Below are 55,964 nucleotides of genomic sequence, written 5' to 3'. Positions count from 1 at the left end.
TGTTGGGTGAGCGTCTCGACGTAAATGTTTCAGGATTTGTAATTCCACATCCATTGCCCTGCTTACCTTCCAGAGTTTTTTCTTTTAATCCTTTTATTTAGAATACTCGGAAAGTGACAGAAGAGGGGTATGGTGAAGGTATCCCTTCCCTCTCAGCTGCGCTCAATGATGTGCAAGCTATGGAGCGAGTTTTGCAAAACCCAACTCTGGGAGGTTTTGAGCAAGTTGAACGGCTGCTGAATCCCGATGCGATCTCCATGCGAAAAGCAATTCATAAGCTGTTTCGAGAAGCTGCAAAAGACGACCTAGTATTATTCTTTTTCTCTGGTCATGGTATTACGAATGATCAAGATCATCTCTATTTAGGGACTCGAAATACAGCTAAAGACGATTTTGAAGCTACTGCTGTAGACGCAAATTTTATCCAAGGGCAATCAAACAATTGCTATGCTAAACGGCAAGTTTTGATTTTAGATGCTTGCTACAGTGGTGCTTATGCTCAAGGTTGGCGGACAAAAAGTGTTGGTGTCAATATTAAAAAGCAGTTCGGCTCGGAGGGGCGAGTTGTTCTCACATCTTCCAGTGCGACTCAAACATCTTTTGAACAAGAAGGTTCAACACTTTCCCTATACACTCAGTATTTAGTTGAAGGAATTGAAACAGGCGCAGCAGACAAAGATGATGATGGCATTATTCATGTACAGGAATTGCACGCTTATGCTAAGGCAAAAGTCCAAGCAGTTAAGCCTAAGATGACACCAGATATCATTCTGGATAAAGAAGGATACGATATTTTACTAGCCTATACCCCGAAAAATCCAGAAACAGAGTATCGCAAGCTGGTTGAACAATATGCTAAAAGAGGCGAAATTCCTTCACTTGGTATCAAAATCTTAAAGAAGAAGCAAGAAGACTTAGGACTCACCAATGAAAAAGCCAAGGAAATAGAAAGCGACGTATTGGAACCTTTCCGTAGGCGGGTTGCTAATTTAGAAAGTTACAAAGAAGAATTTACTAAGGAGGTTGAGCGACAGTATCCTCTTGATCAAAATACCTACAAGATGCTGAAGGATTATCAGAATGTTTTAGGCTTAAGAGATGAAGATGTAGCATCTATTGAGTTAGAGATTACATCTGTTAAAGAAACAGAATATCAAAGACAGGTTCGGATACGGAAACAACAAAAAAAAGAGGAATATGAAAATAATCTGCTGCGTTATGAGCAGGAATTGATAAAAGCAGTTCAAGTGCAATACCCACTAGATGAATATGTTCGTAATGGATTAAAAAACTTTCAACAGTTTTTAAAACTTAGAGATGAAGATATAGCCTTGATAGAACAAAGAGTACTTACTCCGAAACAGGCCGAATATGATCGCCGGCAGAAAGAATCAGAAAAGTTACGTCAAGAACAAGCAACAAATTCTGAAAATCCTCTTTTACGGGATATAACTAGAGGAGATGATTTACGATTAGATTTAAAAATAGACTTCCGAGAAGCGATATTTGGTTGCGAAAAAGAAATTCGCATTTCTCATTTAGAAACCTGTGAAGTCTGTAAAGGATCTGGCACTAAATCCAGTCATTATCCTCTCACTTGTACAACTTGTGAAGGTTCAGGTCAAGTTAAGCGTGCCACCAGAACGCCTTTTGGTGCCTTTAATCAAGTTTCCAAGTGTCGAACTTGTGAAGGGACTGGCAAAGTAATAACTTGTGAAGGGACTGGCAAAGTAATAGGAGAAAAATGTGCTTCTTGTAATGGGGAAGGTACATATCAAGTAACCAAGAGACTCAAAATTACCATTCCATCTGGGGTAGACAATAGTGTACGTTTACGGATATCCGAAGAAGGAGATGCTGGTAAATATGGTGGCCATCCCGGTGATTTGTACATCTACTTGTTTGTGAATGAGGATAAAGAATTTAAGCGAGATGGTATTAACATCCTCTCAGAAATCATAATTGACCAGCAGCAAGCATTTTCTGGATGCCGTTTAGAAGTTAACACAATAGATGGGCCAGTGGAACTTATTATTCCATCTCAAACCCAGTCTAATAGGATTATGAGGCTGAAAAACCGCGGCGTACCTTGCGTAAACAATCCCACTAGTCGAGGCGACCATTTGGTAACAGTTATTGTTAAAAGCTGAAAATTTTTATACATAATAAAAAACCCCGAAGCTTCAGGGTTTTTTATTAAATCAGTTTTTTAAAGTTTTTAGAAAGGTGCGATCGCTAAACAAATTACAGCTAACATCGCAGCGATTATATAAAATACAGCCACAACTTGTAATTCTGACCAGCCACCCAACTCTAAATGATGATGTAAAGGAGCCATTCTAAACAAGCGTTTGCCTTTGCCATCTGGGCCTTTTGTCGCTTTGTAATAAGCAACTTGCGCCATTACAGACAGAGTTTCGACAAAGAAGATACCGCTGAGAATAAATAATGCTACCAAGCTATTTGTTAAAAGTGCCACAGCCGCTAAAGCACCACCCAACGCCAGAGAACCAGTATCACCCATGAATACGCGGGCTGGGTTGCGGTTGTGTGCTAAGAAACCTAAGCAACTACCGCTTAAAGCTGCACAGAAAACCATCAATGGTAAGGAAGTTGGGGCAACCACAGCACCTAAAGCCAAAAGTGCGATCGCTACAGTTCCACCTGCTAAACCATCAATACCATCAGTTAAATTAGTTGCGTTACTCTCTGCCACGAGAACAAACCCCGCCAAAGGCCAGAAGAGGAACCCTAAAGGCAGTGCAAAGCTCACCCAAGGCAAAGCAATATTTGTAATATTAAAAGGTTGATTAAACATTAACCATATACAAAACAGCGCAGCAAAACCAATTTGCAAAGCTAGTTTCATCTTGGGAGAAATACCTTTGTTGGATTTCCGGCGGAGAATTTGCCAATCATCAATCCAACCAATAAAACCATAGCTGAGGGTTAATGCGGAGACAGCAACGACCTCTGTGGCGAAATTAGACATGATACAGGCAACGATCGCCGCCACAGGGATGAAGAATATCCCACCCATTGTTGGTGTGCCTGCTTTTTTCAAATGGGCTTGGGGGCCATCTTCGCGGATGATTTGTCCAGTTTTCAGTGCTTGCAGCAGAGGTACTACCACATAGCCCACAGCGCCCGAAATCACCGCAGACAACAACAACGGCATGGTGAGTGATGTGCCTTGCCAAGGCAATCTATTCCCCATCAAATCACAAACTACTGCTGCTACACCTAGCCCGGTGGCTAAGGCAGAAGCGAGACCGATACCAGAAACATTTAATCCTTGGTTAGGAGATAATTTAGCGTCCACAGGATCTTTTCCCTTCACTCCACACTACAAAATTTAACTACAGGGACGACAGCTATCACCAAGTCCCTAGCCTGAAAAGGCTAATCTTCTTCAACAGCTATCTCGTCGTCATCATCATCAAGGTAATCAGCAATGCCGTCTTCTCCACCGAGAAAGTCTGATATTTCTTCGTTTTCTTCTTCAGAAAAATCAGGTTCATGCACATCACGCGCTATCAAACGACCGTGGGATTTTAACCAATCTAAAAGGGAGGATTCTTGTTTTAATGGAATTACAGCAGCGCGTTGGTTGCGGGGTTCTTCACGTAAGGGAGAATTCAACATATTGACGAAGAAACAAAATGTTAATGTAACTAGACATTAAGCAGTCTATCACTTGAAACGTAATAATTTAGTTATTTATTGATTCAAGTCTTGCCTGCTGAAATCCGTAAGTTAGCAAAAATATTTTATTTAATAGTGGTAATACAGGTAGGAATAAATTCTTAAAAGTTTTTAGAGCTTTATACATAGGGCATCAATATTGATCTTAAGGTGGATGAATTTTCAACATTCTTGATTTGGGGTAATAAACCATGATGGGAAAGGCGGCTTTAATCAATGCGATCGCTCCGACAAATCGCGGGTTACTGGCTACTGAGTCACAGAAACAAGCAATCTTAGCTGCGATCGCCAATTTAGAAGACCTCAACCCAACACCACGTCCAGTGGAAGCTGGTAACTTGCTAGATGGCAATTGGCTATTACTTTATACCACTAGCAAAGCTCTTTTAAACCTAGATCGTTTACCTTTTTGTAAACTTGGTCAAATTTATCAGTGTATTCGGGTAGAAACTACCAGCGTTTACAATATTGCTGAAATTTATGGCTTACCCTATCTCGAAGGATTAGTTAGCGTCGCAGCTAAATTTGAGCCAGTTTCCGGTCGTCGCGTCCAGGTAAAATTTAATCGTTCTATTGTAGGTTTGCAACGTCTAATTGACTACAATTCTCCAGAAAATTTTATCAGCCAAATTGAATCAGGTAAAAAGTTTACGGGAATTGACGTGTCAATTAAGAACGAAAACCAACAAGGCTGGTTAGACATTACTTATATAGATGACGATCTCCGCATTGGTAGGGGGAACGAGGGTAGTGTGTTTGTTTTGAGTCGAACATAAAGTTTTCCTGAAAATGTGTGGGCGAACGAAACGAAATTATTCCATCATGTGCGCTTTGTCAAGGAGGGTCTGACCCCATTCTAGGTATGAGACTTTTATTTAGAACCTAACGAGAGGAAGATATCAGACAGAGGGCAGGGTGCAAGGGAAAAAATTACTATTGACCCTTGACCCTTGAGTCTTGACCAATGACAAATAACTTAACAAATCCTCTAGTCGAGACCTTCAGGTTGTAGAGTGAAATCAAATAGCCCTATATATCGGCAATTGATAACTAAAAGGGAAGATAATCATGGTTCAACGTGGTTCTAAAGTACGTATTCTCCGCCCAGAATCCTACTGGTTCCAAGATGTCGGCACCGTGGCTTCTATTGACCAAAGCGGCATCAAATACCCAGTAATCGTCCGTTTTGATAAGGTAAATTACTCTGGTATTAATACCAATAACTTTGCCTTAGATGAATTAGTCGAAACAGAAGCACCCAAGGCTAAAGCTAAAAAATAAGTAGCAAAGCCAAAAGGGGATTCTTTAATGGGATGATGAAGGGAAGCTTTAAGTATGTAGAACGAAGCGTAAAGTTTCAATTCTCTCATGCTTCCTCTCAGCCTACTCTAAGTAAAAGAAACTGCCCTGCGGGTATTTACTGTTTCTTTTCGATAGAATAGATATCCACCAATAGGTGCGTACAGTACTTCCTCTCATCTTTCCCGACCCCTAAATAAATTGCTTACTTATCAGTTCCAATGCCTGAACTGCCTGAAGTTGAAACAGTCCGCCGGGGTCTTAATCAATTGACCCTAAATCAAAACATTACGGGTGGAGATGTGTTGCTAAATCGCACCATCGCCTACCCGTTTTCTGTTGATGAGTTTATTGAAAGAATCAAAGGTAGTGCCATTATGACTTGGCATCGCTGTGGTAAATATCTCCTCGCTGAACTATCCCCTGCTGGTGGCTACCTGGGGGCGCATCTACGAATGACTGGTCAATTATTATGGCTGCACCGTGATGAACCATTGCACAAGCACACAAGAGTGAGAATATTTTTTGGGGATCAACAGGAATTGCGCTTTGTCGACCAACGCACCTTTGGTCAAATGTGGTGGGTTCCGCCTAAAGTTGCGGTAGAAAGTGTGATGACTGGTTTAGCCAAACTAGCCGCAGATCCATTTTCACCAGAATTCACCGTTGAGTATCTCGCCGCTAAACTGCAAAACCGCCGCCGTCCCATTAAAACAGCATTATTAGATCAGTCTGTAGTTGCCGGATTAGGTAATATCTATGCCGATGAAGCATTATTTAAATGTGGCGTATTACCAGAAACTTTGTGTACAGATTTGCAGTTAGAGCAAATTCAGCAGTTACGCCAAGTCATCATTGAAGTATTAGAAACCAGCATTGCAGCTGGTGGTACAACCTTTAGTAACTTCCTCAACGTCAAGGGGATCAACGGTAACTATGGTGGTGTCGCCTGGGTTTACAACCGCACTGGGGAACCTTGCCGAGTTTGTAGTAACCCTATTGAGCGAATTCGATTAGGTGGGCGTTCTAGTCATTTTTGTCCCCAGTGTCAGTGTTAGGAAGCCTTACGGCTGGGTGTAAGGGAGTAAGGGTAAGGGTGCAAATGCAAGGGTGTAAGCTTTTTCAACATCTACACCCTTACACTCCTTTTTTCATAAATCTACACACCTAAACCCTCACACCCCCATACCCTTTTTTCATACCCCTATACCCGTTTCTTGTCGCAAGCTAAAATCCTCTATGAGACAATCTGCAAACTTGAGAGGGGAATAATTTATGCCAGTTAAAAAAGGAGATTTAGTTCGTGCTGTGCGTGACAAGCTGGAAAATAGTTTAGAAGCTAAAGCTAGTGATACTCGCTTTCCTGCCTATTTATTTGAAACTGAGGGTGAAATTGTTGATATCAAAGGTGATTATGCCCTCATAAAGTTCGGACAAGTGCCTACACCCAATATTTGGCTACGCTTAGATCAACTAGAAGGATCTAAGTAAGTATCCTATCCTCAGACTAAAGGATGTGGTTGACTGATTTCTCACAAATCACAATTATAGGTGGGTAATGCCCACCTTCTAAGTTACACAGTTGCGATCGCAATTTTCTACTATATATATAGTGGTGATTTAACCGCATAGTAACGCAAAGGCTTACTCAGTTGAATTCCCAACGAATTACGCATTAAAAATTAATTTTATGTCTTCCCCTATACCTTGCTATTTACCGCGCGTCACTATCGTTGGTGCTGGGAGAGTTGGTAGTACCCTAGCTCAACGTATTGCTGAGAAAAATTTAGCAGATGTGGTGTTACTCGATATTGTTGAGGGTATGCCTCAAGGTTTGGCTCTGGATTTAATGGAGGCTAGGGGAATTGAAATACATAACCGTCAGATTATCGGTACCAATAATTACGCTGATACTGCTGGTTCGGAAATTGTGGTGATAACGGCTGGACTTCCCCGTAAACCAGGGATGAGTCGGGATGATTTGCTAAAAACCAACGCCAAGATTGTTGTCGAAGCAGCGAAAAATGCGATCGCTCATTCTCCCAATGCAATTTTTATTATCGTCACGAACCCTTTAGATGTGATGACTTATTTGGCTTGGCAAGCTACAGGGTTATCTCGTAGTCGTATTATGGGTATGGCTGGAGTTTTAGACTCAGCCAGATTTGAAACTTTCATCGCTTTAGAATTGGGTGTGTTACCTGCGGATGTGAAAGCGATGGTATTAGGTAGCCACGGTGATTTGATGGTTCCTTTATCACGTTACGCCACAGTTAATGGCATTCCCATCACAGAATTATTAGATGCAGCTACAATTGAGCGATTAATAGAAAGAACCCGCAACGGTGGCGCAGAAATTGTCGAATTAATGCAAACAGGCGGTGCGTTTTTTGCCCCTGCATCGGCAACAAGTGTGATGGTTGAATCAATATTATTAAATCAATCGCGGTTGTTACCAATAGCGGCTTATTTGCAAGGCGAATATGGTTTAGAAGATGTGGTAATTGGTGTGCCTTGTCGCTTAGGTTGTGGTGGAATAGAAAGTATTTTGGAATTAAATTTAAGTGATAGTGAAAGAGAAGCTTTGCAGACTTCGGCTCAATCTGTGCGGAGAAATATCGAGCGATCGCAAGAAATTTTAGCAGGAAAATTATAATAATGATGATGTATTGCCGCGCTGATTAGCTTTTTGGTAAAAACCAGATTACGCTGCTGTTCCCAACTATGTCAGCACTAAGACACTTTCTAATTCTCTATCTCCAAATTGAATGATTGTGTCAAAATTATCTCTCAAAACTTGCACGATCTTTGATGTTGGGCTGTTACCGATACGAAGATAGATAATTTTAGGGGGATGACCATAAAGTAAACTGCGTTGATAAAAGTCAGAATCTTTGGAAACAATCACAAAATCATTTGCTTTTGCATATTCCCAAATAATTCCATCATCGGTATTGGTAAGCGCTAAGGTTTTGACATGAGCAGAATCAGGATAAAAGTCGATGATTCGGCAAACAATCTGATCTGAGAGATTTTCATCCAAGAGCAGTTTCACAACTATGCCACAAATAACTTTTTCTCACGATCAGCAGCAAAAGCAAGACAGGCTTTAATATCCTCAGATGTTAGTTCTGAAAAATCTTCTAGAATTTCTGCTTCTGTCATACCGCCTGCAAGATATTCTAGAATATCGTATACAGTGATACGCATTCCCCGAATACAGGGTTTACCGCTACGCTTTCCGGGTTCAATCGTAATAAAGTCTTGGTAGTCCATGATTTAGACTTATGCCCTACAAAGAAACAATTTAAACTCAAACTTATTTCCTAATTTTATCTAACAAAGAAGACAAATACAATTGCAATCGCCAGAAATTTTAGCAGCACAGTCATAATTTTCCTTTACCTTACTTAGTGAAAAATTAGGAATATACAAATCTGCAATAACTAGATTTTAATAAACGTAATTTATTTGACATATATTTAGACGATACTGTACTCATAGTGGCGTTTTTTCGTATTGGCTATTTTTCTAAAATGTTCAGCAATTCCTCGGTTATTTTTTGCTATAGGCATAATTTAAAAATAAACAGTCACTACGATGTTTTTTGCCAATAAAAATATTCAATATGCCAACTAAAAATATAGCTCAAACTAAAACTCGTCTCCTTTTAGCTTTGTGGGATTTGGGAGGATCGCAGCAGGAAGTAAAAAAAGGCCAACTGACAAAGCGCATTGTCTCCAAAGGTAACAAAGTAGCAGATTACCAGGGTGTGTTTGAGGAATTACGAAAACAGGGTGCGATCGCAATTTCTAAAACTGGTTATTCTCTCGCATCTCCCAAAGGTTTGGAGTTACTAGGCGAAGGTTTGAGAAGTTCGGAGTTTAGGTTTGATGGAAGTATTGTTGGTACTTGGGCTGCAAATGCACTAGTGAAGTGGATTAGTAGAATCAGCAGCGTAGTTAGTAGTACATCTGCATCAATAAAAAGTAGTAAGAGTGCGATCGCTTCTTATGACGATTTTAAGTCAACAGTGCTGGAAGTATACGACAAATTGAATTATGAATACAACTTCAATCATCTAGTACCAATTTATCGAATTAGAAGACAAGTAGGCGATCGCTTAAGCCGTACAGAATTTAATGATTGGCTGCTAGAAATGCAAGCTGACGATATTTTGCAACTACAAGGCGGAAGTGTAGAAGATAGCGCACCAGACAAGATAGAAGATTCCATCACCACAGTCTTAGATGGATTACGCTGTTACGCCAGACTGTTGAAAGCATAATTTTTTTGTACTCCTCACTTAATAAACATCATCTCAAAACTATGATTACCACCACATCTACCATTGATGAACTGATTAGAAATAAAAATCCATTTGCCGGACATATTGTTGTCAGACCGCAACAGATATGGGGAAAAAGTTATCCTGATCTTCCATCAATTAATGCTCATGCTTCTGATGCAGTGTTTAATGCAGTTGAACAGATCCGCCAAGGAAAACGTGAGACTGTAGGCATTACTATAACTGCTGAAAAAGGATTGGGTAAGAGCCATATTATTAGTCGCATTCGTCATCGCTTTCAAAGAGAAAATACTGCTTTATTTATCTACATGGGTAAGTATGACAATCTGAATCAGATTAAATCTCAATTTCTGCAAACAGTTGCTTCTAGCCTGAGAGCTTATGGCAGTCAAGAATTGATGCAGTGGCAAGAAATAGCAGCAGCTTTAATTAATGAAGCGAAAAAATGTAACTATACCCCACGGCAATATGTAAGTAGTATTTACCCAAATTGGTTAAACAAACACTCAACTAAAACAGTTGATACCTTAACAGAAGTAGTACTAAAAATTAAGCCTGAAATTACTAACCCTTATATAATTAGAGCTATTTTGTGGACGCTTTCGACAACACACGCTCACTATGCAACTTATTGGTTATCAGGTTTGGAAATTACAGAAGCACAAGCTGATTTACTAGGCTTACCAAACTCTAAAAATGAAGATAAAGAGGCTGAAGCATTAAGTAATGTACGTCAAATATTAGATATAACTAGCAATTATAAAGTCCCTGTAATCTGTTTCGATGAATTAGATATTGCAGATATATCCGACACAGGATTTACCGCACCTCAAATTGTCGCTAACTTAGTCAAGGATTTGTACAATAGTCTCAAACGAGGTGTTTTACTACTCTCAATATATCCCCAAACATGGAATGAGCAAATTAGATCATTACCACAGACTGATGCAGTAATTGATAGATTGGTTAGTGAACAAACCGACAAACAACCAATTGTATTAAAATATCTTAATTCTGATGATATTGTTTCTCTTGTTAAATTATGGTTACAAGATTTTTATCAAGAGAATCAACACAATCCGCCACACTCTCTGTATCCATTTGATGAAAATAAACTTAGAGAACTTGGGAAAGGAAGACCTACTGTAAGGTCAGTCCTAAAATGGTGTGCAGAAAATTTTGTATCTCCTTTAAGTCAAGATGAAATAACGCTACCTCCGCTTGTTAAACCACCTTCACAACAACCACATACAGTTAAAGCATATTTCGATAATGAATTAGCCAATGTAGAAGCTTCTATAGATTCATCAATGGAAGACGAAAAAGCTATTGGTGATGCACTTCGATTAGTATTCCGTAGTCTTATTGGTAAAACGTTAGAAGGAGTAGCAATTGAGGCTATTGAACGAATACCTAACCAAGAACATATCGACTTCAAAATTGTTGGTAATAATAAAACAGTTAAAATTGGAGTGGATGTATTACAACAAACAGGTGGTGGATCTGTAACCACAGCATTGAGTAAGCTCATTGATTATAAAAAGTTTCATTTAACTCGTGGTTGCTTAGTACGTTCTAAAAAAATTAATCGTGGAGCAACATTAGCTCAACAACATTTACAAAAACTTTTGCAGAAGCTAGGAGGAGAATGGGTAAAGTTACAACCTCAAGACATAACCCCTATTTTAGCCATCTATTCTGTTTGGGATAACAGGAAGAGTTATGAATTGACAGAAGAACAAGTATTTGATTTTATTGAGCAGGAAAAAATAGTAATTAATAATCCTTTGATTCGAGAAATACTCAGTGATCCTTCTGGACAAGAACCAGATAATTTGACTGATGATGAATTGCCTATGAGAATACCCCAAAGTGTTTCTATCGCTGATAATATCGCACTAACTCTATAATTAATTAAACATGAATACGCTGTTTTCAATTCCAACAGCTTTGTGTTTACCTGCCCCTGAGATTGAAGCTTTAATACAGGGGCAAACAATTGCAGCTATGCCCAAGATGTTTATTCGTCCTGGGCAGAGATTTGCTCTTTATCCAGCACAAAGTTTATTACCTTTTGAGAGATACTATCGTTTAAATATCTTACCTATCAGTAATCTAGATGCTACTAATACATCTAATATTAAGGCTTGGGCTAAATGTGAACTTTGTCAAATTTTAGATGAAACTAAGCCATTAGATATTTTGTCTAATTTAACAATATTTTCATCAGAGGCTTTAAAAGGGATAATTCAGCAGCAACAACATATTTTCTTGGCTTATTTGCGTGTCTATAAATTAGCTAATTATCAAGAATTAACAAGTAACTCTAATATTCAAGATAAAATAGGTAAATTTGTTAGTCTACCAAGTTCTCTAACTGTAACTGAAGAATTACCAGTATTAAGCGATCGCACCTTCGCCCAACGCAAACAGCAACTAGAAAAGTTAGAACCACCTCTGCATCCTGAATTGGAAGAATTGCAAAGTTTGTTAGCCCCTTTGGGAATTACTAGCCACGCTGCTAAACAAATAGATGATGATATAAAAATATTATTAGGTTGGAATATCTATCAATCTAATAATATTTTAGATACGGATCTAGCGTGGATTAAAAAAATTGCTGAAGTTGGTAACTCTAGTGATGGTCATCAATTTGAAAAGCTCGTGCGTCGAGGATTACTAAAATTAGGTTTTACTGGTTCAGGTTTGAATCCAGATGCAACTGGTGGAGCCGGAGGTATGGATTTTCACACTGAAAAACCATTCTCAATAGTAGGAGAGTGTAAAGCGACTAAAACAGAGAAAGTTAGCGATGGTACTCCTGCTCAATTGCTCAAAATAGGTATGAACCATTTAGGTAAATATCAGTATGACAATTCAATTAAATTAATCGTAGCGGCTGGAGAACTAAATAGTTACGCATTGAGAACAGCAACAGAAAATCATATGAATATTATTAGTCCTGAAACTATACAAAAACTTGTTGAACTGCAAACATACTATAAAAATTCTATTAATTTACTAGAACTAAAAGTGTGTTTACAACAAGCTCCATTTGGGTTAGCCGAAGAAAAAGTTAATAATTATATAGATAAAGTAGAACAATCAATAAAATTGCGATCGCACCTAGTTAACTTAGTTAAAAACTATCTACACAACTCAGGTACGGAATCTGCTGGTGTAGAAGCCCTACATGGTGCTTATTTTGGCTCCAATCCACCACGTCCAATCAAAACAGAAGAAATGCACGAAATTTTGATTGAACTTTCATCACCATTAACAGGCTATTTAGGTAGAGAGAAAGGAACGGATTGGAAGAGCGATCACTTCTACTTTTTACGCAACCTACCACTTAACCTCAGCTAATAATATAATTCTGTGTTCTCTGCGCCTCTACGGTTCGTTTTCACAAGCAAAAAAAAGGTAGTAACGTTAATTGCTACCACCTCAAATCAACACCAGTTTAATCTATCGTCACGACATTACTTATTACTAACGGCCATATTCATCAGCAGGATCGCCGTAAGGATCTTGGTCTGCGGGAGTTGAATTACTGTACTCATCAGCAGGATCACCGTAAGGATCTTGGCTGGCGGGTGTTACATTGCCATAATACTGTTGAGCAGGATCACCGTAGGGATCTTGACTAGCTGGGGTTAAGTCGCCGTAGCCTTGATTTGCAGGGTCGCCGTAGGGATCTTCGCTGGCTGGACGCACCTCGCGGTCTGTATCTTGGTCAAATTCGTCATTATTATTCGAGCCTGCGAAAAACTCTTTCGCTTTCTGAAAAAAGCCGTCTACCATAATCTTTCTCCTTAAATCTTTGTGTTAAATCTAGTAAGCTGGCGCTTCTTGGGGAGCAATGTCTGTTAAATTACGACCTGTAGAACGCCCGTTGTAGCCTTTAAAATCTCGATACTGTTGCGCTTCTGACTCTGGAACTTGAATTCCTTCCTGTGGCGGTGTTACCCAGTGAGCGCGACCTTGACTATCGCGGTAGTAGACACGCCCATTTTTAGATAGGTAATGCTTGCCATTTGGCCCTGCTCCTTGGGCATTTTTTCGCTGTTGATAAAGGTAATAAAGAGCAGCAGCACCTGCTAAAATCACTACTTTTTGTCCTGTGGATAATCCTCTTCTCGCTTGGGGTTGGTTGGTAGCAGTAGGATAATTTAAATTTCTACCAACGGTGTCATCTACAGGTGGTGGAGGTGCTGCTGTGCGGGAATTACCACCACAGCTACTTAATAAAGGAACTGATAACAAAGCGGAAAGAAATACAGCCGCAGGTAAGGGAGCTTTTTTAGGTTTTTGATATATTTCCATCTATATTTTATAAATGCTTTGTTATTTCAAAATATTTGGAATTTTGATTACTAAAATAATGAAGTAATAATTGCAGTATTTACTCCTGCTTTTGAGAGAAATTCTATTCATTCTCTAGAAATATGCTGTTAACTGAGTCAACACTATCTTGTATACCTACTGATTTAGGGCAGTAAATAGATTGCTGTATTTATCGTATAGAAATATACAAATTTATATTGAGTAATTGCTAATTTTTACGTATAAAAGTTACAGTAGTTTTCTAAAAAATTACCTTGCTTAAGGATAAGAGGCGACTACCTAGCCCAATCCTCTTTAAAGCTACGTAAATATAGAGTTAAATTGTTCTAAAATTTACCAAATTTTTATACTTAGCTGCCTTGTAACTTAATTTACGTTTATCAGTTTGTTTTATACTGTCGATGATCTCAGTTTATACTTACTACACTGGTGATTATCTCTAGCAATTATTAAACTTTAAAAAATAACTTATGTATTATCAACTCTGGAATTTCTTCTTGAGAGATGATAAATATTTCTATTGGAAAGAAAAAGTCAAATTTAATAAGAAGTTCGACCATTATACATGGCAAAAGATTATTGATTTCTTCTCACTAGTAGAAAGGAACTTTTTTCTAAAAGCTCAATTAGGAGAAACCGACCGCATTGAACCATTTATTAAATTAGCCAAACAAAATGGTTATAATTTCGCTCCAGAGGCACTTGCTTGGTTTGTCGTCACCCGAAAACAGATTTGGGATCTGTTTGATATGGCACAAAAAATTCCATCTTTGAAAGATAAATTACTAGCATCTAAGAATCCTCAACAGTTTATTGAAATAGCTAAAGATAACGGCTATCAATTTTCAGTAGATGAATTAGCTTGGTTATTAATTGAAGTTAAATCTTCCCCAGAATTAGTTTCGATAAATAATAGTGTTGGAGAAATCCTCACAGGATCAAATTACGGCAAAATCGAAATAGGATACTGGATTTGGTTAGCAGAAGACTGGGGAATTGTGCCACCATTCTGTCATTTGCATAAATCAAATAATATAATCAGCGAAAATATCCGAAATCCATTTTTTCTTGACCAGTGCTTTTTACCAAAAAGCTACTTTAATCAGCGATTGATGAGTGTGGTTTAATTTTATATTCGTAATACGTCTTGAAGCTTCTAACGTTGCTAACGTAATTCGTAATTAAACAATACTATTACTTATCTGATTAAAAATAAAGCATCCTGAAAATGAAAGTTTTTACTTCATATCAGGATGCTTAACTGTAGATATCAACTGATCAAAAAACTTGAGAACAAATTAGCTCAGAGAAACCTTCAAACTACCAGGTTCAGCAAAATTACCTTGTAACACTACACCGCGCTGGTTTACGTGCAAGTGACGCAGAATCTTGTAAATTGCTTCTACTTCTTCAGCCATACCAGCTTTCTCAGCAATTTCTGCCAAAGAAAGAGGTGTTTTTTCAGCTTGCAAAACAGCAACTACTTTAGTTTGCAGATCAAGGATAGCAGCAGCAGCTTTTTTACCGGCTTCTACTCCTGGTTGGTGGTAGGCGTTAACGTTAACTAAGTTGCCATAGAAACCAACTGCACGGTCATACAAAGCAATTAAAGCCCCGACTGTGCGAGCATTAACTTGAGGGATAGTTATAGTAATTGAATCGCGCTGATTTTCATAAAGAGCTTTCCGAGTTCCTTGAAGAAAACCGGAGAGATAATCACCAGATGTAACTCCAGGATCTATTTCTGGGGATTGGCCATGACGATCTTCCAAAACTTCAACGAAAGTAGCAAAGAAGTTTGGTACACCATCACGCAACTGTTGAACATAAGCGTGTTGGTCTGTTGAGCCTTTATTACCATAAACGGCGATACCTTGATGGACAATATTACCGTCTAAATCTTTTTCCTTACCCAAGGACTCCATCACCAGCTGTTGCAAATAGCGGCTGAACAGAGCCAAGCTGTCTTTGTAAGGTAGAACAACCATATCTTTTTTGCCCTTACCATCGCCAGCATAGTACCAGGATAAAGCCAACAAAGCCGCAGGGTTCTTTTTGATATCTGGGATGCGGGTTGCATCATCCATTTCTTTTGCACCCTCCAGCATGGCACGCACATCAATGCCTTGTAATGCTGCTGGTACTAAACCCACAGTCGACATTTCTGAGGTGCGGCCGCCTATCCAGTCATACATGGGGAATGTAGCTAACCAACCTTCGGACTGGGCAACTTTATCTAATTGACTACCAGAGCTGGTAATTGCTACAGCATATTGAGCAAAATCAAGATTGTGTCCGGCGTAAGCTTTCTTGACTTCAATCATGCCGTTGCGGGGTTCTGGCGTACCTCCAGATTTGGAGATAACCAAAACTAAAGTGCTGGCGAGGCTGTTGCGTAATTGGTTAAGAATACGGTCAATACCTGCCGGGTCGCTATTGTCAATAAAGTGAATTTTTAAGGGAGGGAAATCAGGGGCGAGGGCTTCAGCAACAAATTCGGGGCCAAGGGCAGAACCACCAATACCAATAGAGATGATATCAGTGAAGCGACTGGCTCGCGGAGGATGTATTGCACCTGTTTGGACTTTTTCGGCAAAGGCTTCAATTTGTTCTAATGTTTGGACAATTTCTTGTGTCAGTTCAGGAGTGGGTGCTAAATCAGGGTTTCGCAGCCAGTAATGTCCAACCATGCGGTTTTCGTCGGGATTGGCGATCGCACCCTTTTCTAACTCCGCCATATCCCCAAAAGCCTTGTCAAACTTCGGACGCAATGATTCCACGAAGGCATCATCAAAGCGCATCCGACTTACATCTAAGTACAGTCCTAATCCCTCGTGGAAATATAACCAATCTTGGTATCTTTGCCAAAGTGCTATTGCATCCATAGGGAAATCTCAAGTAAGTTGTTTTTCCATGACAAGTTTAATGTAAGCTCAGGTGCATCCCTGCCTAGCCTTATACAGTTTTAAGTGTTGGGCTAATTTGCCATCCTAAACATCTGGCATAGGTATGACTCGCAGAAACTTGACAATTTCTCCTCTAATTTCAATTCCAATTAAATAATCATCTAGGGTAAAGCGATGAAAAATGCCCTCCCCATCTAGTTGTCGCAGTTCGGGAAGACAATGCAGCTGCCACTTTTCGCCAAATTCAAAAAACACAAAATCATATACCCGCTGATAAGCAGCAGGTTCTAAACTTTTCAGATCCATTAAAAAAGACCTGGCATAGCGCATTTCCACACTCACTAGGCATCACCTCTATTAGGGGTATAAGGGGATAGGGGTGTAGGGGAATCAGATGTCAGATAGGATTAGTACCTAGCCTCTAACTTCTTTTTCACCGCTGCATCAGTAAAACATTAAAATTTGTATCGCTTCTTCTTGAGTCAAGATATCCCACGGTTGTTGTGATTGCTTTACTTTTTGTATGGCTTTCAGCATATAAAAGTCACAATGTAAAGCGTGAACATCCTCCCAAACGCTTTGGAGTTCTTCATCACCTAACTGCTCGATTAAATGATGGATTCTTATACGCAGCAAGTTCATATATCAATAAACTATGTTCCAAAAGTCAAGGCTATTGTTCCCAAAAATTGGCAATGGTGAACGGTAAGATGTACTATCTTGAGACAGTAATCGGTAGGCAGTGATCAGTAATCAGTGGAAAAGTGTTTACCTTTCCCTGCCTACTGTTGAGCGTTTACTGATTACTGTTAACTGATAACTGTTAACTGTTATGGTTGATTATTTAATTTTTCTGGCAATCTCTACGGCAATTTTTGCCCTATTTGGTCTGGGACTGAATTTACAGTGGGGCTTTACGGGGTTAATTAACTTTGGTCATATTGCTTTTATGACCTTGGGAGCTTATACAACAGTATTGTTAAGTTTAAAAGGCGTTCCTTTGCTGATATCAGCAGTGATTGGGGCGGTGGTAGCGGCTTTGTTGGGTTTGTTAATCGGTTTTGCGACTCTGCGTTTGCGAGAAGATTATCTGGCGATCGTCACTATTGGGACAGGCGAACTGATTCGCTTGGTGGTGAATAACCAAGAATTACCCGTAGGTGATACCTGGGTCTCTGGGGCGTTTGGTGTGCAAAGTTATACTATCCCCTTCTCCACAGAAACAAATTTGATTACGCGCCTAGTCATGATTGGGTTGCTGACGTTGTTGGCGGCTGTGACTTTTTTTGTTTTGTGGCGCTGGATTCGCACAGCCCAAAGATTTTTAGTGGCTGATACTGCTAAAAAAACCAGCAGCAAGCAAGAACTCGCATCACGTTTAGGTGTAGGGATGGTTTTGGGTTTGTTGACAGCCGCAATTTATCTATCTGGTTTGATTGGATTGTATAGTAACAACCCCAAAGCTGGTTTCATGCTGTTGTCGCTGTTGGTATTGGCGTTTGTTTTTTGGCGGTTAGAAATATTAGTGCGATCGCCTTGGGGTCGAGTTTTAAAAGCAATCCGCGAAGATGAAGAAATCCCCAAAGCTTTGGGTAAAAATGTCTTTTGGTATAAAATCCAATCGCTGATGTTGGGTGGTGCGATCGCTGGTGTGGCAGGTGCTTTCTTTGCTTGGCAATTAAGTGCGATTTATCCAGATAATTTCCAACCGCAGCTAACCTTTGACGCTTGGATTATGGTAATTTTGGGCGGTTCTGGAAATAACATCGGCACAATTTTAGGTGCGGTAATTTACTTTGCTTACGATGCCATTACTAGAGAAGTTCTACCCAGAATTATTCCTTTAGATGAAGCGCGGCTGGGTGCATTTCGGATTATGGTTATTGGTTTAATTTTAATGGTGCTAATGATTTGGCGACCGCAAGGTATCTTAGGGAAAAAGGAGGAACTCACCCTTGGTAAATAACCAATCATCGCCCCTTCCCCTATTAGCCGCCTCTGGACTTTGCAAAAGCTTTGGCGGGATCAAAGCAGTGAATGAGGCAACAATTGAAGTTGTTAAAGGTAGCATCACTGGGTTGATTGGCCCCAATGGTGCGGGTAAAACCACTTTATTTAACTTACTGTCTAACTTCATTCGTCCAGATAAGGGACGCGTGATTTTTGATGGCGAACAAATTCAGCAGTTGCAACCATACCAAATTGCCCAGCAGGGACTAGTTCGCACTTTCCAAGTAGCGCGAACTCTCTCGCGGTTGTCTGTGTTGGAAAATATGCTTTTGGCGGCGCAGAAGCAAACAGGTGAAAGTTTTTGGCAAGTGCAACTCCAACCCCACTTAGTCGCCAAAGAAGAAAAGCAATTGCAAGAACGGGCAATGTTTTTGTTAGAGTCTGTGGGGTTGGCGCAGAAAGCGCAAGATTATGCTGGATGTTTGTCTGGTGGACAACGCAAGCTGCTAGAAATGGGTAGGGCGTTGATGACTAACCCTAAGTTGATTTTGTTGGATGAACCAGCAGCCGGGGTGAATCCGAGATTAATTGATGATATATGCGATCGCATTGTCACCTGGAACCGCCAAGACGGTCTGACATTTTTAATTATTGAACACAATATGGATGTGATTATGTCCTTGTGCGATCGCGTTTGGGTACTGGCTGAAGGACAGAATTTAGCTGATGGTTCTCCCAACGAAATTCAAACTAATTCCCAAGTGTTAGAAGCTTATTTAGGAAAATAATTTTCTATTCAATCCACTCCCAGGAGTCAGAACTTAGAATAATATTCTGATTACTGACTCCTATATTCTTAATTTTTTTAATCATTCTCAATCCTGTAAATTACGCAAAAAAATGCCATCTTTTCTGTGAATGAATTTGCAACTAATTAACTCTCTTTGTAAGGTAAGGTAGTCAGAATGATAACGACCGAGAATGTCGTTCACCATCTGTTCGGAATATTCGACTTCTGACTCAAACTTAGTTGATAACCACTTGAGAATTACTAAACGCTTTTTGCGACTAACGGGAATTTCTTTGAGGCGTTGAACTCCATCTAAGCTGGTGGAATTGCTTTCTAGATAATTATTCAAAACTTTGCTTTCCCAAGCTTCAGTATCTATATGCTCAATTAAAGATGCTATCTTTCCTGGGGTAAAAATTTCCTTGCTGATGTTTTCTAAAGCTGCATTATCTAGCTGATATAAACGACTATTACCATCAGGACGCATAGTTACTAAATTTACTTCCTTCAGTTTCGTCAAATGGTGAGATACTGTCGGTTCTTTGAGTTGCATAAGTGCAGCTAATTCTTCCACACTACACTCTTGATTTGCCAAAATACCTACAATTTTTAATCTACTTTCGTCTGCTAACACTTTAAAAAACTGTAGCAAAGTCTCAAACTGTTCTTTTCTCATAATTTTCTGATAATTAATTCGACCCTAATCTAATTAGAAAGCAATCGAATTAGTGGTGCTGTCCTCCTAAAATGCAGCGATATTTCTACATTGGCTAAATTTTGAATTAATGTTAATTTTGCGATTTGTTTAGAGAGAAATTGAATTTTCTTAAGTTGTTCTTTACATTTCGCTATGCAGAAACATTCATGAGTTTAGGCAAGGAAGAATCCAGATAATTAAACAGGGTACTTCTTATGTACAAGTGGCTAAATTTCTAAGTATTGAGCAAAGTACCTTATACGTAGTTCTTCAAAACGAGCAAATTCCCTCGACTACAAAAAATGAACGGACGATGATTAGTCAAGGAGCCTTAATGGATTATTAAGTGAGGACAAGACTCCTCCTATAAGAAATTAAAATCGCTACCATTAAAAATTCAAAATATTGCTGATATTGAGGAGCGATCGCCAATATAATATAAACGATTAATTGGCAGAAAATACTATTAGTCTAGCGTAATAAAAACAAATCCCAGACCACAAAGATAATTTTCTGCCTGCACACAAAATCTTGGTAAAAAATTATATTTTAAGTAAACACAGAAAACTATCTGTGTTATTTTCATTTGAAATTTTCAAAAAAGTAGACTTGGCGATCGCTCTACCAAAACCAGCCCACTGGATTTATTGATAAATTAATATACAATATCTAGCTTCTTGAAATTATGACTGCTGTTATTCCCGTTGCGAAACCTGTTAGTCAGATGCAGTTGGCTCCTGGTAGTGCAGTCACTATACCAGATGTCAGTTGGTCAGAATTTGAGGCGATTTTAGGGGAGTTGGGAGAAAAACGGCGTGCGAGAGTAGCTTACAGTCAGGGTACTTTAGAAATTATGGTTCCTTTACCTGAGCAGGAAATACCCAGAGATATGCTTTCAGATATTGTCAAAATATTGCTAAAGGTAAAAGGTCTGAGATATCAACCTTTTGGTTCAACTACTTTCAAAAGAGAAGGTATAGCCGGAGTTGAACCCGACGCTTGCTTTTACATCCAAAATTATCAGCGGATGATTGGTTGTCGTCGCTTAGAACCTGACGATCCACCACCCGATTTAGCAATTCAATCTGATGTAACTTCTAAAACCAAACTTGATGCTTATGCAGCCATTGGCGTGCCGGAACTTTGGGTTTATGATAGCGGCACACTGAAAATTTATGTATTGCGTGAGGGAATTTATTTAGTTTATGATGATAGTCCTCTATTTGAAGACATCCCAATCAAGCAAATCATTCCTACTTTTGTGGAACGTGCTTGGCAAGTAGGTAATCTTCAGGCTTTAGAAGAATTTGAAGGGGCGATCGCATCAAAATAAAATTTCAGCAGACAATTTATCTATTGAGGCTGGGTGTCAGGGTGTCAGGGTGTTAGGGAAAAGAGTAACCATGTTAACTTAACTAAATTTAAGTTGAATGAGCTATCACTACAAAACTTACGAAAGAATTATTACTCGTTTAACCCTTACACCCCTATACCCTTTCACCCCTACACCCTTTTTTAACTGAACTGCTCTTCAACATCCAGGTTAAACAACATTTGTAGCGTTTGCATACAACGTCGTCTTGCCTCTACATCCTGCTGCGCTCGTAATTGCACCATTGGATCATGTAAAATTTTGTTAACTATTCCTCTTGTTAAAGCTTCGATCACTTCCTGGTGTTTGTCACCAAATTCTGAACCCAAGCGCGATAAAGCTTTTTCCAACTCTTGTTCGCGGATGGTTTCGATTTTATTTCGCAGACAGCTGATAGTAGTTACAGTTTCTAAACTGCGCCACCAAACATCGAAAGCTTCTACTTCTTCTTCTAAAAGTTTTTCGGCTTCCTGAGCCATTTTGCGGCGGCTTTCATAGTTTTGCGCCACCACTGCTTTTAAATCATCGACATTAAACGCCTGAACATTTGACAGTTCATTGACATCAGAGTGGACGTTACGCGGCACAGAGATATCAAATAACATCAAAGGACGGCCAGGTTCTAAAACTATTTCTAATTTGGCGCGGTCAAGTATTGGCTCTGTAGCCGAAGTGCTAGTAAATACTAAATCACTTTCGGCGATTACAGTCATCATTTCCGCCAATAAATGAGTACGGATTGGTTGATCAGAGAACTGCTTGGCTAATTCCTGGGCGCGATCGCGTGAGCGATTGACAATATTAATTTGTCCCGCACCTTTAGAAATTAAATGTTGTACCAGCAACCGCGACATTTTGCCAGCGCCGAGAATGGTCACGCGACAAGCAGATAAATTAGCAACTTTGATTTGCGCCAACTCCACAGCTGCCGAACTAATAGATACTGCACCAGTGCCAATACTTGTTTCGGTGCGTACCCGTTTTCCGGCTGTAATTGCTTGTTTAAATAATCGATTCAAAATTGTTTTTATACCATTGTATTGCTGCCCTAGCTTGTGGGTAGTCTTCACCTGAGCCAGAATTTGGCCTTCTCCCAGTACCAAGCTATCTAAACCAGCAGCAACTCTCATGATGTGCATTACAGCATCTTCATGCAGCAACACAAACAAATGTTGCCTTAAAGAAGATACAGGGAACTTGCTATGTTCTGAAAGAAACTGAGTAACTTCGCGGACACCTTGATCAGTTTCACTAGCAACAATGTAAATTTCCAGACGGTTACAAGTGCTGAGTATCGCAACTTCGTCAATGTGGGGGTAACTGGTTAAATTAGCGATCGCGCTTTCAGTTTGTGGTTCTGGAATACTCAGCTTTTCCCGAATTTCGACTGGGGCTGTTTTATGGCTTAACCCCACCACTGCAATATTCATTTCTTATCAATAATTAGTAATGGATTATTAACAATTGGTGAGTGTAGGCTGCTAAAAGATGAAGGCTGAAGGATGAAATTTTACACTTCATCCTTCGTACTTCATGCTTTCTTGATCCCTACTCCCTAATTTCTAGTGCAATTGCAGAGTCTTAGGCTGTTCTACCATGTGGATTGTATCGACAAATCTAGCTGTTTTAGACTGGCTAGAAATAACCAAGCTTTGAGTTCTTGCACCACCGTGGAAGAAGCGGACACCTTGCATCAAGTTACCAGGGGTAATACCGCAAGCAGCGAATAGAACGTTTTGACCAGAAGCAAGTTCATGAGAATCATAAACCTTATCAGGGTCATTGATATTCATAGACTTCAAACGGTCAATGTTAGCTTCTCTGCTTTCCCCAATTAGACCTGTTTTCACTACTGCTGGATCGTAGATCAATTGGCCTTGGAAATGTCCTCCCATTGCCCGCATAGCCGCCGCAGAAATCACGCCTTCAGGTGCAGCACCAATACCCATCAGTGCATGGATATTAGTTCCGGCAAAACCACAAGATATAGCTGCACCTACGTCACCATCAGAAATTAGTTGGACTCTAGCTCCCGCTTCGCGGATTTCTTTAATCAAATCGTTGTGACGTTCGCGCTTCATGACAACTACTACGAGTTCATCAATCGATCGCTCTAGACACTCGGAGAGAATCTTAAGGTTTTCGGTGGCTGACTTGTTAATGTCTACCTTCCCTTTAGCGGCTGGAGGTGCAGCTAGTTTCTTCATATAGAAGTCAGGTGCAGCAAACAAGCCACCTTTTTCCGAAATTGCCAACACAGCCATTGAACCAGGTTGTCCGTATGCTACTAAGTTTGTACCTTCGCAGGGGTCTACGGCAATGTCAATTTCGACTAATTCATCGGGGTTACAAAAGTCTTTTGCATCTGGACTAGTACAGATACCAACTTCTTCACCGATATAGAGCATGGGAGCGTCATCACGTTCCCCTTCTCCAATTACGATACGACCGCGCATATATATTTTATTCATGCGCTCCCGCATAGCTTCCACTGCTACTTGGTCAGCTGTGTTTTTTTCGCCTTTCCCCATCCACTTCGCAGATGCGATCGCGGCTTGTTCTACTACCTCAATAATCTCTAACCCAAGCGTATTTTCCACAGACTCACCCTCTCAACTGCTCTCTATTGCGTTATTTCATCTGGCCATTTCAGTTTTCAAGTCTACCAAAGTGCCGATACCTATGGAAAATGGTATTCACTCACACAATTGTTAATTTTTGCTGCTGATTGATGTCAATCAATACCAGTAAGAGGAAATTACAGTTCTTTTGTACTACTAGATAATTAGAGGTTACTTAGAAGATAAAATGTCTAAAGTTATTACAGCAAGAGACTTTAAGGCAGAATCAGCCAGTCTGAAATGATTTATAAATTAGCTAGTCAGTCAAAGAAATACATTTTTGTTGTGTGTATATCTAACTAGATATAGTCAAGAAAAATGCGTATAAGTTTACGAAAAAATTGGTTAAATCCCAAAACCAAGAGGAGGTTCAGCGTGTTTATTAGCAGCAGCGATCGCTCTAGCTTTAGATTGGCAACTGTGGACGATAACAATTTACGCTTTTTTTGCTGGATTAGTAGCAGTTGTTGTTGGTATCCGCATCATCAATTTAAATATTAATAGAACATCAGTACTATCGAGCATAGGTTTTATCCTCACTGGCTTAGGGGGTATCTGTGCCGCACCTGCTTTATAGTAGAAAACTAACCGGAATTGGCATTTAGCTGGCGCTTTCGCACTGATTGTAGCGGCTTTAATTTGGGCGCTTATTGGAATTTAGCTTACTGGAGTCATCTTGAAAGTTTTCAAAAGTGGATTCCAGTACCTATACGCTAACTAAATTTTTCATACTTCACATTTCATACTTCAAAATGATCTAGGCTAAAGGTAATTCACAAACATTCATAAAATACAAAACTTATGCTGGAATTTCTCAATCCCCTACTCGGTCGTCATCCAGAAAAAGTTCAAGCCAACGTCGAAATTTATACTTGGCAAACCTGCCCTTACTGCATCCGTGCCAAAATACTGCTGTGGTGGAAAGGCGTAAACTTTACCGAATACAAAATTGACGGCGACGAAGCCGCCAGAGCCAAAATGGCAGAACGCGCTAACAGTCGTCGAACTGTACCGCAGATTTTCATTAATAATCAACACATTGGCGGTTGCGATGACCTTTATCAGCTAGACACCAAAGGTCTACTTGACCCTCTGTTAACTCAGTTAGTATAAATAGCTTCCACATCTTGCACCTGTTCCAACGATGATTTTAGTAGAAATTTAATTAAGCATCAAAAACATCTTTAATTTCTAGAGAAATTAAATTAACCTTTAAAGATAAGGCGTGGGGTTAACCCTGCCAACTGCGGTGGAGACTAAATGCCGGTGTCTCTTCCGCAGTTCTAATTTTAGGGTTAAGCTAATTCAGCATAAAATTTTGTAAGCGAGTGCCTCTATGGAAAAGCAAGTTACCATATTTTCCTTCTTCTCAGGTGCAGGCTTTTTAGATTTAGGCTTTGAGATGGCTGGCTTTAAAGTCGCTTACGTCAACGAAGTTTTTGAGCCATTTATGGATGCGTATAAATACGCTAGGCATTGTCTTAACTTGCCAAGCCCTGAACACGGTTATTATTTAGGCAATATTATTGATTTTACTGAAGGAAATCAGAAGTTGGCTCTCAGCAAACTAGTAGGCATAGCGCGTGAAAATACAAATTTATTTGGGTTTATAGGGGGGCCGCCTTGTCCTGACTTCTCAGTAGGTGGTAAAAACAAAGGACGGGAAGGAGAGAATGGAAAATTATCATCCAATTATATTGACATAATTTGTCAGCAAAAACCAGACTTTTTTTTGTTTGAAAATGTTGAAGGTTTATGGAAAACAAAAAAACATCATGCTTTTTATGAAGAAATTAAGCAGAAGTTACATAATACAGGTTACGTTACAACTGAACGATTAATTAATGCTATTGAGTACGGTGTACCACAAGATAGAAATAGAATTATTTTGATTGGTTTCCGAAAAGAAATTCTTGTCAAAATGGGAATAGCTATAGATGGGTTAGAGTTACCCCCTGGCGTGTTTCCTTGGGAAAGTTATATTATTTATCCTAGAGCTAAAATTTTTTCTTGCCCTTGGAATGATAGAAATCCATTTCAGGAAGATTCTATTTTAGAATGTCCTAAGAACATCTATAAAGAATTAACCGTTGAACATTGGTTCAAAAAAAATAACGTAGACAATCATCCTAACTCTAAGCATTACTTTAAACCAAGACAAGGAATGGCACGTTTTGAATCGGTTGAAGAAGGAGATGATTCAAAGAAATCCTTTAAGCGGCTTCATAGATGGCGTTATTCGCCAACAGTATGTTATGGGAATAATGAAGTTCATTTACATCCTTATAAAAAACGCAGAATCTCGGTTGCAGAAGCATTGGCGTTGCAGTCTCTACCAAAAGAATTTGCCTTTCCTGATCACTTATCACTAACAAATATTTTCAAAGCAATTGGAAATGGTGTACCATTTCTTGCTGCACAAGCACTTGCCCTAAGTATTATTGATTTTTTGGGGTTTGCAGAATGAAGTTGACCGCATCGAATATTGTTAGTGCTATTGGTCAATTGCCAAAAGACAGCACTTACCAGTATATCAATCCAAAAACAAGAAACCAAATTGAAATAGTTCATATTACATATCCTGAAGGGCCAATCCTCATTAAACGTTACAATCCCGCTAAAGGAGAAACATCCTCTGGTGCTAGGGAGGAATCAATTTCTACTCAAATGATTTGGCGCATAGCAAATGCTTTTTTGCCAAATCAGCCTATTAATTTTGATCGGGTTCTTGGTGCGAGTTACAATACTAGATCTGTTCTGGAAACACTTCTGGCACATACTCCACAATTCTATTATTGTTATCCAGGAAGAATTGAGGTTATTAGCTCTTCTAGTCAAATCAAAGGCGGTCATAAACATTTGATGTGGTGTCCCGACAAACCACATGAACTTGGAGTTATTGGGCAAACTAATACGGAGATTGTAATTTCTGAAGTTCCTAATATTGAAATTGTCTATGATGCTCTCACTGTGCCTGATGATCTATTAGCTGGAGAGCTAGATATTGATATACAACGTCGTCATGCTCAAATGCAAATTGCTCTCATTTCTATAGGGCGGCAGCTTGGCTATAAAAGCTGGATTGCTCAGAATGATAAGGGAATTATTTACAATAATAGAAGGCTTGGTGAAATGGATGGAGTTATACCTTCATTACAATCATCAGGTACAGTAATTTCTGCATTTACTGATGCATTAAGAGCAGCCTTATTAATTGACTGTATTTGGTTTAAAAATGCGAGATTGATGCCTGCCGTAATTGAAATTGAACATAGCACAGGTGTGACAAGTGGGTTGACTCGAATGAAAGGATTCCAAGATTTATTACCTCCATTTCCAACCCGGTATGTTGTCGTTGCACCTGACGAAGACCGAGATAAGGTAGTCAGAGAGGCAAATAGACCTCAGTTCCGTTCTTTAAATGCCAGATTTTTTCCGTATTCATCAGTTGAAGAACTTTATGCTCTTTGTCAACGCCGTAAAATTCGTGGTGTAGGTGAGGAGTTCCTTGATTGCTATATGGAGCCGATAGTTCAGGCTTCGTAAAGACAGTCCTGTGTTCAGAAATATGGAGATAATAAACGCTGTTTTTACCAAAAGTCTAATACCCATGAAAAAAGGGGACGGTGCTAATGTCCCCTTTTCATTCATTAGCTAATAATTAGCTATTCACTAAACTGAACTCAGGTGTTTTTCTACCACTCCTTGAGGATTAGCCTCTGCACTATCTGCTTCTGAAGGTGGTACTAATTGCCAGAACTTAGACACAAATTCTTGCCAATTTTGCAGAATTATTTGCGCTTTGGGTGAACCAGTAAGTTCTGCGTGAGTTCTAATTAACTCTTGCAGTTGCTTCTGTCCTGCTTCTGTCAAGACTCGCTGAATTTTGACGTTTTCTCGATTGACTAATTCAGGGAATGAACCGTCTTCATCGAGGAAGTATGCCAAACCGCCAGTCATCCCCGCAGCGACATTACGTCCGACTTTACCAAGGACAACGATGACACCACCAGTCATGTATTCACAGCAGTGATCACCTGCGCCTTCGACTACGGCTGTACCTTTGGAGTTGCGGACGGCAAAGCGTTCACCTGCTAAACCGTTGGCAAATAAGAAGCCGCCAGTCGCACCGTAAAGGCAGGTATTACCGACAATCACGTTCTGGGATGGGTCATAGGTAGCTTCGGCTGGGGGTTTGATGATGATTTGACCACCGTGCATCCCTTTGCCTACGTAGTCGTTGGCTTCCCCTACCAGATTCAAGGTGATACCTGGGAGGTTAAATGCCCCAAAGCTTTGCCCTACGCTACCGTGGAAGTTGAGGTTAATTTGTCCTTCAAAACCAGCATCGCCATATTGCGAGGCGATCGCACCGGCTAATCTTGCACCTACTGTTCTATCTGTGTTGACTATCTTTAAAGTCTTTGTCACAGCAGATTGGTTGCGAATGGCTGCTTGAATTTCTCCATCAGCCAGCAATTGGTCATCGAGAACAACGCCGTTGCTGTGAACTTCTTCATGCACTAACCAGCTACGGTTGGTTTTCGTATCTGGTAGTTGCAGTAAGCAGTTGAGATTTAGTGATTGGGTTTTGGCAAGTGTCGCTTCAGGACGTGCTGTTAACAAATCTGCACGACCGATAATTTCTGATAAGGAACGGTATCCCAGTTTGGCTAACAAACTCCGCACTTCTTCCGCAACAAAATAGAAGAAGTTGACGACGTGTTCCGGTATACCCTTGAACCGCAAGCGTAGTTTTTCATCTTGAGTCGCTACACCTACAGGACAGGTGTTTTTGTGGCAAACTCGCGCCATTTGGCAACCTTCGGCAATCATGGCAATGGAACCGAAGCCAAATTCTTCGCCACCCATCAACGCAGCCATCAACACGTCCCATCCAGTCTTTAGTCCGCCATCTACACGCAAAATGACGCGATCGCGCAAACTATTCTGCATTAGGACGCGATGCACTTCACTTAAACCAAGTTCCCACGGAGAACCAGCGTGTTTAATCGAACTTAGCGGTGATGCCCCTGTACCACCATCATGCCCAGAAATCTGGATGATATCAGCGTTGGCTTTCGCTACACCCGCCGCAATTGTGCCGATGCCGATTTCTGCGACTAATTTTACTGATACCTGGGCTTTCGGGTTGATTTGGTGCAGGTCAAAAATCAGCTGCGACAAGTCCTCAATTGAGTAGATATCGTGGTGGGGTGGTGGCGAAATCAAGGTTACACCAGGCTTAGACCGCCGCAACATCGCAATGTAAGGACTAACTTTTGCCCCTGGTAGTTGTCCGCCTTCCCCTGGTTTTGCACCTTGGGCAATTTTGATTTCGATTTGTTTGGCGCTGGCTAAATACTCTGGTGTTACGCCAAACCTTCCTGATGCAACTTGCTTGATGGCACTGGAAGCTGTATCACCATTCCACAGTCCCTTCAGGTGGGGTAGGGTGGGGGAGTAGCCGGACTCGTCTACATCATCTAAAACGTTGTAACGTACAGGGTCTTCGCCACCTTCTCCAGAGTTGGATTTACCACCAATCCGGTTCATGGCGATCGCCAGAACTTCATGGGCTTCCCGTGACAATGCACCTAAAGACATCCCCCCAGTACAGAAGCGTTTCAGAATTTCTTCTGCTGATTCTACTTCTGCTAAAGGAATTGATTGGCGATCGCTTTGGAAGTCCAACAAATCGCGCAATGCAGTAATGGGTCTGCCTTGGAGATATTGTTTGTAAACTTCGTAATGGTCGTATTGCTTGGTTTTGACAGCCTCATGCAATGCTTTGGACATTTCCGGGCTGTTCATGTGGTACTCACCACCAGGACGGTAGTTGACAAAGCCCAAGTTTTCCAACTTCTTGGCGTTCAGTTCTGGAAAGGCTTTGCTGTGGATGGAAAGCACTTCTTGGGCAAGTTCGCTGACACTCAAACCACCAATGCGAGAAGCTGTACCTTGGAAACCCAGTTCTAGTAAATCCCCACCAATGCCGATCGCTTCAAAGATTTGCGCGGCTTGATAGCTAGACAGCAAGGATATCCCCATTTTCGAGAGGATTTTCAGCAATCCTGATTCCACAGCTTTGCGGTAATTACCAATCGCTTGTTCTAAGCTGAGGCTGGTCAATTTACCTCGTTCCATGAACTGCTGAGTTCTGGGGTCAAACCACCAATTTCGCACTGTATCTAAAGCCATGTAAGGGCAAACTGCACCTGTACCATAGCCAATCAAGCAAGCAAAGTGATGGGTACTCCAGCACTGGGCTGTATCCACAATTAGGGATGTCTTCGTCCGCAGTCCTTCGCGGATCAGGTGGTGATGGACTGCACCCACAGCCAATAAAGGCGGGATATAGCTGGATTCTGAACTAATACCACCACCAGCGCGATCGCTCAAGATTAATATCTTTGCACCCGCCCGAACAGATTCAGCGGCTTGTGCTTGTAAAGCTTGGACGGCAGATTTTAACCCTTCTGGGCCATTGGCTATGGGAAATACAGTTGACAATTCCGCCGTTGCAAAACCAGAAACTTTAATCGCATCTAATTCTGCTTCTGTCAAGACTGGCGAATCCAGTTTCAGCCTCTTGGCATATTCTGGCTTTGGTTCTAATAAATTGCCCCGTTCACCCAATTCCACCTTCAAGGACATCACCAGCTTTTCTCGCAGAGGGTCAATTGCTGGGTTGGTAACTTGAGCAAACCGCTGTTTGAAATAGTCATACAACAGGTGGGGTTTACTGGACAATACTGCTAACGGAATATCATCCCCCATACAAAAGGTTGGTTCTGCACCATTCCCCGCCATTTGTTCAATCACCATTTCCACATCTTCGCTGGTGTAGCCAAAGGCTGTTTGCTGGCGGAGTAAGGTTTGTTTGTCAACGGTGAATTGTCCTTTGCCGTTGCCGTTCCCATTGCCATTTCCATTGCCATTTGTCCCATGAGCATTGACTAATGACTTTAAATCTTGGCGATAGTTTTGCAACCATTCCCCGTAGGGATGCTGCTGGGCAATTCGTTGTTTAATTTCCCAGTTTTTCAGGATTTCATGAGTTTCTAAGTCCACGGCGATCATTTGCCCTGGGCCTAGTCTGCCTTTCTCTAGAATATTGGCTTCTGGAAAGTCAACTACACCTGCTTCCGATGCCACAACAATGTAATCATCTTTGGTAATGACATAGCGTGCAGGTCGTAGACCGTTGCGGTCAAGTGTCGCGCCGACTTTCTTACCATCACCAAACACTAACAGTGCTGGGCCGTCCCAAGCTTCTTGCAACCCACTGTAATATTCGTAGAAATCAGTAATTTCGGGATAATCATGCAATGATGGCTGATTTTGGTAAGCCTCTGGCACCATAATCATCAAAGCTTCCAATGGGCTGCGTCCCGAACGTACTAGTAATTCTAGGATATTATCTAGAGTTGCCGAGTCGCTGCTATCTAAAATAACTAAAGGCTTGAGTTCATCATTGCGATCGCCCCAGACTGGATGACTAATACTGGCTTCTCTTGCCATCATCCAGTTGATATTACCCAATAGCGTATTAATTTCCCCGTTATGTCCCAACAACCGCATTGGCTGGGCTAAAGGCCATTTGGGCATTGTGTTGGTACTAAAGCGGCGATGATAAACGGCAAAACCACTTTTATATTCGGGATTTTTTAAATCCGCATAAAAGTCTCCCAATACAGCAGAACGCACCATGCCTTTATAGACAATTGTGCGGCTGGATAAGGAGCAAATATAAAAGTCTTCTGATACAGCTTTGGCCGCTTTAAAAATCCGCTTGCGGGCAATGTACAACTGTCTTTCTAATTCATCACCTGTTTTATCGGCTGTGAGAAAAACTTGTTCTATTTGAGGTTGATTTTCTTTAGCTTGTATTCCCAATAGGTGGGGATGCACTGGGACTTCTCGCCAGCCCAGCACTGTTAATTTTTCTTCTGCTGCAACTTTCTCAACTTGGGCTTTCGCTTTTTGCGCTACTTCTCGGTCTTGGGGTAAGAATATCATCCCCACAGCAACATTGCTGGTAGAAGATATTTCCATCCTGCCTGAGAAATATTCTTTTTGTAACAACTCCCAAGGAATAGCTGTTAATATACCTGCACCATCACCAGAGTCATGGTCGGCACTACAACCACCACGATGTTCCAAGCAGGTCAATGCGGCTAAAGCTTTAGTAACGATTTCATGGCTGGCAATATTTTGGCGATGTGCAATAAAACCTACACCACAAGCATCTCTTTCCTCTACTAACCACCTTTGTCCTGGGTAGGTATTTCTAGAGTCATTATCCGAAAATGTCGTTGTTTGCAATTGATTCACCCTTTGATCGTTCATAGCCTATTCCTGAGAGTTAAGTCACAAATTTTGCCACTGCTTGGGAGAGAAGTTTCGCAATTTCGCGTCGCAGTAATACATAAATCACTGGAATTTAGGGAAAAAAAATTTTAACTGCGGTTATTTGTGAATTTAACCGTGTTAAAATTATTGCGTTAATTCTTATGTGTTTATGCTGGGTTAGACAAATTCCATCTTGTCCTAATTTTATCTATTTTGGTTCTAAACCAAGTTTTTTCTCAGTTTTCCTCAGATGACAGATGTTTGTCAGGTAGACAGCCTCAGCTTACCTAACACAAAATTTCAACTGAAAAACTCACTATTATAAAAGTTGTAAGATTCCTGATTCAGCAACAAAATCAGCGTATTACACTATATACCCATTTGACAATTCCTAAATATTTTTATTGTTGTCTATATTGGCTGCTCACCCGTTGCAACTCTTGTTACTAACAACTATGCCTCACCTCTAAGTAACAAAACAGCAACTATGAGTGAGGAAAGAGTATTTTAAATATACATTTGATGACCAAAACTATATATTTATAGTTTGGCAGGAACTAGTGCCAGTTAAAACAGTCAGTTACAGTGGTTTTAGCGGAACAAGGGCTTGTGATTCTCATAAGAGATAACTAGCCAATATATAGGTTATCACGTTTATTGAAAAGTTAAATCAGCTAATTTAAAGAGTTGCCGACAATCAGTTCAGCTTGTCTCTCAGGTGAGAACTTACAAAAGTACTGCATAAAAGATGTTAAAAATGCCAAATTTGGATCGAAAAAAATTTGATACTTCCGTGACTAAGACTCTTCAATACCAAGCCTTGCGGGTAACTGTATCACCAATCATTGCAACAATACTCAGTTTATCTCCTACTTGGGTTGTCATAGCTCAACCTACGCCAGAGATAACGCCGCGATCGCCTGCATCGCCTATGCGAAAAGCCCCATCTTCTGGTAATCAAATTTCTCTCAATGGTCGGACAATACCCGGCGCTTGGTTAGTAAAATCAGGCATATATGATCAACCAATAATTTATCTCAGCGATGGCGTATTTCGACAGACGATTGGAGTTGATTTCTTAAACAGCAATAATCCAGATAGACAACCAATCCAGTGGTTTTCCGCAACTACCAGTCCACTGGTTTTAGAAACTCAGCTACAAAACGGATATCGCTATTTAGATATTACTAATTTTGTTCAACAAGCAAATTGGCAGTTACAAACTAATGGTAACACCTTGGTAATTGTCACACCCCAAGCGCAAATCAAAAATATTCTTACTGGTGAGCAACCTCTCAATCCACCTGGGATTAATACTATCCGCGAAAACCGCATTGTCGTCGATTTAGACCGACCCACACCTTGGATAGTCAGACAAGGATTACCAATTAAACCAGCGCAAACAACACCAGCAGATGATCCAGATGCGATCGCACCAAAACCAACCACCCTACCTAATCGAGAATGGACAATTACTCTGGATGCTGTAGCTGATCCTGCCTTAATCCAACGTTATAATCCCACACCAGCACCGACATCATTACCAAACCTGCTCAAGCAATTACTACCGGCAACACCACCAACACCTGATAAATTGATTCAAAAAGTCGAGGTGGTGAATAACCAAACCATTCTTCGTCTCAGTGTTCCCTTTGGTTGGTCTCCCCGCATAACTACAATAGATAATCCCCATCGCCTCAGCGTGGAGATTCGCCCTGATGCAATGGTAGAACGAAATATTGCCTGGGCTAATGGGTTGCGCTGGCGACAACAATATATAAGTTTAGGAAAAGAACGTTTTCCCGTGGTGTGGTTAGAAGCTAACCCCCGCGCAGTTACTCTCAAACCAATTTGGACAACTCCTGAGACTGTAGTTGGTACTGCTCCTTTAATTCAAACAGCGCAAAAATACTTAGCATTGGCGGCAATTAATGGTGGTTATTTTAACCGCAATAATAAATTGCCTTTAGGTGCAATTCGTCAAAATAACCAGTGGATATCCGGGCCAATTCTGAATCGAGGTGCGATCGCCTGGAATAACTCTGGGCAATTTTACGTAGGTCGTCTCACCTTACAAGAAACTTTAATCGCTCCTAATAATTTCAGCTTACCGATTCTATTTCTCAATAGTGGTTACGTACAAAGCGGTATTGCTCGCTACACTCCTAGCTGGGGACAAACTTACACTCCCCTCACAGACAATGAAACTATCCTCTTAGTTCAAAACAATGAAGTTAGCAGTCAGCTATCAGGCGGGAAAGCTGGACAAACTCCTATCCCCATCCCCCAAGATGGTTACTTGCTCACCCTGCGCGGAACAGCTGGAAGTGCTGCGAATCAACTACCTATAGCGACCAAAGTCACTCTTACTAGTGCTACTACACCTGCTGATTTTAGTCGTTACCCCAATATTGTGGGAGCCGGGCCATTATTAATTCAAAACGGTCAAATTGTCCTGGATGCGAAAGCTGAAAAATTCAGCAATGCTTTTATTGCCGAAAAGGCCATTCGTAGTGGAATTTGTACCACAGCTACAGGTACGCTGATGATTGTGGCTGTGCATAATCGCGCTGGTGGCGCAGGGCCTACTCTAGCAGAACACGCTCAATTGATGAAACAGCTTGGCTGTGTTAATGCTTTAAATTTAGATGGTGGTAGTTCAACTAGTCTGTATTTAGGAGGACAATTACTCGACCGTTCTCCAAATACTGCGGCTCGTGTACATAACGGTATTGGGATTTTTTGGCAACAAAGATGATGAAAGGTAGGAGCTTGGAAATAGAAATTAGAACGTATTATTTGAGATGGGTTTGATACTCACCTCTAGCCTCTAACCCTAGCTCTTTCAACCTGATTTCCTTTTTTTAAAGATTAGAATAAGCTGGAATAGTTCTAAATAAAGAGTTTGTATATTCACCATAGTTTAGTCGTGACTCTTTACACCCTTAAGTTTGATTTTGTTATGGTTAGCAAGGTGTAATTGAATTGCTGATTTTCACGGTTGCAAGATTGCGCCAGATTTTTCCATCAATGGTTAAGAAGTAAGGACAGCTTGTTATGTCTCCAAACGAGGTAACTATGGCTCAATATCAAGAAACCGCACCAACTATGACTTTACCCCTATCTGCGGCGATCGCTAATCGCGGCGTGGCTGCAACTGAATTGCGTCCTTGGGGTTCTTTTACTATTTTGGAAGAAGGGCGTGGATATAAAATTAAACGCATCGAAGTTAAGCCAGGACACCGCCTCAGCTTACAAATGCACCATCATCGCAGCGAACATTGGATTGTTGTCTCTGGCACAGCTAGAGTCACTTGTGGCGATCAAGAAATACTGTTGGGTAATAATCAGTCAACCTATGTACCTCAGTGTACATCCCATCGTCTAGAAAATCCCGGAGTAATCCCCTTAATCCTCATTGAGGTTCAAAATGGCGAATATCTAGGGGAAGATGATATTATCCGCTATCAAGATGATTATGCTCGGACAGAAAACTAAGCCTGATACTTAAACCGAGATATCGGAAGCTAGTATTGCTGTGAAATCAAAAGTCAGAAAGCAGATAGAGAAACCTGTTTAGCAATTTGAAACAGGTGCTTTATTTACGCCGCAGTGTACTAGCAAGAAAAATTACCCTCCGCAAATTTTTGTATGCTTCAGTCAGAAATTTACGGAGGGGCGATTGATAATTTACTTAGCCCATATCCTTAACTGCTATTTTTAACCCAAAAACGCTCAATTATTTGATTTATTTGCCTGATTATTCAGTTTGTTTACAGTTATTCTGCAATGAAATAAATCTACCACTGGGTTTTGCAAATCAACCTCTTCATTTACAATGAAAAAGCAAAAACTAGTTTTTTAGATTTCTTAGTCACGCCATCTGTTCTGAAGGTGGGCTTGCAATTGCCAAAACAAATTCAATGATTCAACTGAGTCAAGCAGCCAAAATTGAAATTGAACGATTAAAGTCAAAGCAAAAGCCTAATGCCTTGGTCAGGTTAGCTGTGAAACAAGGCGGATGCTCTGATTTATTTTACGATATGTCATTTGATCAGCTTGTCCAAGAAAGCGATCGCACTTTTGAGGTGAGTGGTCTGCAAGTTCTTATAGATAACCAAAGCTTAAAATATGTCAATGGGTTAGTATTAGATTATTCTGAAGATTTGATGGGTGGAGGCTTTCGCTTCCACAATCCGCAAGCTGTTGCTACCTGTAGCTGTGGTAATTCATTTTCGATTACGCAAGAATCCATCAGCCACAGTTCATAGTCAAAAATTGCTCCCTCTAGACGGAAAATAATTGCCTTGTCAAATTAGTTTGACAGAAAAGCAATAAAAAAGATATAATCAGGATTTGTTAAAACTTAGACACCCTAAGCAGCTTCTCGCGCTGTGACTCATGCCAACCATACAGCAACTAATACGTAGCGAACGCGAAAAAGCGCGTCAGAAAACCAAGTCTCCAGCTCTCAAGCAATGCCCGCAACGCCGGGGTGTTTGTACCAGAGTTTACACAACCACACCTAAAAAGCCTAACTCAGCCCTACGTAAAGTAGCAAGGGTAAGACTGACATCGGGATTTGAGGTGACAGCCTACATACCGGGGATTGGTCATAATTTACAAGAACACTCCGTTGTCATGATCCGTGGTGGTCGGGTCAAGGACTTGCCAGGGGTAAGATACCATATCATCCGTGGCACTTTAGATACCGCTGGTGTTAAAGACCGCAAGCAAGGCCGTTCCAAGTATGGAACTAAGCGCCCGAAAGAAGTCAAAAAATAAGGCAAAAGCGATTAGTCGTGTTTAATGGCGATTAGTCGCTTTGCCAGGAAGCGCTAAAAAATATAAAAAGTTAGCGATCGCTCTCAAACAGTTGTGAAAATAGATAAAATTGTCTGTTTTCAAAAGTTAAATTAGTTAAGTTACCACTGCCAGCCTGCACTCAGCGAGCAAGTGTAGATTCTCTGAAAATTGCTGTAAGCGACAGTAGCATTTTCAATCTATAAAGTAATACCTGTGATGTTGTCGCTTTGTCTGTCCCATCAAGGATAGCAAGTCAGCAATTCAGGGTCGCTGCAACTGTAATGAAAAAAATGCGAAAGTCTGAGTGGCAGCTTCCACCACTCCGCTACTGCGCTGTCTGATAGCATATAATTTCGTTGCCAAATTCCGAATTAAGGGTAAAGTATGTCTCGTCGTGGTGTAGTTCAAAGGCGGCCAGTTCCGCCTGACTCCGTTTATAACAGTCGTCTGGTGAGCATGATTATTCGCCGGATCATGCGTCACGGAAAAAAATCCCTAGCTGCACGCATTGTATATGATGCGCTCAAAACCATTGAAGAACGCACTGGCAATGCTGCGTTAGACACTTTTGAAAGAGCAGTGCGTAATGCAACACCTTTGGTAGAAGTGAAAGCTCGGCGTGTTGGTGGTGCAACTTACCAAGTACCAATGGAAGTACGTTCAGAACGTGGTACTACCCTAGCACTGCGTTGGTTAGTGCAATTTTCTCGCTCAAGACCAGGGCGCACAATGGCTGGCAAATTAGCCAATGAATTAATGGATGCAGCCAACGAAAGTGGTAACGCTATCCGCAAACGGGAAGAAACGCATCGTATGGCAGAAGCTAACAAAGCCTTTGCCCACTATCGTTACTAAAAACAACGCAGCGATATATCCAGCCTCAAGAAGCGGTATATCGCCAACAGATAAAAACCCAGACGGTTATCCGTAAAAGTATAGAATCTTAACAAAGAGTAATATACAAGATATCATGAGGCAAAAACTATAGGAGGCTACTGTGGCACGTACCAACCCGCTAGAGAGAGTACGCAATATCGGAATTGCGGCGCATATAGATGCGGGAAAAACAACAACAACAGAGAGAATATTATTTTACTCTGGGATAATTCATAAAATTGGTGAAGTTCACGAAGGAACTGCTGTAACTGACTGGATGGAGCAAGAGCGGGAGCGGGGAATCACAATCACTGCTGCGGCGATTAGTACCAGTTGGAAAGATTATCAAATTAACATTATCGATACTCCTGGTCACGTAGACTTCACAATTGAAGTAGAACGTTCCATGCGCGTGTTGGATGGTGTAATTGCAGTATTTTGTTCAGTAGGTGGGGTACAACCACAATCTGAGACAGTGTGGCGGCAAGCAGATCGCTACGCAGTACCTCGGATTGCCTTCATTAACAAAATGGATCGCACAGGTGCAAACTTTTATAGAGTTCACGACCAAATGCGCGATCGCCTACGGGCAAATGCCATTGCCATTCAACTGCCCATTGGTAGCGAAAACGACTTCAAAGGCATTGTAGACTTAGTACGGAAGCGTGCATATATCTATAACAATGACCAAGGTACAGATATTCAAGAAACGGATATCCCGGCAGAATTGGAAGATCAAGTCGAAGAATACTACACCAAGCTGGTAGAAGCTGTTGCTGAAACCGATGATGCTTTGATGACTAAGTACTTCGATGGTGAAGCACTGACAGAAGAAGAAATCAAGGCAGCCCTGCGAAAAGGGACAATTGCTGGCAAAATCGTGCCGGTACTTTGTGGTTCAGCCTTTAAAAATAAAGGCGTGCAGTTAATGTTGGATGCAGTGGTAGATTATCTGCCTGCACCAACAGAAGTACCGCCAATTCAAGGCACACTTCCCAACGGTGATACAGTCGAGCGCCACGCTGATGATAATGAACCTCTAGCAGCTTTGGCTTTTAAGATTATGGCTGACCCCTACGGTCGCCTCACCTTTGTGCGGGTTTATTCCGGTGTTCTAAAAAAAGGTAGCTATGTATTAAATGCTACTAAAAATAAGAAAGAACGGATATCCCGCTTAGTGCTGATGAAGGCAGATGATCGCCAAGATGTGGAGGAACTACGGGCAGGTGATCTAGGTGCTGCACTGGGATTAAAAGACACCTTAACGGGGGATACAATTACTGATGAAGGCTCACCAGTAATTCTAGAATCTCTATTTATTCCAGAACCTGTAATCTCGGTAGCGGTTGAACCCAAAACCAAGAACGACATGGATAAGTTATCCAAGGCTCTGCAATCTCTGTCTGAAGAAGACCCAACCTTCCGTGTCAATGTTGACCCAGAAACCAACCAAACTGTAATTGCAGGGATGGGAGAACTCCACCTAGAAATTTTGGTGGATCGGATGTTACGCGAATTCAAAGTGGAAGCAAACGTTGGTGCGCCACAAGTAGCTTACCGCGAAACGATTCGGAAACAAGTTACCAATGTAGAAGGTAAGTTCATCCGTCAAAGTGGTGGTAAAGGTCAATATGGTCACGTTGTGATCAACTTGGAACCAGGAGAACCAGGTACAGGTTTTGAATTTGTCTCTAAAATTGTTGGTGGCGTAGTACCGAAAGAGTATATTGGCCCAGCAGAGCAAGGGATGAAAGAAAGCTGTGAATCTGGTATTTTAGCTGGATATCCACTGATTGACGTGAAAGCGACGCTAGTTCATGGCTCTTACCACGACGTAGACTCTTCAGAAATGGCTTTTAAAATCGCTGGATCAATGGCAATGAAAGAAGCTGTACTGAAAGCTTCACCAGTACTATTAGAGCCTATGATGAAAGTTGAGGTGGAAGTTCCTGAAGACTATATTGGGAACGTCATTGGCGATCTCATATCCCGTCGGGGACAGATTGAAAGCCAAAGTACTGAACAGGGACTCGCGAAAGTGGCATCTAAAGTTCCACTAGCGACTATGTTTGGCTACGCCACCGATATTCGGTCGAAGACCCAAGGTCGAGGTATCTTTACGATGGAGTTCAGCCACTACGAAGAGGTGCCTCGCAGCGTAGCGGAAACTATCATTGCAAAAAGTAAAGGGAACGCTTAATTAAAAAAGGAAACGAGCATTCATGGCACGCGCAAAGTTTGAAAGAAATAAACCCCACGTTAACATCGGTACTGTTGGCCACGTTGACCACGGTAAAACCACTTTAACAGCAGCTATCACTATGACTTTGGCTGCTCTTGGTCAAGCCGAAGCTAAAGCTTATGACCAAATTGACAACGCACCCGAAGAAAAAGCACGGGGTATTACAATTAATACTGCTCACGTTGAGTATGAAACTACAAACCGCCACTATGCTCACGTAGACTGTCCTGGACACGCTGACTATGTGAAAAACATGATCACTGGTGCAGCACAAATGGACGGAGCTATTCTTGTAGTAGCTGCGACCGATGGCCCCATGCCTCAAACCCGCGAACACATTCTTTTAGCTCGTCAGGTAGGGGTTCCTAAGCTAGTGGTCTTCTTGAATAAAGAAGACATGGTAGATGACGAAGAATTGCTAGAGTTGGTTGAACTAGAAGTTCGGGAACTACTTTCTAGCTATGAATTTGATGGGGACAATATTCCCGTTATTAGAGGTTCTGGTCTGCAAGCCCTAGAAGCTATGGTCAAGAACCCGAAAACCCAACGTGGTGAAAATCCTTGGGTAGACAAAATCTATGACTTGATGGATGCTGTCGATTCTTACATCCCCGACCCAGAGCGTGACATTGACAAACCCTTCCTGATGGCGGTTGAAGACGTGTTTACCATCACAGGCCGTGGTACGGTTGCTACCGGACGAATTGAACGTGGCAAAGTCAAAGTGGGCGATACCGTAGAACTAGTGGGTCTGAGAGAAACTCGTAGTACCGCAGTTACCGGGATCGAAATGTTTAAGAAGAGCCTTGATGAAGGCTTGGCTGGGGATAACGCTGGTGTACTGCTACGGAGTTTGAAAAAAGAAGACGTAGAGCGTGGTATGGTGATAGCCAAACCAGGTTCAATTACACCTCACACTCAATTTGAAGGTGAAGTTTACGTCCTCACAGAGAAAGAAGGTGGCCGCAAAACACCATTCTTCGCTGGCTACCGTCCTCAGTTCTATGTACGGACAACAGATGTAACCGGTACTATTAAAGCTTTTACCTCTGATGAAGGTGAAGATGTTGAAATGGTAATGCCTGGCGATCGTATCAAAGTAACTGTTGAATTGATCAACGCGATCGCAATTGAGACAGGTATGCGCTTTGCGATTCGTGAAGGTGGCCGCACCATCGGTGCTGGTGTCGTCTCTAAAATCCTCAAGTAGTACTTTGTTACCCTTATAACTAAGAGCAGAGATGCTAAAATGCCTCTCTGCTCTTTTATCTGAACTTACTTACAAAAATGAGGAATAGGAAATAAGAAGTAGAAAAACCCAAAATTCAATACTTCTAACTCCCCATTCCTAACTCTCCTAATAAATCAGAACCTGGAAAATTAAAGATGGCAACTCTACAACAGCAGAAGATTAGAATTCGTTTAAAAGCTTTTGACCGTCGATTATTGGATACATCTTGCGAGAAGATTGTAGACACAGCTAACCGGACTAACGCTACAGCTATAGGCCCAATCCCCTTACCTACAAAACGGAAAATCTATTGCGTTCTGCGATCGCCTCACGTAGATAAAGATTCGCGTGAACATTTTGAAACTCGGACTCATCGCCGAATTATTGATATCTACCAACCTTCCTCTAAAACTATTGATGCGTTAATGAAACTAGATTTGCCATCAGGTGTGGATATTGAAGTCAAACTATAGTCAGTCAAGAGTCAATCAATTTGGAATTTTGGATTAGTCCTGATCAAAAGGGTTGGGACTTGAGTATTTTAGGTTTTGGGTGTGTTCCACCCATAAAGACTGGGATAAACCAAAAAACTCTAAAATCTGCAATCTAAAATATAAAATTGGGCGTTGTATAAATGCGGGATGAAATCATAAAATTCTAATTTTCAAACTCTTGCCCTTTGCGGCTTTGCGTGAGACAAAAATCATCCCCTCCATCAGAAACGCCTAAAATTGCTACAGTCAATAGTTATAAAAAAATTATTATTGACTATTGACTATAGTATGAATACTGAACTAGCCCTGAGAAAATTGATCTCAGGGCTTTTTATTTAGTGATAGAATGTAAGCAAAATACGGGAAAGCAGAGAACAATAAATTTTTAAAATTAAATTTATTCTAAGGTGACAATGACATCTTCTTCTAGAATTGCTGTTCGTGAACTACCTCTGTTCCCGTTACCCGAAGTAGTTCTGTTTCCAACTAGACCATTACCATTACATATATTTGAATTTCGCTACCGAATCATGATGAACACGATTTTGGAAAGCGATCGCAGGTTTGGGGTATTAATGGTCGATCCAGTCAAAGGCACAATTGCGAATGTTGGCTGTTGTGCAGAAATCATCCATTACCAGCGCTTACCAGATGACCGGATGAAGATGCTGACTTTGGGACAACAAAGGTTTCGGGTCTTAGAGTATGTAAGGGAAAAGCCTTATCGCGTCGGTTTGGTACAGTGGATAGAAGATGAACCACCAGCCAAAGACTTACGCCCTTTAGGTGCAGAAGTTGAACAACTGCTTAAGGATGTAGTGCGTCTCTCTGCGAAATTAACAGAACAAAACATTGAACTACCAGAAGAATTACCAGACTTGCCAATAGAGCTATCTTATTGGGTAGCCAGTAACCTATATGGTGTTGCGGCTGAACAACAGTCATTGCTAGAAATGCAAGATACGGCCGCTCGTTTAGAGCGCGAAGCAGAAATTTTAACTTCGACTCGTAATCATTTAGCAGCTCGTTCTGTACTAAAAGATACGTTTAACCAGAATTCGTAAGCAAAGATTAATTTAGAACTTATGCAGAGTCTCAGGTTTCTTGGCGTTCTACCCTGTCAGTTCACTATTATATGTTCTGGCAAGAGTAGTCGCTAACTCTGCAAAAAACAAACTTATCTGATACCAACTTTTTCGTTTTGGGTAACTAGCAAATAAGAATGGTGCTTTGGAAATTATCCTTCCAGAACCTTGACTGATAAAACACCATAGCTACCAAAAATTTTTAAAATTTCTATGTAACCCATTAAATCGGCTATAGCTGATTGCATCTTGGGTTTTTTAATATCTGTCTCTAAGTCGATAAAAAATACATATTCTCCTAGCGATCGCTTGGTAGGGCGAGATTCAATTCTGCTCATATTGATTCCTAGTTCAGCAAACACCTGCAGAGGTTTGATTAACGCACCAGGGATGTTTGCCGGAACGCTAAAAGCTAGAGAGCTATGGGTAGGGTTTAATGAATTTATCTGATATTCAGATGGTGGTTCATTTTGACTCACTACCCAAAAGCGAGTACAGTTTTCGGGATAGTCATTAATACCTTGAGCGAGAATCGGCAAATTATACAGTTCGGCGGCTCTAGAAGAGGCGATAGCCGTTGCTGTTAAATCTGTTCGGAGTAATTGTAGGGCTTCTGTTGTGGAATTGTTCGGAATGATTTGTACATTTGGCAAGAATTTACCTAACCAATTTTGACATTGTGCTAAAGCTTGAGGGTGCGAATAAACCTTCTGAATTTTATCTAAACTGGGAGCGCAAGAAATTAAAGTATGCACAATAGGCATGACTAATGCCAATTGAATTCGCAAACTGTCCAATTGCCACAACGCATCCATTGTCATAGTGACACTACCTTCAATGGAATTTTCTACTGGTACAACCGCTAACTGAGTGTCTCCAGCAGCCACGGCTTGAAGTGACTGAGCTATGCTGGGGTATGGGCATAAAGTAGCGGCAATTCCTGTGGTTTTGGTCAGCCAGTTAACATAGAAAACCGCTGCTTGTTCTGCATAAGTGCCAGGAGGCCCTAAATGAGCAATAGATAGAGACATAATATTTAAACTAGAATTACTCTGAGATTCATAGACTATACCGTAGACAAATCCAGTCACGAACAAACAAAATATTGATTTAAATTGTTTTGTTTGACTTTATGCTGATGCTTCGTAATGCAAAAATATACAATTTACAAGTCTATTTAGCAGTAGATTTACCGTATAGTGTATCAGGAAAACATTGCTGAGATGATAACTTGACTGGTGTTAAGGAATTCTATTAACCATAAATCTATAGGCCACTGTATTGTAGTTATTTTGTCTTGTAATACTTGCACTGATTGGGCATAACTTTGATTGTCTGCATTTTTACCAGCCCAAAAGCCTAAGATGCTATAGACATCTCCAGAAATGGAATATAATGGCAACTATTTAGATACTGGGAGAACAAGATTAACCTTGTTCTTCAGTTCTTTATACTGGTATAATTTTTGTAATTTTTTCATATCTATACTTAAAAAATTATTTTCATAAAATAGCTGTGATTTGATTTATAATTACATAAATAGTAATAATTCTGGGAAAAAATATTTTTATTAGGTAAATCTATCGTTCAAATTTGAGGGTTAACATAAGTATTATTTATCCTCATATTTTTATTCTCTTAAAATAATTAACTACACTAAATTTATTACTATATATAAACATCAAATAATTGCTGTCTGCAAATCATGCCTACCAGATTTACTGCTTCTCAATCGGTAAAAATTGCTGTACCGCAACAGCCTATTCCCATTCAACATTACTTGCGGCAGCCTCAAAGATTGGTGAATGCTTTGGTTGATAATAGTCGTGTTCAACAGCTTTCTGAGGAAGTATTTCGATTAAAAATGCGTCCTCTATCTTTTATGACATTAAGCATTCAGCCTACGGTAGACATGAGAGTATGGGCAGAATCAAATGGGATAATCTATTTGCGATCGCTAAGTTGCGAAATCCTAGGTTTTGAGTATATTAACCAACGTTTTACACTCAATTTACAAGGTTATTTATCACCACATCAATCTAGTAGCGGTACTCGTCTTGAAGGAAGAGCCGATTTAGAAGTACAGGTAGAATTTCCTCCTCCACTTTCTTTTACACCAAAACCAATTTTAGAAGCTACTGGTAATGGCTTACTCAAAAGTGTATTAATGACAGTTAAGCAAAGATTATTACATCAGCTACTCGTAGATTATCGTAATTGGGTGACATCACAAATGACAGAGAAAGCACTAGAAAATAATAGTGGAGATTTACCAATTTTGAATTTAGAATAATTAGCATTGCTGATTAGCGGGACGTTTTTTTTCGCGCAAAGGCGCAGAGGCGCAAAAAAACGATAGTTAACCTTGCGAAAAAGGCTTAATTAATCCCGCATATATTCAACGCTAAAAAATGTTTACTTGGTATTAAATATTCGGTTTGATAAAAATATATAGCTAATAATAAGTAATTCAGCCTCAATACTAGCTATCAACTTTTATATTCATGTTTCAGAGACAGAGACTCAGTTAGACTTTTTAAACTTTACAAAATAAATATCATATGTATTAACAAAAATTTGTTACCTCTGGTTATTGGCTATTAGCTTTAGAGTAAAGTTTGATGGAAAATAAAAATCTTATTTCATCGACTGAATACGAAATTTATACTGCGGTTTGTCAACAAACAAACTTGTTTTTATTTAATCGACCTGACACTATTTTTAATGACTACACCTCCGATGAGCGATTACATCGGACTAATGACAAAGAACGATTCTGGGGTGATCTGAAATACAAGCTAATAATACATAAAGGGCTGATTGAGGATTATGAAACCAAAAATGCGTGTCAGTGGACTCTAGAGAAGCAATTTTACGTTGAGAATGGATATCGCTTTGTTTCTGAGCTTGCACCTGAAAAAACTAATAAAGCTCGTGGTGCTTTTACTCTGTCGCGTGTAGGGTTTAGCTCATCATTGAAATATGCACTTGTCCACATTGCTTACCCTGTCTGTGGATACTATTTATTGTTTCGTGATAAAGGAACCCACTGGGAACAGATCAAATATTGTATGTCATTTCATGCTGTGTTGAGAGATGTAGGATCTTGAAAAATCAAGGTATTACGAAATCTATGTTAACGAAGAAGCAATACTACTATGCGCGATCGCATCTACCAATACACCATAATCATGCAAATCACTGCTGAATTTGGCAAGGGCTGAAAGATTTGCGGTGTAGGGATGAAGCACCGTATTGTCTCAACGCTAGTAAATGTTTTGGACTACCGTATCCTTTATTACGCTCTAGGTCGTATTCAGGATACTTTGATGCTAGACGTACTATTAACTCATCACGCCAAACTTTAGCCACAATACTAGCAGCTGCGATGGACAGCGATCGCTCATCTCCTTTGACTATTGTTTGTTGGGGTATGTGCAAATCTTTAATTGCTTGATTACCATCAACTAAGCAGATTACAGGCTGTACTTTCAATTTAAGTACAGCCCGTTTCATGGCTAACAGTGTCGCCTGCAAAATATTTATTTGATCAATCTCAGCAGTTGTAGCAAAACCGATTCTCCAGTCTGTTGCCAAGCAACAAATCTGTTCTGCTAACTTAATTCTGCGAGAACTAGACAGCTTTTTACTATCGTTAATTCCAGAAGCCATAAGTTCTGGAAAAGCACTAGCTGGTAAGATGACTGCTGCTGCAACGACAGGCCCAAATAAAGCACCACGCCCGACTTCATCGACACCCGCAATTAATCCTCGGATGCCGAATAAATCAGGTGTGAACTCCAACCAAGGGAGTTCAGCCAAGCCTGCTGGTACAACAGCAGTTTGTTTAATTTCTATCTCCATAGGAGATATTAACTGTCCTCAGAATTAGAATCTAAAGCAGAGGAACGACGACGGCGGCGACGGCTACCTGTGGCAGTTAGATTTGCTTCAGATTCTTCGCCATTAGTGGCAAACTCATCTAAATCAACTTTTTCTGGTGGCGGAGATTGTTGCTCTAATTCTACTGGTGGTGAAATGTTGGCTTCCTGGCTGGGGGTTTCGGTAATAGTTGTAGCAGAAGGCTGTTCTGGGGGTGTATTTGTGCCTTGTCCAGGCTGCACAATATTAATAATCACTGACTTGGGATTTTTGACTTCCCGATCCAATTTCACTAAGGGGGATATTCCCATCAAGGCAAAAACATCTTGTTCTTCTAAAGTCATTTCTACAGTTCTAATCTCCGGTGGTTCAACCACTGGTTTGACTGGTTCTGTTTTGATGACTTTATTGCGTTCGACTCTTTCTGTCCAACCTGATTTACCTAAGCTGGGTGTAGGGATTTCTGGTGTTGGACTTAAGTCAACTTCATTATCCAGTTCTAGATCTGTATCGTTATCAAAACCTAGAGAATTAGGAGCAAGCCTTGTTTCATCTTTACCATTTGCGCCATTAATCCCAATTCTTCTCCGACGGTTAGTGCGACTACCTCGCTTATTGTTATCACCCAATTCGTGATAACTGGGATGATTAACTAAATTTAAGGAGCTTAAATCAGTGTCCGTCTCAAAATTATCACCAAAGCTATCAAAGCTTTCTCTTGGTTCTGTGATCCGCGCTACTGGTAAACGAGGTTCTCTTTGAGGTAAAGAGACGAAACGTTCGGGAAGTTCTGCTGGTGTGGGTAAACGGCTTTCGTTTTCTCCGGGTAAATGGACAATATGTCCTAAACCACCACAGGTTTGGCAAGTTCCACCAAACAATTCATAAATATTTTGACCTTGACGTTTGCGCGTGAGTTCTACTAAGCCAAGTTCTGTGAGTTGAGCGATTTGGGGACGGGCTTTATCTGCTTTGAGAGCTTTGTTGAAATGCTCCAGAACGTGCAGTTGGTCGCGCCGCGATTCCATATCGATGAAGTCTACAACAATGACTCCGGCGATATTTCGCAGTCGCAATTGGCGGGCAATTTCTGTGGCGGCTTCGCAGTTTGTCCACAATACTGTTTCTCTGGCTGTTGCCGATCGCGTGAAGGAACCAGAGTTAACATCAATTACTGTGAGGGCTTCTGTTGGCTCAATAATGATGTAGCCGCCAGAAGGTAAATCTACTCTTGGTTTGAGCGCTTCCCGAATGGCGGCATTAATGCGGAAGTATTCTAATATGGGTGAGCGATCGCGGTGATGATCAATTAACAATCCTTGTGGTGTCTGTCCGCCACTCCAGTTTTGCAAGTACTGTTTCACCCGCTTCAGTCCAGTGCTGGAATCTACCACAATTCGGTTGACATCTGCACCGTACATATCCCGTAATACACGCTGGATAAAGTCATCATCCCGGTTCAGCAATGCTGGCGCACGGGTTGATTGTGCTTCTTGCTGAATGGCTTCCCATTGCTTTTGGAGCAATTCCAAGTCTTCCATGATGGCTTCTTCGGGTTTGCCTTCGGCTTCTGTACGCACCAACAAACCCATACCTGCCGGTTTGATTAAAATTGCTAACGCCCGGAGGCGATTACGCTCATTTTCACTTTTAATCCGGCGAGATAAATTTACCCCTCGACCATAAGGCATGAGTACTACATAACGTCCAGGTAAAGTAATGTTACCTGTTAGCCTTGGCCCTTTAGTCCCAGTTGGCTCCTTCATAACTTGCACCAGCACTTTTTGCTGCGGTGCTAATAGTTCTGTAATGGCTGCGGCTGTGCGCTTTAACCTCAAAGGGCCTAAGTCTGTGACATGAATAAAGCCATTCCGTTCTGGATCACCAATATTTACAAAAGCCGCGTCAATTCCGGGCAATACATTTTCTACTACACCTAAGTAGATATCACCAATTTGGTGATGGCCTGTGGCTACAACGAGTTCTTGTATTTGATCTTCCGAAAATACGGCAGCAATTTGATGCTGCTCTGCGATGATAATTTGTTTTGGCATTCAATTTCCTCAAAAATTGGCAGCACGAGTGTAGTTCTGGAGGTTTGTTATGTCCCTCGCCCCTGCCAGCTACCAAAGGTACTGCTGATAATAAAAATTGTGAAGCCGAGCTTCAAAGTTAAAGAGCAAATGTCTGAGTAATTGCGTTGACACGCCTGTTTATTCCAGAACGGCTGCATATTTTTTAAGTAAATAAATCAACCGTCCGTGGTTGATTTTTGATGCGATACCCGCACCACCTAGGGATTAGGCATTTAGCAGTTGTTTAAAAAAATATAGAGTAAGAGTTGCCGACGGAGCCTGCTTTTAAGTTACTAGTTCGCAAGGTAGCTATAAAGAGAGTTTGCTTTTTAATCCGTTTCAGCTTGTCTGGGATAAAACCCTAGAAGTTTCTCTCTAGTATCTTTGCTTTCGCTCCCTGAGTATAAGGGTAGTGAACTAGTTAATTCAATGCAGCGTCAGAAAATTTCTCTTCACCTCATTCTAACGCAACCTTGCTAAAAATCAATTCCCACGATGTGCTACATCAGGGCAACTACTAGCAAGTTGCCCTTTAGGGATTATACTCCTAAAACTAACTGATTGCGGTGAATTTGCAGAAGTTGAAATTCTTGGTTTGCAACTACTTGCAGCAGAGATAGAATTTGCTCAGGACGTAAGGAAACTCCGTCATTGCGGCAACTACCTAGGTAACGCAGAATAGCGGTAGATTCGGTGGCACTGTTGTTAATTTTTACTAATGCTAATTCAAACAGGCGATCGCGCAGATTTACTATTTGAGTTTTGCCTGATTTGGTGGTTTGCTCTACGATAATTTCGTCCTTAGCTAAGATAGCATCAATCCAATCTTGCCATTGTGCAGGTGTAGCTGCACTCAGCACTGCTACTGTAACCTGGTATTCTGCTGCGGCTAAGACTTGATTAGCTGCTGGAGATTTTAAATCTATCTCTGCTACACCATATATAGGTATATCTTTTGGCAGTTCCTGGGCTAGTTTGGCTTGGAAAGTCTGAATATCTACAGGTGTCGTTAACTCAAAATCGACGATTTCGCCATTGCTAGTAGCGCCTAAAGGTAAAGCACTAGCAATCATAATTCGTGGGTTCGGGTGAAATCCACCTGTGAAAGTAATTGGTAAACTGGCGCGGCGGATAACTCTGTCAAACAAGCGCAATAAATCGAGATTGCCTAACAAAGCCATATCACCTTGTTTCCCAAACCAGACACGCAATCTTTGAGCTTTGGTTGTGTTCGGCACAAACTCACCCGCAAATTCCGGGATAGTCGGTGGCTCAATCACAATATTATGACCGAAGTCTGTGCCGCAGACACCGCAGTGCGAACAACCTTCAAAGGAGCAATCGGGAACAATTGCTGCTGCTAAGGCACGTTGCAAGTCTTCTTTTAACCATTTTTTGTCGATGCCGGTATCAATATGATCCCAAGGTAGGGGTAGATCTAGGGAGTGAGGGGTAGAGGAATCTTCGTCTTCTGAATGAAACAAGTTCCATTCGCCGCTTTCGACTTGCCGGTATTTCCAATCTACACCTGCTTCGGCGATCGCCTGACTCCAAGCGCTAAAAGCTTGATCTAAATTGTCATACCAAGAATCCATACCTGCACCTAGTTCCCAGGCGCGACGGAGAACTTTACCCAAAGTGCGATCGCCTCTACCCACAAAGTCTTCCATTGCCGAAATGCGGACATCGGTGAAATTCACCTTTATTCCCCGAATCGGGCGGAATTCTCGCCGCAGTAGGCTTTGCTTCCGTTTAAATTCAGCAGTCGCTACTGAGTGCCATTGAAATGGTGTATGCGGTTTGGGTGTAAAGTTAGAAATTGTCAGGTTAAAGTTCAGTGGTCTTCTGCCCTGACCCCGACATTCACTCTGTAACCAACGTACCGTTTCGGCGATGCCGACAACATCTGCATCTGTCTCACCCGGCAAGCCAATCATAAAATAGAGTTTGATTTTATCCCAGCCTTGTTCCCAAGCTGTTTTGACACCTCTGAGCAATTCTTCATTGGTCAAACCTTTGTTAACAATGTCCCGCATCCTTTGGGTGCCGGCTTCTGGTGCAAAGGTTAATCCACCTTGCCGTGTACCACCAAGGATGTTGGCAATGTTCTCATCAAACCTATCTACGCGCTGACTGGGTAAAGTCAGGGAAATGTTTTCATTTTTTAACCGATTTTTGATTTCCATCCCTACCGCTGGTAGGGCTAAATAATCAGAACAACTCAGGGATAGTAAGGAAAATTCATTGTAACCAGTTGCCCGCATTCCCTGTTCGATGGCTTCGACAACTTTCTCCGGTTCCACATCTCGCGCGGGACGGGTCAACATTCCTGGTTGACAAAAGCGACACCCACGAGTACAGCCACGCCGAATTTCAATCGTCAGGCGATCGTGTACTGTTTCTACGTAGGGAACTAGCCCAATGGAATAGGCGGGTATGGGGGTAGCGACTCTTCGGAGAATGCGTTTTGGTACATCTGGATGGTTGAGATGGACGGAACCATCAGCAGCCATGTCATAAAACTGCGGGACGTATACCCCTGGTACTTGTGCCAAGTCGAGAAGCAAATCTTGGCGACTTAATTCAGCGTTTTTTCCTTCCTCTAACACCAATCCAATTTCCGGTAAGAGTTCTTCACCATCACCTAAAGCGAAGAAGTCAAAAAAGTCGGCGTAGGGTTCAGGGTTTGAGGTTGCTGTTTGTCCGCCGGCGAAAATTAACGGATAATTCCCTGTTGCTCTTTCTTGCCATGTCAAGGGAATTGCCGCTAAATCCAACATTTCTAAGATGTTGGTTGCACCTAATTCGTAACTAAGACTAAAACCTAAAATGTCAAATTCTGTGAGCGATCGCTTTGACTCTACAGCAAATAAGGGCGTGTTTGTTTCCCGGAGTTTGGCTGCCAAGTCTGTACCTGGGAGGTAAGCGCGATCACACAATTGGCGCGGTTGGGCATTCAAAATGTTATAGAGAATGATATGCCCTAAGTTAGACGAGCCAACTTCATATACTTCTGGGTAGGTCAACACCCATCTGATAACTGCCCTATTCCAAGGCTTATGTACTGCTAGGCGTTCGTTACCGAGGTAACGCGCGGGTTTTAAAATATCCGATGTAATTAATTTTTCAACTGCAACAGCCACTGCGCTATCTTCTAGCTACTTTTTATGATTTACAGATAATCACCTCCAACCTTAGCACTGATCGGGTCTAAGCATATGGTTATCTTGGTAACTGACAACATCCTTTACACAGGATTGTTCCCAAGGTAGCTTAGATGCTAGGCTAATTAGCCCTTAAAAATTTACAGTCACCGATTCGGAATTATCTTCAAACTCAAATACCCCATCAAGTTGGGTTAATTCAAAGATAATTTTAATGGCTGGAGATACAGAGCATAACTTTAAACTCCGCCCTAAGTTTTGAGCCAGCTTCAGTGCAGACACGAATGCCATTAAGCCTGCGCTGTCTAATGATTCTACCGCTGCCAAATCCACAAGCAAGATTGAGACATCATTTTGTGTTAGTGCTGCGGTCAAATCTCGTTCAAATTCCAATGCGTTGACGGCATTGAGATTGCCCTGTAAACGAATAACTGTAGTTTTTGGGCATTCCAAGACTGCTTGCATATTGACATCCTAAATTAGAGTTATTAAATCTTGAACCTGAGATTTATTTGAACATAATCTCTTTTTTTAAACATCGACCATACGTCTTACATCTCTTTGCTGAATCTTTATGGCTAACGGGTATATCTTTAAAGATTGTCATAAATACAGGGTAAAATGTATTTATATATACTTTTTTTTTACATCGGTTCTCAAACAATCAACATAGACAGCCACGGGATAGATTGCTCATCCGTAACTTTGCTAGGAACTCTTAATTTGTCGATACTTAAGCTGATTCACCTATAGCTAAGTATAAGATTAAATACGTTCATTTCCAGAGAATAATGTAGAGTTAAGGATAGATTATTTATCAAAAATAATGTGATCTAAATCACTACATTCAAGCATTTAGATCACAATTTATACTTAGCTCTATCCCGGATAATTTAGTATTACCTAAAATGGGTTAATAAATATGAGAACGAGTAAGTATGCTATTCGCCAACTAGTAGAAAAAGCTCTTGATATTAAAAAATTAACTCCAGAGATAGAAAATGAAATAAATTCCGAATTAACTCAAATGGGTTATATTTCGGATGTAGACTACGAAGCGTTGGAATTATTAATGGCAGAAATGGATGCTGGCAGAGTCAAGCTAGTTCCTAGCTGGGGATATTAATTTTGGTTATTAGTCAATAGTCAATGGTCAATTGCTAATGACCTGTATTTTTCTGTGAGATTTACTGTTTAGTTACCTGGTGTGGCGTAAACTGTGCTAGTCAGCATTAATGTTTGCATTAATATTAAGTCGCCATGCACCTTGCTAAACGCCTAGAAAAAATTCCTCCCTACCTCTTTGCTGAAATTAACCGTAAACGAGAAAAACTCGTCGCCGAGGGAGTGGACATCATTAATATGGCAGTAGGCGATCCCGATAAACCGACTCCTGCACACATTCTTCAGGTAATGCATGAGGCAATCGATGACGCTACGACTCACAACTACCCGCCCTACGAAGGTATGCAAGAATTTCGACAGGCGGCGGCTAAGTGGATGGAACGTCGGTTTGGGGTAACTGGGTTAAATCCAGATACAGAGGTTGTAGCATCTATTGGTTCTAAGGAAGCAATACATCATACTTTTTTAGCTTTTGTCGAGGCGGGAGACTATACACTCATTCCCGATCCTGGTTATCCGGTATATCGCACTTCTACCATTTTTGCTGATGGTGAGCCTTTCACGATGCCACTAAAACCAGAAAATCAGTTTTTACCAGATTTGAGCGCGATTCCTCAAGAAATTGCCCGTCAAGCCAAGCTTTTGTGGATTAACTACCCAAATAACCCGACTGGGGGAGTCGCAACACTGAAGTTTTTTGCAGAATTAGTTGATTTCTGTAAGCAGTACAATATCTTGCTGTGTCATGATAATGCTTACTCAGAAATGGCTTATGATGGCTACAACCCGCCGAGTGTGTTGCAAGTACCAGGGGCAAAAGATATCGCCATTGAGTTTCACAGTTTGTCCAAGTCTTACAATATGACAGGCTGGCGGGTTGGTTTTGTTGTGGGAAATGCGCTAGGTATTCAAGGTTTAAGACAGGTTAAAACTAACGTTGATTCGGGAGTGTTTAAGGCAATTCAAAAAGCGGCGATCGCAGCTTACAATACTTCAGAAGCCGAACTGCAAGCTGTGATGTCTGTTTATCAAAATCGCCGCGACATTATTGTTAAGGGTTTGCAATCTTTAGGTTGGCCAATTCAGCCGCCAAAAGCTACCCTTTATGTTTGGGTTCCGGTTCCTGCTGGCTATTCTTCTGCGGAATTTGTAAATTTGCTGCTTGGCAAATGCGGCATTATGGTGGCTCCAGGTAGCGGTTACGGTGCATCTGGTGAAGGCTTCTTCCGCATTGCTTTAACTATTTCAGAGGAACGAATGCAACAAGCCATTAGAAGAATGAAGGATGCGGGTATCCACTACTAAAAAAGTATGAGGTATGAAGTATGAAATTTCGGCGTTGCTGAATAACTAGGGTAAACTCTCTGCGCCTCCGCGCCTCTGCGTGAGGTAAATATCCCAAAATCATACAACTTTGAAGTCTAAAATTTCAGACTTCAGACTTTCGACATTCCCACATCTGCTGAATAAATTGATGGAGTTGCTGTTTAGCCTCCAAGTCTGGTTCACCTTTTGGTTCTTTGACTAAAACCTGACTCAACAGGGTAATTACTGTTTAGGGCATGGAAAGGGGAGAATTCATGATTTTAGGTTATTTAAAACAAGTGGTGTAAGGTTTGGAGAATTGCTCAAAGTTATCGCGGATAAGGGCTATCAAGGAATTAAGAAAATTCATCAATTAAGCGAAACACCGATTAAGAAACGGAAAGGGAAAAAGTTGACGAAGGAGCAGAAGCAATCTAATCGACAACTTAATCGATTACGAATTGTGGTTGAACACGTTAATCGTCGGCTAAAAATCTTCAATATTTTATCTAATCAATACCGAAATCGCCATCGCAGATGTGGATTAAGGTCTAATCTGATTGCTGGAATCTATAATCATGAATTAGCTTTCAAAGCTTAAATAAAGCAGAATTAATCATGATAATTCAGCAAATAAATAATGGCTGAATCAGTTTGCTATATTGAATTTTTAGGTAAAGATTCTCCAGCAATAGTTAATATTAGAAACTTTGTAAATTGTGGCTATTTTAACTTCTCTAACCTAAAAGAAAATAACCCTTCATTATACCAGAAAATATTTATGCAAGAGTTCTTTGGAATAGAACCAACTGCTAGCCGCATTTCACCACATTTAAGTAAACCTGGAACGATTCTTCAGGAGAATGCTATCGCAGCAGTACGTGCAGTTCGGCGCGAACTGGGTTGGGAAAAGTAGTTATTTTGCAAATATTAACTAGTCATAAAGAAATTATCCAAGTAAAAGCCAAAACATTTTTGCGATAGTATACCCAACAAAAAATTCTTTAAGGAGCAAAAAATTTCGGAGTAAAACTGTTGGATACAGACAAATCATATAGCTTAAAGCAGCCTTCAATCCCACAGCGTAGCCGCCTGTACCAAATAGAACCTATTAGTATTGGAACTCCTTTAGTGGAAAGTTTAACTGGTTATATTGCTCGTTTGGCAGAAGCTCATTCCTTATTTCCAGGAGTTTTGCTGGAAAGAGAATTAGCACCAGTTGTAAAGAAGACTTATGGAAGTACAAATCTAAGCAAAATATATCCTTTTACAGGAGCACTAAATGGTACAGGTGTCATGGCTATTGAACTAGGTCAATAGCCATGCAA

Annotated in this window: 50 protein-coding genes and 3 pseudogenes (1 of these 53 only partly in view); 35 read left to right on the top strand and 18 right to left on the bottom strand. The window is 40.9% G+C overall.

The window, feature by feature from the left end; genetic code table 11:
- Positions 1-179: 179 nt before the first annotated feature.
- Both IQ244_RS32495 and IQ244_RS32490 read left to right on the top strand, forming a co-directional pair.
- Positions 180-680: pseudogene (locus IQ244_RS32495) on the top strand (caspase family protein); the annotation flags it as partial.
- Positions 681-1,454: 774 nt separating this feature from the next.
- Positions 1,455-2,141, top strand: a pseudogene (locus IQ244_RS32490) (DnaJ C-terminal domain-containing protein); the annotation flags it as partial.
- Positions 2,142-2,218: 77 nt separating this feature from the next.
- On the opposite strand, the gene mraY reads toward IQ244_RS32490, so the two are convergent.
- Entirely contained in the window at positions 2,219-3,322 is a 1,104-nt protein-coding gene (gene mraY, locus IQ244_RS14145; RefSeq protein WP_193894989.1) for a phospho-N-acetylmuramoyl-pentapeptide-transferase, read from the bottom strand.
- Positions 3,323-3,402: 80 nt separating this feature from the next.
- A complete protein-coding gene (locus IQ244_RS14140) occupies positions 3,403-3,645 on the bottom strand; it encodes a DUF3134 domain-containing protein (protein ID WP_193894987.1) in 243 nt (80 codons plus the stop codon).
- A 251-nt stretch (positions 3,646-3,896) separates the two neighbouring features.
- On the opposite strand from IQ244_RS14140, the gene IQ244_RS14135 reads away from it, so the two are divergent.
- The 5 genes from IQ244_RS14135 to mdh all read left to right on the top strand — a co-directional run bounded on the left by IQ244_RS14135 (position 3,897) and on the right by mdh (position 7,660).
- Entirely contained in the window at positions 3,897-4,481 is a 585-nt protein-coding gene (locus IQ244_RS14135) for a PAP/fibrillin family protein (RefSeq protein WP_193894985.1), read from the top strand.
- A 292-nt stretch (positions 4,482-4,773) separates the two neighbouring features.
- Positions 4,774-4,986, top strand: coding sequence for a photosystem I reaction center subunit IV (locus IQ244_RS14130; protein WP_015111814.1), 213 nt, complete (start codon positions 4,774-4,776; stop codon positions 4,984-4,986).
- Positions 4,987-5,225: 239 nt separating this feature from the next.
- A complete protein-coding gene (locus tag IQ244_RS14125) occupies positions 5,226-6,062 on the top strand; it encodes a DNA-formamidopyrimidine glycosylase (protein ID WP_193894983.1) in 837 nt (278 codons plus the stop codon).
- 217 nt (positions 6,063-6,279) lie between these two features.
- Positions 6,280-6,495 carry an NAD(P)H-quinone oxidoreductase subunit O gene (locus IQ244_RS14120; RefSeq protein ID WP_193894981.1) on the top strand — a complete coding sequence of 72 codons (216 nt, stop codon included), beginning with the start codon at positions 6,280-6,282 and terminating at the stop codon, positions 6,493-6,495.
- A gap of 199 nt (positions 6,496-6,694) precedes the next feature.
- The gene (gene mdh / locus IQ244_RS14115; protein ID WP_193894979.1) at positions 6,695-7,660 is read left to right on the top strand and encodes a malate dehydrogenase; all 966 of its coding nucleotides are present in this window, start codon (positions 6,695-6,697) and stop codon (positions 7,658-7,660) included.
- Positions 7,661-7,726: 66 nt separating this feature from the next.
- On the opposite strand, the gene IQ244_RS14110 is transcribed toward mdh, so the two are convergent.
- A complete protein-coding gene (locus tag IQ244_RS14110; protein WP_193894977.1) occupies positions 7,727-8,059 on the bottom strand; it encodes a DUF5615 family PIN-like protein in 333 nt (110 codons plus the stop codon).
- Between the two features lie 2 nt (positions 8,060-8,061).
- Positions 8,062-8,280 carry a DUF433 domain-containing protein gene (locus tag IQ244_RS14105; protein ID WP_193894975.1) on the bottom strand — a complete coding sequence of 73 codons (219 nt, stop codon included), beginning with the start codon at positions 8,278-8,280 and terminating at the stop codon, positions 8,062-8,064.
- Between the two features lie 352 nt (positions 8,281-8,632).
- Between IQ244_RS14105 and IQ244_RS14100 the strand changes: the two genes are divergently transcribed.
- Genes IQ244_RS14100 through IQ244_RS14090 form a run of 3 tightly spaced genes read left to right on the top strand, consistent with a single transcriptional unit; the run spans position 8,633 to position 12,679 of the window.
- On the top strand, positions 8,633-9,292 hold the full coding sequence (locus tag IQ244_RS14100; protein ID WP_193894973.1) for a hypothetical protein: 660 nt from the start codon (positions 8,633-8,635) through the stop codon (positions 9,290-9,292).
- Between the two features lie 41 nt (positions 9,293-9,333).
- Positions 9,334-11,223 (top strand): hypothetical protein, encoded by a 1,890-nt coding sequence (locus IQ244_RS14095; RefSeq protein ID WP_193894971.1) that lies wholly within the window; start codon positions 9,334-9,336, stop codon positions 11,221-11,223.
- 10 nt (positions 11,224-11,233) lie between these two features.
- Positions 11,234-12,679 (top strand): DUF1802 family protein, encoded by a 1,446-nt coding sequence (locus IQ244_RS14090; protein ID WP_193894969.1) that lies wholly within the window; start codon positions 11,234-11,236, stop codon positions 12,677-12,679.
- Positions 12,680-12,805: 126 nt separating this feature from the next.
- Here IQ244_RS14090 and IQ244_RS14085 read toward each other — a convergent pair whose 3' ends face one another.
- The gene (locus IQ244_RS14085) at positions 12,806-13,117 is read right to left on the bottom strand and encodes a translation initiation factor (RefSeq protein WP_193894967.1); all 312 of its coding nucleotides are present in this window, start codon (positions 13,115-13,117) and stop codon (positions 12,806-12,808) included.
- 30 nt (positions 13,118-13,147) lie between these two features.
- Entirely contained in the window at positions 13,148-13,639 is a 492-nt protein-coding gene (locus IQ244_RS14080) for a hypothetical protein (RefSeq protein ID WP_193894965.1), read from the bottom strand.
- 491 nt (positions 13,640-14,130) lie between these two features.
- On the opposite strand from IQ244_RS14080, the gene IQ244_RS14075 reads away from it, so the two are divergent.
- Positions 14,131-14,787 (top strand): Nif11-like leader peptide family natural product precursor, encoded by a 657-nt coding sequence (locus IQ244_RS14075; protein WP_193894963.1) that lies wholly within the window; start codon positions 14,131-14,133, stop codon positions 14,785-14,787.
- A 171-nt stretch (positions 14,788-14,958) separates the two neighbouring features.
- On the opposite strand, the gene IQ244_RS14070 is transcribed toward IQ244_RS14075, so the two are convergent.
- The 3 genes from IQ244_RS14070 to IQ244_RS14060 all read right to left on the bottom strand — a co-directional run bounded on the left by IQ244_RS14070 (position 14,959) and on the right by IQ244_RS14060 (position 17,208).
- Positions 14,959-16,545 (bottom strand): glucose-6-phosphate isomerase, encoded by a 1,587-nt coding sequence (locus IQ244_RS14070; RefSeq protein WP_193894961.1) that lies wholly within the window; start codon positions 16,543-16,545, stop codon positions 14,959-14,961.
- A gap of 105 nt (positions 16,546-16,650) precedes the next feature.
- Positions 16,651-16,908: a cytotoxic translational repressor of toxin-antitoxin stability system gene (locus IQ244_RS14065; protein ID WP_193894960.1), complete on the bottom strand. Its 258-nt coding sequence runs from the start codon at positions 16,906-16,908 to the stop codon at positions 16,651-16,653.
- Between the two features lie 102 nt (positions 16,909-17,010).
- Positions 17,011-17,208, bottom strand: coding sequence for a hypothetical protein (locus IQ244_RS14060; RefSeq protein ID WP_015111825.1), 198 nt, complete (start codon positions 17,206-17,208; stop codon positions 17,011-17,013).
- Positions 17,209-17,398: 190 nt separating this feature from the next.
- Between IQ244_RS14060 and IQ244_RS14055 the strand changes: the two genes are divergently transcribed.
- On the top strand, positions 17,399-18,532 hold the full coding sequence (locus IQ244_RS14055) for a branched-chain amino acid ABC transporter permease (RefSeq protein ID WP_193894959.1): 1,134 nt from the start codon (positions 17,399-17,401) through the stop codon (positions 18,530-18,532).
- Positions 18,522-19,304, top strand: a complete 783-nt coding sequence (locus tag IQ244_RS14050; protein ID WP_193894958.1) for an ABC transporter ATP-binding protein — start codon at positions 18,522-18,524, stop codon at positions 19,302-19,304. The genes IQ244_RS14055 and IQ244_RS14050 overlap by 11 nt, the downstream gene beginning before the upstream one ends.
- Positions 19,305-19,391: 87 nt before the next feature.
- Here the strand turns inward: IQ244_RS14050 and IQ244_RS14045 are convergent, their stop codons facing one another.
- On the bottom strand, positions 19,392-19,982 hold the full coding sequence (locus IQ244_RS14045; RefSeq protein WP_193894957.1) for a metalloregulator ArsR/SmtB family transcription factor: 591 nt from the start codon (positions 19,980-19,982) through the stop codon (positions 19,392-19,394).
- Positions 19,983-20,688: 706 nt separating this feature from the next.
- Between IQ244_RS14045 and IQ244_RS14040 the strand changes: the two genes are divergently transcribed.
- Entirely contained in the window at positions 20,689-21,336 is a 648-nt protein-coding gene (locus tag IQ244_RS14040; protein ID WP_193894956.1) for a Uma2 family endonuclease, read from the top strand.
- A gap of 182 nt (positions 21,337-21,518) precedes the next feature.
- Here the strand turns inward: IQ244_RS14040 and IQ244_RS14035 are convergent, their stop codons facing one another.
- Both IQ244_RS14035 and glpX read right to left on the bottom strand, forming a co-directional pair.
- The gene (locus tag IQ244_RS14035; RefSeq protein WP_193894955.1) at positions 21,519-22,805 is read right to left on the bottom strand and encodes a glutamyl-tRNA reductase; all 1,287 of its coding nucleotides are present in this window, start codon (positions 22,803-22,805) and stop codon (positions 21,519-21,521) included.
- Between the two features lie 132 nt (positions 22,806-22,937).
- A complete protein-coding gene (glpX, locus tag IQ244_RS14030; protein WP_193894954.1) occupies positions 22,938-23,975 on the bottom strand; it encodes a class II fructose-bisphosphatase in 1,038 nt (345 codons plus the stop codon).
- A 370-nt stretch (positions 23,976-24,345) separates the two neighbouring features.
- Between glpX and IQ244_RS32485 the strand changes: the two genes are divergently transcribed.
- From IQ244_RS32485 to IQ244_RS14010, 4 genes are all read left to right on the top strand, one after another.
- The gene (locus IQ244_RS32485; RefSeq protein WP_322746065.1) at positions 24,346-24,573 is read left to right on the top strand and encodes a DUF981 family protein; all 228 of its coding nucleotides are present in this window, start codon (positions 24,346-24,348) and stop codon (positions 24,571-24,573) included.
- A 224-nt stretch (positions 24,574-24,797) separates the two neighbouring features.
- Positions 24,798-25,109, top strand: coding sequence for a glutaredoxin 3 (gene grxC, locus IQ244_RS14020; protein WP_193894953.1), 312 nt, complete (start codon positions 24,798-24,800; stop codon positions 25,107-25,109).
- Positions 25,110-25,332: 223 nt separating this feature from the next.
- Positions 25,333-26,463 carry a DNA cytosine methyltransferase gene (locus IQ244_RS14015; protein WP_193894952.1) on the top strand — a complete coding sequence of 377 codons (1,131 nt, stop codon included), beginning with the start codon at positions 25,333-25,335 and terminating at the stop codon, positions 26,461-26,463.
- Complete coding sequence (locus tag IQ244_RS14010) at positions 26,460-27,542, top strand: hypothetical protein (RefSeq protein ID WP_228058914.1); 1,083 nt, start codon at positions 26,460-26,462, stop codon at positions 27,540-27,542. Before IQ244_RS14015 ends, IQ244_RS14010 begins: the two co-directional genes overlap by 4 nt.
- A gap of 126 nt (positions 27,543-27,668) precedes the next feature.
- Here the strand turns inward: IQ244_RS14010 and gltB are convergent, their stop codons facing one another.
- Entirely contained in the window at positions 27,669-32,348 is a 4,680-nt protein-coding gene (gene gltB, locus IQ244_RS14005; RefSeq protein ID WP_193894951.1) for a glutamate synthase large subunit, read from the bottom strand.
- Between the two features lie 751 nt (positions 32,349-33,099).
- On the opposite strand from gltB, the gene IQ244_RS14000 reads away from it, so the two are divergent.
- The 9 genes from IQ244_RS14000 to IQ244_RS13960 all read left to right on the top strand — a co-directional run bounded on the left by IQ244_RS14000 (position 33,100) and on the right by IQ244_RS13960 (position 43,064).
- Positions 33,100-35,109, top strand: a complete 2,010-nt coding sequence (locus IQ244_RS14000) for a phosphodiester glycosidase family protein (RefSeq protein WP_193894950.1) — start codon at positions 33,100-33,102, stop codon at positions 35,107-35,109.
- A 320-nt stretch (positions 35,110-35,429) separates the two neighbouring features.
- Positions 35,430-35,849, top strand: coding sequence for a cupin domain-containing protein (locus IQ244_RS13995; protein ID WP_193894997.1), 420 nt, complete (start codon positions 35,430-35,432; stop codon positions 35,847-35,849).
- A gap of 425 nt (positions 35,850-36,274) precedes the next feature.
- Positions 36,275-36,622, top strand: coding sequence for a HesB/IscA family protein (locus IQ244_RS13990; protein WP_193894949.1), 348 nt, complete (start codon positions 36,275-36,277; stop codon positions 36,620-36,622).
- Between the two features lie 130 nt (positions 36,623-36,752).
- The gene (gene rpsL, locus IQ244_RS13985; RefSeq protein ID WP_193894948.1) at positions 36,753-37,136 is read left to right on the top strand and encodes a 30S ribosomal protein S12; all 384 of its coding nucleotides are present in this window, start codon (positions 36,753-36,755) and stop codon (positions 37,134-37,136) included.
- A 405-nt stretch (positions 37,137-37,541) separates the two neighbouring features.
- Entirely contained in the window at positions 37,542-38,012 is a 471-nt protein-coding gene (rpsG, locus tag IQ244_RS13980) for a 30S ribosomal protein S7 (RefSeq protein WP_193894947.1), read from the top strand.
- A gap of 142 nt (positions 38,013-38,154) precedes the next feature.
- Positions 38,155-40,233, top strand: a complete 2,079-nt coding sequence (gene fusA / locus IQ244_RS13975) for an elongation factor G (protein ID WP_193894946.1) — start codon at positions 38,155-38,157, stop codon at positions 40,231-40,233.
- A gap of 22 nt (positions 40,234-40,255) precedes the next feature.
- Complete coding sequence (tuf, locus tag IQ244_RS13970) at positions 40,256-41,485, top strand: elongation factor Tu (protein WP_193894945.1); 1,230 nt, start codon at positions 40,256-40,258, stop codon at positions 41,483-41,485.
- A gap of 176 nt (positions 41,486-41,661) precedes the next feature.
- Positions 41,662-41,979 (top strand): 30S ribosomal protein S10, encoded by a 318-nt coding sequence (gene rpsJ / locus IQ244_RS13965; protein WP_015113498.1) that lies wholly within the window; start codon positions 41,662-41,664, stop codon positions 41,977-41,979.
- Between the two features lie 434 nt (positions 41,980-42,413).
- Positions 42,414-43,064, top strand: coding sequence for an LON peptidase substrate-binding domain-containing protein (locus tag IQ244_RS13960; RefSeq protein ID WP_193894944.1), 651 nt, complete (start codon positions 42,414-42,416; stop codon positions 43,062-43,064).
- Positions 43,065-43,237: 173 nt separating this feature from the next.
- Here the strand turns inward: IQ244_RS13960 and pheA are convergent, their stop codons facing one another.
- Positions 43,238-44,116 (bottom strand): prephenate dehydratase, encoded by an 879-nt coding sequence (gene pheA / locus IQ244_RS13955; RefSeq protein WP_193894943.1) that lies wholly within the window; start codon positions 44,114-44,116, stop codon positions 43,238-43,240.
- A 674-nt stretch (positions 44,117-44,790) separates the two neighbouring features.
- Here pheA and IQ244_RS13950 point away from each other — a divergent pair.
- Positions 44,791-45,378: a DUF1997 domain-containing protein gene (locus tag IQ244_RS13950; protein WP_193894942.1), complete on the top strand. Its 588-nt coding sequence runs from the start codon at positions 44,791-44,793 to the stop codon at positions 45,376-45,378.
- 328 nt (positions 45,379-45,706) lie between these two features.
- Positions 45,707-46,195, top strand: coding sequence for a hypothetical protein (locus IQ244_RS13945; RefSeq protein ID WP_193894941.1), 489 nt, complete (start codon positions 45,707-45,709; stop codon positions 46,193-46,195).
- 88 nt (positions 46,196-46,283) lie between these two features.
- On the opposite strand, the gene IQ244_RS13940 is transcribed toward IQ244_RS13945, so the two are convergent.
- From IQ244_RS13940 to IQ244_RS13925, 4 genes are all read right to left on the bottom strand, one after another.
- On the bottom strand, positions 46,284-46,949 hold the full coding sequence (locus tag IQ244_RS13940; protein ID WP_193894940.1) for a ribonuclease HII: 666 nt from the start codon (positions 46,947-46,949) through the stop codon (positions 46,284-46,286).
- An 8-nt stretch (positions 46,950-46,957) separates the two neighbouring features.
- A complete protein-coding gene (locus IQ244_RS13935; RefSeq protein ID WP_193894939.1) occupies positions 46,958-49,021 on the bottom strand; it encodes an Rne/Rng family ribonuclease in 2,064 nt (687 codons plus the stop codon).
- A 560-nt stretch (positions 49,022-49,581) separates the two neighbouring features.
- Positions 49,582-52,185, bottom strand: a complete 2,604-nt coding sequence (locus IQ244_RS13930) for a TIGR03960 family B12-binding radical SAM protein (protein ID WP_193894937.1) — start codon at positions 52,183-52,185, stop codon at positions 49,582-49,584.
- Positions 52,186-52,338: 153 nt separating this feature from the next.
- The gene (locus IQ244_RS13925) at positions 52,339-52,671 is read right to left on the bottom strand and encodes an STAS domain-containing protein (RefSeq protein WP_193894935.1); all 333 of its coding nucleotides are present in this window, start codon (positions 52,669-52,671) and stop codon (positions 52,339-52,341) included.
- Positions 52,672-53,128: 457 nt separating this feature from the next.
- Here IQ244_RS13925 and IQ244_RS13920 point away from each other — a divergent pair, with 457 nt between their 5' ends.
- The 6 genes and pseudogenes from IQ244_RS13920 to IQ244_RS13895 form a co-directional block, all read left to right on the top strand.
- Positions 53,129-53,332, top strand: a complete 204-nt coding sequence (locus IQ244_RS13920) for a hypothetical protein (protein WP_015113507.1) — start codon at positions 53,129-53,131, stop codon at positions 53,330-53,332.
- 134 nt (positions 53,333-53,466) lie between these two features.
- On the top strand, positions 53,467-54,636 hold the full coding sequence (locus IQ244_RS13915; RefSeq protein WP_193894933.1) for a pyridoxal phosphate-dependent aminotransferase: 1,170 nt from the start codon (positions 53,467-53,469) through the stop codon (positions 54,634-54,636).
- A gap of 247 nt (positions 54,637-54,883) precedes the next feature.
- Positions 54,884-55,237: pseudogene (locus IQ244_RS13910) on the top strand (transposase family protein); the annotation flags it as partial.
- 39 nt (positions 55,238-55,276) lie between these two features.
- Positions 55,277-55,552 carry a hypothetical protein gene (locus IQ244_RS13905; RefSeq protein WP_193894931.1) on the top strand — a complete coding sequence of 92 codons (276 nt, stop codon included), beginning with the start codon at positions 55,277-55,279 and terminating at the stop codon, positions 55,550-55,552.
- 119 nt (positions 55,553-55,671) lie between these two features.
- Positions 55,672-55,956: a hypothetical protein gene (locus IQ244_RS13900; RefSeq protein WP_193894930.1), complete on the top strand. Its 285-nt coding sequence runs from the start codon at positions 55,672-55,674 to the stop codon at positions 55,954-55,956.
- A gap of 2 nt (positions 55,957-55,958) precedes the next feature.
- Positions 55,959-55,964 carry the 5' end (the start) of a TniQ family protein gene (locus IQ244_RS13895; protein WP_193894928.1) on the top strand. Its footprint extends 1,065 nt past the window's final position, so the window shows 6 of its 1,071 coding nt (coding positions 1-6); it begins with the start codon at positions 55,959-55,961; the stop codon falls past the right edge of the window.

It is taken from the genome of Nostoc sp. LEGE 06077, assembly GCF_015207705.1.
Lineage (GTDB): Bacteria > Cyanobacteriota > Cyanobacteriia > Cyanobacteriales > Nostocaceae > Nostoc_B.
The sequence above is the reverse complement of the archived record's forward strand: the minus strand, read 5'-3'. Positions and strand labels throughout refer to the sequence as shown.

Bases quoted from the DNA above. Each gene is read 5' to 3' on its own strand.
- IQ244_RS14080 (WP_193894965.1), bottom strand. From the start codon at position 13,639: ATGGAAATATATCAAAAACCTAAAAAAGCTCCCTTACCTGCGGCTGTA.
- IQ244_RS14095 (WP_193894971.1), top strand. From the start codon at position 9,334: ATGATTACCACCACATCTACCATTGATGAACTGATTAGAAATAAAAAT.
- IQ244_RS14120 (WP_193894981.1), top strand. From the start codon at position 6,280: ATGCCAGTTAAAAAAGGAGATTTAGTTCGTGCTGTGCGTGACAAGCTG.
- IQ244_RS14140 (WP_193894987.1), bottom strand. From the start codon at position 3,645: ATGTTGAATTCTCCCTTACGTGAAGAACCCCGCAACCAACGCGCTGCT.
- IQ244_RS14075 (WP_193894963.1), top strand. From the start codon at position 14,131: ATGTATTATCAACTCTGGAATTTCTTCTTGAGAGATGATAAATATTTC.
- IQ244_RS13990 (WP_193894949.1), top strand. From the start codon at position 36,275: ATGATTCAACTGAGTCAAGCAGCCAAAATTGAAATTGAACGATTAAAG.
- IQ244_RS14085 (WP_193894967.1), bottom strand. From the start codon at position 13,117: ATGGTAGACGGCTTTTTTCAGAAAGCGAAAGAGTTTTTCGCAGGCTCG.
- IQ244_RS14100 (WP_193894973.1), top strand. From the start codon at position 8,633: ATGCCAACTAAAAATATAGCTCAAACTAAAACTCGTCTCCTTTTAGCT.
- IQ244_RS14135 (WP_193894985.1), top strand. From the start codon at position 3,897: ATGATGGGAAAGGCGGCTTTAATCAATGCGATCGCTCCGACAAATCGC.
- IQ244_RS13960 (WP_193894944.1), top strand. From the start codon at position 42,414: ATGACATCTTCTTCTAGAATTGCTGTTCGTGAACTACCTCTGTTCCCG.
- IQ244_RS14060 (WP_015111825.1), bottom strand. From the start codon at position 17,208: ATGAACTTGCTGCGTATAAGAATCCATCATTTAATCGAGCAGTTAGGT.
- IQ244_RS14015 (WP_193894952.1), top strand. From the start codon at position 25,333: ATGGAAAAGCAAGTTACCATATTTTCCTTCTTCTCAGGTGCAGGCTTT.
- IQ244_RS14010 (WP_228058914.1), top strand. From the start codon at position 26,460: ATGAAGTTGACCGCATCGAATATTGTTAGTGCTATTGGTCAATTGCCA.
- IQ244_RS13925 (WP_193894935.1), bottom strand. From the start codon at position 52,671: ATGCAAGCAGTCTTGGAATGCCCAAAAACTACAGTTATTCGTTTACAG.
- IQ244_RS14040 (WP_193894956.1), top strand. From the start codon at position 20,689: ATGACTGCTGTTATTCCCGTTGCGAAACCTGTTAGTCAGATGCAGTTG.
- IQ244_RS14070 (WP_193894961.1), bottom strand. From the start codon at position 16,545: ATGGATGCAATAGCACTTTGGCAAAGATACCAAGATTGGTTATATTTC.
- IQ244_RS13915 (WP_193894933.1), top strand. From the start codon at position 53,467: ATGCACCTTGCTAAACGCCTAGAAAAAATTCCTCCCTACCTCTTTGCT.
- grxC (WP_193894953.1), top strand. From the start codon at position 24,798: ATGCTGGAATTTCTCAATCCCCTACTCGGTCGTCATCCAGAAAAAGTT.
- IQ244_RS13905 (WP_193894931.1), top strand. From the start codon at position 55,277: ATGGCTGAATCAGTTTGCTATATTGAATTTTTAGGTAAAGATTCTCCA.
- IQ244_RS13950 (WP_193894942.1), top strand. From the start codon at position 44,791: ATGCCTACCAGATTTACTGCTTCTCAATCGGTAAAAATTGCTGTACCG.
- mdh (WP_193894979.1), top strand. From the start codon at position 6,695: ATGTCTTCCCCTATACCTTGCTATTTACCGCGCGTCACTATCGTTGGT.
- rpsJ (WP_015113498.1), top strand. From the start codon at position 41,662: ATGGCAACTCTACAACAGCAGAAGATTAGAATTCGTTTAAAAGCTTTT.
- gltB (WP_193894951.1), bottom strand. From the start codon at position 32,348: ATGAACGATCAAAGGGTGAATCAATTGCAAACAACGACATTTTCGGAT.
- pheA (WP_193894943.1), bottom strand. From the start codon at position 44,116: ATGTCTCTATCTATTGCTCATTTAGGGCCTCCTGGCACTTATGCAGAA.
- IQ244_RS14130 (WP_015111814.1), top strand. From the start codon at position 4,774: ATGGTTCAACGTGGTTCTAAAGTACGTATTCTCCGCCCAGAATCCTAC.
- tuf (WP_193894945.1), top strand. From the start codon at position 40,256: ATGGCACGCGCAAAGTTTGAAAGAAATAAACCCCACGTTAACATCGGT.
- IQ244_RS14090 (WP_193894969.1), top strand. From the start codon at position 11,234: ATGAATACGCTGTTTTCAATTCCAACAGCTTTGTGTTTACCTGCCCCT.
- IQ244_RS14000 (WP_193894950.1), top strand. From the start codon at position 33,100: ATGTTAAAAATGCCAAATTTGGATCGAAAAAAATTTGATACTTCCGTG.
- IQ244_RS13940 (WP_193894940.1), bottom strand. From the start codon at position 46,949: ATGGAGATAGAAATTAAACAAACTGCTGTTGTACCAGCAGGCTTGGCT.
- IQ244_RS13945 (WP_193894941.1), top strand. From the start codon at position 45,707: ATGGAAAATAAAAATCTTATTTCATCGACTGAATACGAAATTTATACT.
- IQ244_RS14125 (WP_193894983.1), top strand. From the start codon at position 5,226: ATGCCTGAACTGCCTGAAGTTGAAACAGTCCGCCGGGGTCTTAATCAA.
- IQ244_RS13995 (WP_193894997.1), top strand. From the start codon at position 35,430: ATGGCTCAATATCAAGAAACCGCACCAACTATGACTTTACCCCTATCT.
- rpsL (WP_193894948.1), top strand. From the start codon at position 36,753: ATGCCAACCATACAGCAACTAATACGTAGCGAACGCGAAAAAGCGCGT.
- IQ244_RS14055 (WP_193894959.1), top strand. From the start codon at position 17,399: ATGGTTGATTATTTAATTTTTCTGGCAATCTCTACGGCAATTTTTGCC.
- IQ244_RS13935 (WP_193894939.1), bottom strand. From the start codon at position 49,021: ATGCCAAAACAAATTATCATCGCAGAGCAGCATCAAATTGCTGCCGTA.
- IQ244_RS13920 (WP_015113507.1), top strand. From the start codon at position 53,129: ATGAGAACGAGTAAGTATGCTATTCGCCAACTAGTAGAAAAAGCTCTT.
- IQ244_RS14035 (WP_193894955.1), bottom strand. From the start codon at position 22,805: ATGAATATTGCAGTGGTGGGGTTAAGCCATAAAACAGCCCCAGTCGAA.
- IQ244_RS14045 (WP_193894957.1), bottom strand. From the start codon at position 19,982: ATGAGAAAAGAACAGTTTGAGACTTTGCTACAGTTTTTTAAAGTGTTA.
- IQ244_RS14105 (WP_193894975.1), bottom strand. From the start codon at position 8,280: ATGGACTACCAAGACTTTATTACGATTGAACCCGGAAAGCGTAGCGGT.
- rpsG (WP_193894947.1), top strand. From the start codon at position 37,542: ATGTCTCGTCGTGGTGTAGTTCAAAGGCGGCCAGTTCCGCCTGACTCC.